This is a genomic window from Stenotrophomonas maltophilia (assembly GCF_023518235.1).
Lineage (GTDB): Bacteria > Pseudomonadota > Gammaproteobacteria > Xanthomonadales > Xanthomonadaceae > Stenotrophomonas.
The window spans coordinates 2,157,821-2,215,491 of record NZ_CP090423.1 but is presented as its reverse complement, the minus strand read 5'-3'; the positions used below and the strand labels follow the sequence as shown (position 1 = coordinate 2,215,491).

The 57,671-nt window shown below is 67.0% G+C and carries 46 protein-coding genes and 1 pseudogene (2 of these 47 running past the window's edge); 25 read left to right on the top strand and 22 right to left on the bottom strand.

Going from position 1 to position 57,671, the window contains the following annotated elements; translation table 11 throughout:
- The 9 genes from LZ605_RS10415 to LZ605_RS10365 form a co-directional block, all read left to right on the top strand.
- Positions 1–572 carry the 3' portion of a type I secretion system permease/ATPase gene (locus tag LZ605_RS10415; RefSeq protein ID WP_249844751.1) on the top strand. The gene continues 1,567 nt to the left of window position 1, outside the view, so the window shows 572 of its 2,139 coding nt (coding positions 1,568–2,139); the start codon falls outside the window, past its left edge; it ends in the stop codon at positions 570–572.
- A gap of 30 nt (positions 573–602) precedes the next feature.
- Complete coding sequence (locus tag LZ605_RS10410; RefSeq protein ID WP_249844750.1) at positions 603–1,997, top strand: HlyD family type I secretion periplasmic adaptor subunit; 1,395 nt, start codon at positions 603–605, stop codon at positions 1,995–1,997.
- Positions 1,998–2,091: 94 nt separating this feature from the next.
- Positions 2,092–14,904 (top strand): cadherin domain-containing protein, encoded by a 12,813-nt coding sequence (locus LZ605_RS23110; RefSeq protein WP_279919899.1) that lies wholly within the window; start codon positions 2,092–2,094, stop codon positions 14,902–14,904.
- Positions 14,901–15,452, top strand: coding sequence for a toxin-activating lysine-acyltransferase (locus LZ605_RS10390; RefSeq protein ID WP_249844749.1), 552 nt, complete (start codon positions 14,901–14,903; stop codon positions 15,450–15,452). The genes LZ605_RS23110 and LZ605_RS10390 overlap by 4 nt, the downstream gene beginning before the upstream one ends.
- Positions 15,453–15,645: 193 nt before the next feature.
- Complete coding sequence (locus tag LZ605_RS10385; RefSeq protein WP_010483495.1) at positions 15,646–16,221, top strand: single-stranded DNA-binding protein; 576 nt, start codon at positions 15,646–15,648, stop codon at positions 16,219–16,221.
- Positions 16,222–16,423: 202 nt separating this feature from the next.
- A complete protein-coding gene (locus LZ605_RS10380) occupies positions 16,424–17,320 on the top strand; it encodes a hydroxypyruvate isomerase family protein (RefSeq protein WP_249844748.1) in 897 nt (298 codons plus the stop codon).
- A gap of 27 nt (positions 17,321–17,347) precedes the next feature.
- Complete coding sequence (locus tag LZ605_RS10375; protein WP_249844747.1) at positions 17,348–19,033, top strand: GMC oxidoreductase; 1,686 nt, start codon at positions 17,348–17,350, stop codon at positions 19,031–19,033.
- A complete protein-coding gene (locus tag LZ605_RS10370) occupies positions 19,033–19,608 on the top strand; it encodes a gluconate 2-dehydrogenase subunit 3 family protein (protein ID WP_249844746.1) in 576 nt (191 codons plus the stop codon). Before LZ605_RS10375 ends, LZ605_RS10370 begins: the two co-directional genes overlap by 1 nt.
- Complete coding sequence (locus LZ605_RS10365) at positions 19,593–20,366, top strand: 3-keto-disaccharide hydrolase (RefSeq protein ID WP_249844745.1); 774 nt, start codon at positions 19,593–19,595, stop codon at positions 20,364–20,366. The genes LZ605_RS10370 and LZ605_RS10365 overlap by 16 nt, the downstream gene beginning before the upstream one ends.
- A gap of 10 nt (positions 20,367–20,376) precedes the next feature.
- Here LZ605_RS10365 and LZ605_RS10360 read toward each other — a convergent pair whose 3' ends face one another.
- The 5 genes from LZ605_RS10360 to LZ605_RS10340 are packed head-to-tail and all read right to left on the bottom strand — an operon-like array spanning position 20,377 to position 25,012.
- The gene (locus tag LZ605_RS10360) at positions 20,377–20,673 is read right to left on the bottom strand and encodes a c-type cytochrome (protein WP_249844744.1); all 297 of its coding nucleotides are present in this window, start codon (positions 20,671–20,673) and stop codon (positions 20,377–20,379) included.
- Positions 20,674–20,691: 18 nt separating this feature from the next.
- Complete coding sequence (locus LZ605_RS10355; RefSeq protein ID WP_249844743.1) at positions 20,692–21,558, bottom strand: sugar phosphate isomerase/epimerase family protein; 867 nt, start codon at positions 21,556–21,558, stop codon at positions 20,692–20,694.
- Between the two features lie 19 nt (positions 21,559–21,577).
- Positions 21,578–22,702 (bottom strand): Gfo/Idh/MocA family protein, encoded by a 1,125-nt coding sequence (locus tag LZ605_RS10350; RefSeq protein ID WP_249844742.1) that lies wholly within the window; start codon positions 22,700–22,702, stop codon positions 21,578–21,580.
- A 12-nt stretch (positions 22,703–22,714) separates the two neighbouring features.
- Complete coding sequence (locus LZ605_RS10345) at positions 22,715–23,932, bottom strand: nucleoside permease (protein ID WP_249844741.1); 1,218 nt, start codon at positions 23,930–23,932, stop codon at positions 22,715–22,717.
- 27 nt (positions 23,933–23,959) lie between these two features.
- Positions 23,960–25,012 (bottom strand): sugar phosphate isomerase/epimerase family protein, encoded by a 1,053-nt coding sequence (locus tag LZ605_RS10340; RefSeq protein ID WP_249844740.1) that lies wholly within the window; start codon positions 25,010–25,012, stop codon positions 23,960–23,962.
- 92 nt (positions 25,013–25,104) lie between these two features.
- Here LZ605_RS10340 and LZ605_RS10335 point away from each other — a divergent pair, with 92 nt between their 5' ends.
- On the top strand, positions 25,105–26,112 hold the full coding sequence (locus LZ605_RS10335) for a LacI family DNA-binding transcriptional regulator (protein ID WP_249844739.1): 1,008 nt from the start codon (positions 25,105–25,107) through the stop codon (positions 26,110–26,112).
- 15 nt (positions 26,113–26,127) lie between these two features.
- Here LZ605_RS10335 and arsB read toward each other — a convergent pair whose 3' ends face one another.
- The 3 genes from arsB to LZ605_RS10320 are packed head-to-tail and all read right to left on the bottom strand — an operon-like array spanning position 26,128 to position 28,018.
- Positions 26,128–27,153, bottom strand: a complete 1,026-nt coding sequence (gene arsB, locus LZ605_RS10330) for an ACR3 family arsenite efflux transporter (RefSeq protein ID WP_249844899.1) — start codon at positions 27,151–27,153, stop codon at positions 26,128–26,130.
- Positions 27,154–27,167: 14 nt separating this feature from the next.
- Entirely contained in the window at positions 27,168–27,674 is a 507-nt protein-coding gene (locus LZ605_RS10325; RefSeq protein WP_249844738.1) for an arsenate reductase ArsC, read from the bottom strand.
- Between the two features lie 14 nt (positions 27,675–27,688).
- A complete protein-coding gene (locus LZ605_RS10320) occupies positions 27,689–28,018 on the bottom strand; it encodes an ArsR/SmtB family transcription factor (protein WP_249844737.1) in 330 nt (109 codons plus the stop codon).
- A 17-nt stretch (positions 28,019–28,035) separates the two neighbouring features.
- Here LZ605_RS10320 and arsH point away from each other — a divergent pair, with 17 nt between their 5' ends.
- The 12 genes from arsH (at position 28,036) to LZ605_RS10260 (ending at position 39,451) form a co-directional block, all read left to right on the top strand.
- Complete coding sequence (gene arsH / locus LZ605_RS10315; RefSeq protein ID WP_249844736.1) at positions 28,036–28,767, top strand: arsenical resistance protein ArsH; 732 nt, start codon at positions 28,036–28,038, stop codon at positions 28,765–28,767.
- A 113-nt stretch (positions 28,768–28,880) separates the two neighbouring features.
- Positions 28,881–29,933 carry a sensor domain-containing diguanylate cyclase gene (locus LZ605_RS10310; protein ID WP_249844735.1) on the top strand — a complete coding sequence of 351 codons (1,053 nt, stop codon included), beginning with the start codon at positions 28,881–28,883 and terminating at the stop codon, positions 29,931–29,933.
- Positions 29,934–30,048: 115 nt separating this feature from the next.
- Positions 30,049–31,074, top strand: a complete 1,026-nt coding sequence (locus tag LZ605_RS10305; RefSeq protein WP_249844734.1) for an AI-2E family transporter — start codon at positions 30,049–30,051, stop codon at positions 31,072–31,074.
- A gap of 55 nt (positions 31,075–31,129) precedes the next feature.
- Positions 31,130–32,872, top strand: a complete 1,743-nt coding sequence (locus LZ605_RS10300) for a GGDEF domain-containing protein (RefSeq protein WP_249844733.1) — start codon at positions 31,130–31,132, stop codon at positions 32,870–32,872.
- A gap of 70 nt (positions 32,873–32,942) precedes the next feature.
- Positions 32,943–33,377: a hypothetical protein gene (locus tag LZ605_RS10295; protein ID WP_249844732.1), complete on the top strand. Its 435-nt coding sequence runs from the start codon at positions 32,943–32,945 to the stop codon at positions 33,375–33,377.
- 13 nt (positions 33,378–33,390) lie between these two features.
- Positions 33,391–33,894 (top strand): GNAT family N-acetyltransferase, encoded by a 504-nt coding sequence (locus LZ605_RS10290; RefSeq protein WP_249844731.1) that lies wholly within the window; start codon positions 33,391–33,393, stop codon positions 33,892–33,894.
- A gap of 243 nt (positions 33,895–34,137) precedes the next feature.
- Positions 34,138–34,605: a DUF2975 domain-containing protein gene (locus tag LZ605_RS10285; RefSeq protein WP_249844898.1), complete on the top strand. Its 468-nt coding sequence runs from the start codon at positions 34,138–34,140 to the stop codon at positions 34,603–34,605.
- Positions 34,606–34,618: 13 nt separating this feature from the next.
- On the top strand, positions 34,619–34,843 hold the full coding sequence (locus LZ605_RS10280; RefSeq protein WP_249844730.1) for a helix-turn-helix domain-containing protein: 225 nt from the start codon (positions 34,619–34,621) through the stop codon (positions 34,841–34,843).
- Between the two features lie 43 nt (positions 34,844–34,886).
- Positions 34,887–36,425, top strand: coding sequence for a TerC family protein (locus LZ605_RS10275; protein WP_249844729.1), 1,539 nt, complete (start codon positions 34,887–34,889; stop codon positions 36,423–36,425).
- Between the two features lie 133 nt (positions 36,426–36,558).
- Positions 36,559–37,695, top strand: coding sequence for a metallophosphoesterase (locus LZ605_RS10270; protein ID WP_249844728.1), 1,137 nt, complete (start codon positions 36,559–36,561; stop codon positions 37,693–37,695).
- Between the two features lie 104 nt (positions 37,696–37,799).
- The gene (locus tag LZ605_RS10265; RefSeq protein WP_249844727.1) at positions 37,800–38,087 is read left to right on the top strand and encodes a hypothetical protein; all 288 of its coding nucleotides are present in this window, start codon (positions 37,800–37,802) and stop codon (positions 38,085–38,087) included.
- A 104-nt stretch (positions 38,088–38,191) separates the two neighbouring features.
- Positions 38,192–39,451, top strand: a complete 1,260-nt coding sequence (locus LZ605_RS10260; RefSeq protein ID WP_249844726.1) for an MFS transporter — start codon at positions 38,192–38,194, stop codon at positions 39,449–39,451.
- 4 nt (positions 39,452–39,455) lie between these two features.
- On the opposite strand, the gene LZ605_RS10255 is transcribed toward LZ605_RS10260, so the two are convergent.
- Complete coding sequence (locus LZ605_RS10255) at positions 39,456–40,403, bottom strand: nucleoside hydrolase (protein ID WP_249844725.1); 948 nt, start codon at positions 40,401–40,403, stop codon at positions 39,456–39,458.
- 150 nt (positions 40,404–40,553) lie between these two features.
- On the opposite strand from LZ605_RS10255, the pseudogene LZ605_RS10250 reads away from it, so the two are divergent.
- A pseudogene (locus LZ605_RS10250) lies at positions 40,554–40,745 on the top strand (hypothetical protein); the annotation flags it as partial.
- Between the two features lie 178 nt (positions 40,746–40,923).
- Here LZ605_RS10250 and LZ605_RS10245 read toward each other — a convergent pair.
- From LZ605_RS10245 to LZ605_RS10185, 13 genes are all read right to left on the bottom strand, one after another.
- The gene (locus tag LZ605_RS10245; protein ID WP_249844724.1) at positions 40,924–41,643 is read right to left on the bottom strand and encodes a GntR family transcriptional regulator; all 720 of its coding nucleotides are present in this window, start codon (positions 41,641–41,643) and stop codon (positions 40,924–40,926) included.
- Positions 41,644–41,748: 105 nt separating this feature from the next.
- Complete coding sequence (locus LZ605_RS10240; RefSeq protein WP_249844723.1) at positions 41,749–43,116, bottom strand: SLC13 family permease; 1,368 nt, start codon at positions 43,114–43,116, stop codon at positions 41,749–41,751.
- Positions 43,117–43,220: 104 nt separating this feature from the next.
- Complete coding sequence (gene mdcH / locus LZ605_RS10235) at positions 43,221–44,141, bottom strand: malonate decarboxylase subunit epsilon (RefSeq protein ID WP_249844722.1); 921 nt, start codon at positions 44,139–44,141, stop codon at positions 43,221–43,223.
- Complete coding sequence (gene mdcB / locus LZ605_RS10230) at positions 44,138–44,995, bottom strand: triphosphoribosyl-dephospho-CoA synthase MdcB (RefSeq protein WP_249844721.1); 858 nt, start codon at positions 44,993–44,995, stop codon at positions 44,138–44,140. The genes mdcH and mdcB overlap by 4 nt, the downstream gene beginning before the upstream one ends.
- Complete coding sequence (gene mdcG, locus LZ605_RS10225) at positions 44,992–45,633, bottom strand: malonate decarboxylase holo-[acyl-carrier-protein] synthase (protein WP_249844720.1); 642 nt, start codon at positions 45,631–45,633, stop codon at positions 44,992–44,994. The genes mdcB and mdcG overlap by 4 nt, the downstream gene beginning before the upstream one ends.
- Complete coding sequence (mdcE, locus tag LZ605_RS10220; protein WP_249844719.1) at positions 45,626–46,336, bottom strand: biotin-independent malonate decarboxylase subunit gamma; 711 nt, start codon at positions 46,334–46,336, stop codon at positions 45,626–45,628. The genes mdcG and mdcE overlap by 8 nt, the downstream gene beginning before the upstream one ends.
- Positions 46,333–47,241 (bottom strand): biotin-independent malonate decarboxylase subunit beta, encoded by a 909-nt coding sequence (locus LZ605_RS10215; RefSeq protein ID WP_249844718.1) that lies wholly within the window; start codon positions 47,239–47,241, stop codon positions 46,333–46,335. The genes mdcE and LZ605_RS10215 overlap by 4 nt, the downstream gene beginning before the upstream one ends.
- Positions 47,238–47,558: a malonate decarboxylase acyl carrier protein gene (gene mdcC / locus LZ605_RS10210; protein ID WP_107230182.1), complete on the bottom strand. Its 321-nt coding sequence runs from the start codon at positions 47,556–47,558 to the stop codon at positions 47,238–47,240. The genes LZ605_RS10215 and mdcC overlap by 4 nt, the downstream gene beginning before the upstream one ends.
- Before the next feature lie 10 nt (positions 47,559–47,568).
- Complete coding sequence (gene mdcA / locus LZ605_RS10205; protein ID WP_249844717.1) at positions 47,569–49,212, bottom strand: malonate decarboxylase subunit alpha; 1,644 nt, start codon at positions 49,210–49,212, stop codon at positions 47,569–47,571.
- A 193-nt stretch (positions 49,213–49,405) separates the two neighbouring features.
- Positions 49,406–51,598 (bottom strand): TonB-dependent siderophore receptor, encoded by a 2,193-nt coding sequence (locus LZ605_RS10200; protein WP_249844716.1) that lies wholly within the window; start codon positions 51,596–51,598, stop codon positions 49,406–49,408.
- 316 nt (positions 51,599–51,914) lie between these two features.
- Entirely contained in the window at positions 51,915–53,615 is a 1,701-nt protein-coding gene (gene mqo / locus LZ605_RS10195) for a malate dehydrogenase (quinone) (RefSeq protein WP_249844715.1), read from the bottom strand.
- Between the two features lie 190 nt (positions 53,616–53,805).
- Positions 53,806–54,252, bottom strand: coding sequence for a GNAT family N-acetyltransferase (locus tag LZ605_RS10190; RefSeq protein WP_249844714.1), 447 nt, complete (start codon positions 54,250–54,252; stop codon positions 53,806–53,808).
- 92 nt (positions 54,253–54,344) lie between these two features.
- Positions 54,345–55,250 (bottom strand): LysR family transcriptional regulator ArgP, encoded by a 906-nt coding sequence (locus tag LZ605_RS10185; RefSeq protein ID WP_107230187.1) that lies wholly within the window; start codon positions 55,248–55,250, stop codon positions 54,345–54,347.
- Positions 55,251–55,386: 136 nt separating this feature from the next.
- Here LZ605_RS10185 and LZ605_RS10180 point away from each other — a divergent pair, with 136 nt between their 5' ends.
- Together LZ605_RS10180 and LZ605_RS10175 are read left to right on the top strand one after the other, a co-directional pair.
- Positions 55,387–56,022 (top strand): LysE/ArgO family amino acid transporter, encoded by a 636-nt coding sequence (locus LZ605_RS10180; RefSeq protein WP_249844713.1) that lies wholly within the window; start codon positions 55,387–55,389, stop codon positions 56,020–56,022.
- Between the two features lie 164 nt (positions 56,023–56,186).
- A protein-coding gene (locus LZ605_RS10175) for an alpha/beta hydrolase family protein (protein ID WP_249844712.1) crosses the window boundary here: on the top strand, positions 56,187–57,671 show its 5' portion. It continues 504 nt past the right edge of the window; only the first 1,485 of its 1,989 coding nucleotides appear in the window; the start codon lies at positions 56,187–56,189; its stop codon lies beyond the right edge, outside the window.

The window sequence follows — 57,671 nt, the reverse complement described above, 5'->3', positions numbered from 1 at the left end:
TGCTGGTCGATGGCGTGGACCTGTCGATGGTTGACCCGGCCTGGCTGCGTCGCCAGGTGGGAGTGGTGCTGCAGGAAAACCTGCTGTTCAACCGCAGCGTGCGCGAGAACATCGCGATGGCCGACCCGGCGATGCCGATGAGCCGCGTGGTGGAAGTGGCCAAGCTGGCCGGCGCGCACGATTTCATCCTGGAGCTGCCCGAGGCCTACGACACCCGCATTGACGAGCGTGGCGGCAATCTTTCCGGCGGCCAACGGCAGCGCCTGGCCATCGCGCGTGCGCTGGCGATCGATCCGAAGATCCTGATCTTCGACGAGGCCACCTCGGCGCTGGATGCCGAAAGCGAAGACGTCATCCAGGACAACCTCAAGCGCATGTCCGCCGGTCGCACCGTGATCATCATCGCGCACCGCTTGTCAGCCGTACGCCAGGCCAACCGCATCGTCACGCTCGAACGCGGCCGGATCACCGAGACCGGCACGCACGAGGATCTGCTGCGCGCCGGTGGCCGCTACTCACTGCTCTACACCAAACAGATGGGCCTGCCCGCCGTGGCCGTTCCCCTGAACTGACCCCCGCGCGCCCAGCCAAGGACAGCACGCATGTTGAAAGGACTGAGGCATCACCTGGCCATCCTGCGCGAGAGCCTGCGTGCAGAGCGTGCGCAGCCGGACCTGCGCAGCTCGGCCGCACCAGACTTCCTGCCTGCCGCGCTGGAGGTTCTGGAAAAGCCACCAAACCCCATTGGCCGCACCGTGCTCTGGCTGCTGATCGCCTTCTTGGCCATCGCGCTGGTGTGGGCGTGCCTGGGCCGCCTGGACATGGTGGCGGTGGCCGAAGGCAAGGTGATTCCGCGTGGCAACGTGAAGGTGATCCAGGCCGCGGACCAGGGCGTGGTCCGGGCGATCCACGTGGTGGAAGGACAGCCCGTGAAGGCGGGGACGCCGCTGCTGGAGCTGGACCCGACCGTCAGCCATGCCGAAGTCGAACAGGCGCGCCAGGCGCTGCTGACCGCGCAGATCGACGTGGCACGCGCACAGGCCGTGGTGGACCACGTTGCCGGCCGCGCCGGCCGCTTCGTCGCTCCGCAGGGGACGCCTGACAGCATCGTGGCCATCCAGCAGGCACTGGTGGCCGCCAAGCAGCGCGAGTTCGATTCCACCGTAGGCGGCCTGCAGCAGGAGCGCAGCCAGCGCGACGGCGAGCACGGCATGATCCTGGCCGAGATCGCCAAGCTGGAAGAACAGCTGCCGTTGGCCACCGACCAGCTGAACAAGCTGGAGGAACTGAGCCGCGACAACTACGTGCCGCGGTTGCAGGTGGCAGAAGTGAAGGAGCGGGTGGTGGGCATGCGCCAGGACCTGGCGATCCGCCGCGAGGAACAGCGCAAGGCCGCCGCTGCGCAACAGGCCGCCAGCCAGCAGATGAGCAAGAGCCGCAGCGAGTTCGCCCGCGAAGCGCTGGATGCATTGACCGAGGCCGAAGCGGCGCGCGTGCTGCGCGCCGAAGAACTGAAAAAGGCCCATGACAAGGCCGGGCATACGGTGCTGCGCGCGCCGGTGACCGGCGTGGTGCAGCAGCTGCAGGTGCATACCATCGGCGGTGTGGTGAAGCCGGCCGATCCGCTGATGGTGCTGGTGCCGCACGACGGCGAACTGGTGGTCGACGCCATGCTGCCCAACCGCGATGCCGGCTTCGTCCGCGACGGGCAGCCGGTGGAGGTGAAGCTGGAAGCCTATCCGTTCACGCGCTACGGCGTGGTGGATGGCGTTGTCGAAACGGTGGGCCGTGATGCCGTGCAGACCGAGAAGGAAGGGCTGCGCTATCCGGCGCGCGTACGCCTGCTGCGGCCCTGGATCGAAGTGGATGGCCGGCGCCGCGCGCTGGCGCCGGGCCTGGCCGCCACGGCCGAGATCAAGACCGGTGACCGCCGCATCATTGAATACCTGCTGTCGCCGCTGTCGCGGCGCGTGCAGGAGGCGGGGAGGGAGCGATGAGCCAGCGTAGACCTCAGCCCTGAGTCCAACCACGTTTCTGCCAACCGGCAACGTGCCGAAATTGTTGTTCAACCCAATGGAGTGGAGAACTGACATGAGCGGTCGCACCATCACCCAGGTTCCGAAGCGGTCCCTCACCACGATCGTCAGGCGGATGAAGACCGCCAGCGCGAGCGCCTCGATTGGTGACAACACGGCATTGATGACGGCGATTGCCGAGCTGATGCAGTTTGACGAGATGTCGATCCGTGTCGCGCTCGATGGCACCGGCTGGTCGGTGATCTCAGCCTCCGCCGAAGAGAAGAGCGGCTATTTCGGGATGGCGCTCTATCACGACGCGAGCAACTCCTTCATCGTTGCCAACCGGCCAACACAGGCCAACCCCGTCGATTGGCGCGACATCATTACCGACGCTCTGGCGACGCTGCATATTCCCACCCAACAGCAGCTCGACGCGATTGCGTTTGGAAGGCAGGCATTTGCAGACGCCAAGGGAATTGGACTGAACTTCAGCGATCTGTACTTCCCGGGCTTCTCGCTGGGAACCGCGCTGGCGCAGACGCAGATGATGGATCTGTACCTCACCCGGGACAACCTTCCGGTGGGGTTCGATATCAATCGGATGAGTGGCGTCGGCAAGGGGTCGGCTGGCTTCGGTGTGGGAAACCCGACCGACAGCCTTGGCCTGATCATGGCGATGGTGCACGGCCAGGGAGTGAATACCGCCGCTGCGCAGGCATTCATCCAGGATCACTACACGCACTACGTGCGCCAATCGGACTTCGTGCCGGGTGGTGCGTGGACCGCCGGTGGACGGCTGGGCAATGTGGTGGTGCTGCCGGACCTGTACGTGCTGACCGAGAGTGGGAAGTATGTGATGGTGACGGGCATCGGTGCCCACAATGGCACCGCCTATGACCTGTCAATCGACGCCTACAAGAAGCATCAGGTCACTGCACAGGACTACATTGCGGTCATCCGCACCGACGGCACGCTCGCATTCCTGCCCAAGGCGGACAAGGAGCTCATCCTGCCATCGGCTGACTTCATCGGGCAGAGCCAGAGCTATCTGCCCACCGGCTACATCCTGACCCTCGCCGAACCACAGGGCGACGGCGTGAGGATCGTCGGCGAGACGATCAATGGCGACGTCATCGAGATCGTCCGCACCGATCTTGATGGTGACGGGGATTACGACCGCATCGAGCGCGTGCTGCAGGAGAAGACCAGCGGCAGTCGCAACTTCGGCAACAATCGCTTCCTGATCTCCGGCGGCGAGGTCAGCGACGAGGACGACTATGTCCAGACCGCGCAGGTGAGGATCGACAGCAACGGAGATGGAAAAGTCGACCAGATCGACAACGTCACCACCCGCGGCAACATCCGCATCGAGGTCAACACCGTCATCGCTGCGGATGGCACGGTGACCACCACCGACGATGTGCTGTATCTGGGTGTGAACATCGGTTCGATCGGTTCAAGCTTCGGCAGCTCGCTCAGTTCGGTACTGTTCGACGACGCCCTGGTCAGCAGCATCGGTTCAATCGTGTTTTCCGCACTGGGCGAGAATCTGGCCGAGGCGCTGGCGCAGCTGAGGGTGACCGAATCGGCGTTCCAGGCATTCGATGCCGCCTTCCAGGATATCGAACTGGATCTGGGCGCCAACGCCACCGGCGTGGTTTCGTCCTATCTGGCCGGCGAGCTCATCCATGCCCTCGGCCTGGAGGGAACGGTGGTTGGCGAGCTGGGCCAGTCTGCGGCGGCGCAGGCGCTTGGGATGATCATCCAGAACATTTCCAACGGCGTACCGGCGCTGAGCAACATCAACCTGGGCAGCTTCAACATCAGCACGGTGGTGGCCACCTGGCTGGGCACCAAGCTGGCCTCCAAGCTGGTGGAGTTCGATACCATCGCAGGGCAGATCGGCGCGTCGCTGGGGGCGTCCATCGGTGCCATGATTGGCGCCGCCAGCGCAGGCTCCAGTGCGGCGATGGGGATGCGGTTCGGGTCCATGGCCGGCCCGGTCGGCGCGGTCATCGGTGCGTTCGTCGGCTACATTTTCGGCGGCGTGATCGGATCGATGTTCGGGGGCAAACCGCGTTCCGGCGCCGAGGTGACCTGGGACCAGGCCTCGGGCAAGTTCGCCATCAGCGGTGTCTGGCAGCGCTCGGGTGCCACCCCGACGGCGGCCATCAGTTTCGCGCAGACAGTCAGCGGAACGCTGAACAACGTACTGGAACTTGCAGGTTCACGCCTGATCGATCCCGCGTCCGTGGTGGCCGGTGGATACGGAACCCACGGCAAGGATTTCGTCTATCGGCGCAACGGGACGGTGGTCTTCAAGACGCGTGATGCCGCCGAGGTGATCGGCTACGGCTCCCTGGCGGCACTGCGTTCGCTGGTGCCACAGATGGCAGGCGGTGACATCTACATCAAACGGGCCTTGTCCAACGGCCTGGCGACCACCCGTCCACAGGACTTCGATTCAACGCAGCTGGTGGGCGATCTGTCCGTGGCCCTGGACTATGGCCGCTACATGGCCGATCCCAGCGTGGTCAACGCCCTGCTGTCGACCGGATCGGCGGATGGGTTCGCCGCAGGCTGGGCCATTACCTTCGCACGTGCCCGCGAGCTGGGACTGCACCGGCGCGCCGCCAGCGACTGGACGGGCGGTTTCTCGGTGCTGATGGATGAGATCCTCGATGGCACCGTGGACGGCATCGGTATCGGGCCGGCCAATCTCTACATGGCACTCGACGGCAAGGAGCGTACGTTCACGGTGATGGCCGGTGATGAGCGCGCCGGAACCATACGCGACAGCATCGAAACCTCGATGAAGGATGAGATCGCCGGCAGCAGCGGCGCGGACCAGATCTCGCTGGAAGGCAATGTGCTGGCCGCTTCGGCAGCGCTCAAGGTCAACGGCGCGGCGATGAATGGCAGCCACAAGGTGGACGTGGCCGCGATCATCGATGCAGGCGACGGCGACGATATCGTCCGCGGCGGGGATCTAGGCAATGATCTGCTCGGCGGTTCCGGCAATGACACGCTGGTCGGCGGACGCCTGGATGACTGGCTGCTCGGGCAGGACGGTGACGACGTCCTGTTCGCCGGCGCGGTTTCCAACATCACCTTTGCGGCCGGCGATGCCGCAGCGGAGGCCGCGGCGATCGCCGTCAACGGCGGCAACGGCAATCTGCTGCGCGGCGGCGCAGGCAACGATCGCCTCTATGGTGGCCGTGGCGCGGACTGGCTTGAAGGCGGTGCCGGCGTCGACCGGATCCTGGGCGGCGACGGCGCCGACATCATCAGCGGTGGTGCCGGTGACGACCGCTTCGGAAATGGCGCCGCGCTGTTCGGCGGCGGTGGCTCGGACCAGTACCTGTTTGGATTTGGCGATGGCCGCGATGTGATCTTCGACGAGGCAGACGGCGCGTCGGTGGCCAACAAGGGCGGCGACTCGCTGGCCTGGCGCATCCGCCAGATGGAGCAGGGGCTGCTGGCACGTGGCTGGGCAGGTGGCGGCGACTACCTTGCCGACGGCACGGTCCGTGGCGGCGAGGATGCGATCGTGTTCAGCGCCGGTGTTGCGTTCGAGAACCTGCGCATGCGCAGGGACGGCAACAACCTGGTGATCTCGCTGGTGTTCATCGATTCGGCCGGCCGTGCCAAGACCACCAGTGACGAGCTGGTGATCAGCGACTGGTTCGAGACGACCCATCGGGTGGAATGGCTGCGGTTTGCCAATGGTGAGGAGGTCCGCATTGGTGACATGACGTCCTACATCATCGGCACCGCTGGATCGGACGTCATCCTCGGTACCTATGGCGCCGACTTCATCTATGGCGGCGACGGCAATGACGAGATCCGTGGCCTGGCCGGCAATGACTTCGGCATTGGCGGGGCCGGCGACGATTTCGTTGCCGGCGATGGCGACCAGGACTGGGTGATGGGCGGCTCCGGCAACGACCAGGTGCTCGGTGGCGACGGCAACGACACCGTGTTCGGCGACGGTGGCAATGACCGTGTGTACGGTGGTTCCGGCTCGGATCTGGTCGTCGGTGGGCGCGGCAACGACGAGGTCGTGGGCGGCGAAGGCGATGATGTGTTCCGCTATCAGCGCGGCGATGGCGAAGACATTCTTCTTGATGACTACGTCGACAACTGGGATCTGGTGTGGGAGAAGGGCAGCTACGTCAACGGCTATGTGCGCAACGCCGATGGAACGGTCAGCAAGGACGGCGTGGTGTACTTCAATGGCGCCAGCTGGATCAGCCACAACGACTGGAACGACGAGGCACAGGTGCTGCGCCGCCACATGGGCGCGCTGGATGGCGTGATCGCGCGCAACGCCGGCGTTGATTCACTGGAGTTCGGTGCGGGCATCGACGTCCAGGACATCCTGCTGCAGCAGATCGACAACGATCTGCGCCTGACCGTGGGCCGTGATGGCGACGCGGGTCGTCTGTCGCAGTCCACCGACACGCTGACGATCAAGGACTGGTACGCGCTGGGCGGCTCCATCGAGAATATGGTGTTCGCCGCCACCGGTCGCCTGGGCGTTGCCGCGATGACGCTGCTGGGCGGCAGTGATGGCAACGACACCATCAGTGGAACGTCCGGCAAGGACTGGCTGACCGGCAACGGTGGTGACGATGTCATCGACGGCGGTGCTGGCGATGATCTGCTCAACGGCAATGAAGGATCGGACCTGCTCAAGGGCGGTGCCGGTGCGGACATCCTCTACGGCGGGAGCGGCGACGACACGCTGGAAGGGGGCAGCGACGCCGATCTGCTGTTTGGCGGGTTGGGCACCGACATCGCATCCTATGCCGGCAGCAGCGCGGTCGTTGCCTATCTTGGCAACACCGTCGGCAATACCAGCCATGCCAAGGGCGACGTGTATGAGGGCATCGAGGGCCTTGCCGGGGGAAACGGTGCCGACCGACTGGGCGGTGATGCCTCCGACAACATCCTGCGCGGTGGCGGTGGCAACGATCTGCTGCGTGGTGGAGCGGGCGACGATGTGTATGAGTACAACGTCGGCGACGGTGACGACCAGATCATGGACGCGGCGTTCGATCTGGAGGAAGTGGTGGGCGCGGACGGCCAGGTATCCGGCGCGTACCTGGCATCGTGGGATTACCTGGGCGAGAGCGCGGGGCGGCATGCGTACCGGCTGACCCTGACCAACCGCCTCAGCGGAGAGGTGGCCTACCGCAGTTTCGATCAGGTCGATTTCCTGTTCTCGCAGCAGCAGGCCACGATCCCGCCGGCTTCGGCCTGGAACTACGGCGTGGGGCGCCTGCAGGGAACGACCTGGCGCAACACCGCCAACGGCATGCAGCTGCTGCGTGAGGCGCCGCGCCAGGACGCGTCGGGCGACGACCTGTTGTCGTTCGGAAAGGGCATCAGCCTGTCCAATCTGCGCCTGCGCATTGTCGGTGGCGAGAACCAGTTGGACGTGGTCGCGGCCCAGAATGGATCGGTGAAGATCGGCAGTGACGGCAATGCGCAGATCAGCGTGGAGCGCATGCAGCTCAACGATGGCCTCACTGTTGAACTGCGCAATCTCCGCCAGCTCGCACAGGGTGGCACCGCCGATGACGATGTGATCCTGGGCGGTACGGCGGCCGACGTCATCAACGGAGGAGCGGGTGAGGATGTCCTTTCCGGCAGCGACGGCAACGACACGCTGAGCGGTGGCGATGGCGATGACACGCTGGAGGGCGGTGCTGGCGCGGACGTGCTGGACGGCGGCAGTGACCGTGTGAGCCTGGGGCAGGCGATCCAGCCTGGGCAGGCCTACGGAGACACGATCCGCTACGCCTCATCCAGCGCGGCGCTGGTTGCCGATCTTGCCACCGGTTCGTTGTTCGGCGGGCACGCCACCGGTGACAGCATCGTGCTGAATGGGGGTGTCAGCTCGGTCGAGAACGTGGTGGGAACCGCTGACTTTGGTGACACGATCAGTGGCGACGCGCGTGCCAACCGGCTGCTCGGGTTGGGGGGCAACGACTGGCTGGACGGCCGGGCGGGCGACGACGTGCTCGTTGGCGGAGACGGCAACGATACGCTGATGGGAGGCGACGGCGACGATGCGCTGTCCGGCGATGACGGCGATGATCGTCTGGATGGCGGTGCCGGCAAGGACATACTGGCCGGCGGCACCGGCGCCGATGAGCTGTATGGCGGCCTGGGCAACGATCAGATCAGTGGTGACGCGGGCGACGACAAGGCCTGGGGCGGAGACGGCGACGACACGCTGGGGGGACAGGAGGGCGCGGACCAGTTGTACGGCGAGGCCGGCGATGATGTCCTGTCCGGCGGCGCAGGCGACGACCTGCTGGAAGGCGGAGACGGCAACGACACGTTGTCCGGCGACGGTGGTGACGACCTGATGCGCGGTGGTGCGGGCGACGACACCTATGTTGTCGCGGGTCATGACGGATCGGATCGGATCGAGGATTCGCTCGGTCGCAACCGGCTGGTGTTGCAGGACGCCGGTCCGGAATCGGTCTGGTTGCAGCGCAGGGGTGACGACCTGGTGGTGAGCGTGCTGGGCGGCGGATCGAGCGTTACGATCGCCGGCTACTACACCGGGGCAGGTCGCCTGCGGGAGATCGCAACAGCGGCCGGCTCGCTGTTCCTGGCCCATGCTGAACCGCTGATCCAGGCCATGGCGCAGCTCTCCACGGAGGTGCCGGCCGTCCTGCCGGCGGCCATCGCGGCGCAGCTGACGCGCTACTGGCATCCCACCGGCAAGGCCGGCCCGCAGCTGGCCAACCAGTCGCTGTCGACTGACGAAGACGTGGCACTGGTGGGTAACGTCAATGCCGTCGACCATGACGACAACATCTCCGGCTACGCCGTGCTGCAGGGGCCGACGATGGGCAGCGTTGCACTCGACGCGGCCACCGGTGCCTGGGTCTACACCCCCGCAGCCGATCGCCACGGCACCGACCGCTTCGTGGTCAGGGTCACCGATGCCGACGGCAATACCGCCGACCAGGTGGTGGATCTGGTGGTGCGCTCGGTCAACGACGTGCCCAGTGACATCCTCGCCCCGGGGCCGCTGGCGGTGGACGAGAACGCCGCCAACAACCTGTCGCTGGGCCGCTTCGGCCATGTCGACCGGGACGGCGCAGAGGATACGGCCACCTTCACCCTGATCAATGACGGCGGTGGCCGCTTCAGGATTACGGCCGATGGCACGCTCAGCGTCCGCGATGGAACCAAGCTGGACTATGAGACCGGCAGCGCGCACACCATCCGCGTACGCGTGACCGATGGCGCCGGCGCGTGGTTCGAAAAGGACTTCACGATCGACGTGCGCAACATCAACGAGGCACCGTTCACGCCGACCCGCCCGCCGAACACCGCACCGGTTCTGGCCGGCGAGAAGACCGGGGCCGGCACGGTGGTGGGCACCTTCGTGATCGGCGATCCCGACACCACGACGCCGACCCTGCAGCTGGTGACCAACCCGGGCGGCCTGTTGGAGGTGGTGGGCAACCAGGTGCGCGTGCGTTCGGGCGTTGCGATCGACTTCGAGGCGTTGGCCACAGCGCAGGGCGCGACCCTGGTCGACCTGGATGGCGATGGCATCAAGGAAGTGCTGCTGACCGCCAGTGTCAGGGCATTCGACGGCGAGCTGGCGTCGGCCGGAACCCTCAGCTTCACCTATGCCATCGAAGACGAAAACGAAGCACCAACCGCCGTGGCATTCGCGGCCACAACCACCAGCTTCAACGAAACTGATCGGGTGGCCACTGGCACAGCGCTGCCCGCGATCCTGCTGGGCACGCTGTCGTCCACCGATCCGGACACCGTGGCGGGCAGCGACTTCGCCACCATGGCCTACAGCGTTTCGGACAGCCGTTTCGAGATCGTCAACGGCAACCAGCTGCGCCTGAAGGCGGGCGCGATCGTCGACTATGAAGCGGGAAGCACGGTGGCGGTGACCGTCACGGCAACCGATCGTGGCGGCGCCGGATTGAGCGTCAGCAAGCAGCTGGTGTTCACAGTCGTCAACCGCGATGACTATCTGTACGGCACCGCAGCCGGCGAAACACTGGTCGGCCAGGCCAACCGCGACGTGATCCAGGGGTTGGGCGGCAACGACACCATCAACGGTGGCGGTGGCAATGACGATCTGTACGGTGGCGATGGCGATGACACCCTGCGCGGTGACGCCGGCGACGACAAACTGTGGGGCGAGCTCGGTCGCGACACCCTGTACGGTGGCGCGGGCATCGACGAACTGCGTGGCGGTGACGGCGATGACAACCTGTATGGCGAAGACGGCGATGACCGTCTGTATGGCGATGCAGGGAACGACATTCTCGATGGCGGTGCCGGCAACGATCTGCTGGAAGGTGGCATCGGCAATGACACGCTGAAGGGCGGCCTCGGCAACGACATCCTGCGCGGTGGCGATGGTGACGACCTTCTTGAGGGTGGCGCCGGTGCCGACACGCTGTCCGGCGGTGCAGGCGTCGATACGCTGACCTATGCTTCGGCAACGGCCGGCGTGGTGCTGAACCTGGCGACGGGAACCCATGGCGGCGCAGCGGCCGGTGACGTGCTGGAAGATGCATTCGAGCGGATCATCGGCAGTGCATTCAACGACACCATCACCGGCAGCGCGGGTGATGATTACATCGAGGGCGGTGCCGGCAATGACACGCTCTACGGTGGGGCCGGCAATGACACGCTCTATGGTGGTGACGGCGATGATCTGCTGGATGCGCAGGCCGGCAACGATACGCTGTATGGCGGCGCCGGCAGCGACATCCTGATCGGTGGCGATGACAGTGACGTCTATCTGATCGATCGCGATTCGGGTGCGGACGAGATCCGCAATTACGATTCCAGTGGCGACGACATCGACGTCATCGGCTACCGCGACATCAGTCGGAATGATCTGTGGTTCAGCCGCACAGGCGATGATCTGGTGATCTCGGTGATCGGCACCAGCGTGGTGACCACGATCAAGGGCTGGTACACCACGACCAGCGCCAATGATCGCGCCAACTACAAGATCGATTTCATTCTGGCCGGCGAGCATGCCAGCAGTACCATCAATGCCGAGGCGCTGGTCACGCTGATGGCCGGCCGGACCAAGCCCGCCACGGTCGCCGCTTACCAGGCCCTGCATGCTGATGCGTCCTTCGAGAACCAATGGCGGCACCACTGGGATGGCAACGGTCTGCCCTCGGTCAGCGTGGTAGCGAACCAGTCGATCAATGAAGATGGACAGGTTGCCGTGCAGTTCACCGTGGGTGATGACTTGACCCCCGCATCCGGCGTGACCGTACAGGCGTTCGTCCTGGACGCCACCGATCTCAGTTCCGCGGTGGCCTGGATGAACGCGCCGACCATCACCGCCGGTGCCAACGGCGAGCGGACGGTGACCCTGGTGCCGAAGGGCAATGCCAGCGGACGGGTGGCGATCAAGCTGGTCGCCACCGATGCGGGTGGCCTGGTGACCGAGCGGGTGTTTTTCCTGGACGTGAAACCGGTGGTCGATGCGCCGGTGATCAGCCGCGCGGTGCAGGTCGGTACGACCCTCGACGGTGGCACGCTGGCCCTGGATGTGCAGGCTGCGTTGTCCGATACCGATGGTTCGGAGACCCTGGAGATCCGCATCTCCAACCTTCCGACCGGGCTGACCCTGAACAAGGGAACGAACCTGGGCAACGGCGTGTGGTCGCTGACGCCGGCGCAGCTGGCCGGCCTTGCGCTGGTCGGCCCGGCCACGTGGTCGGCCGACCTGACCGGCACTGCGGCGCTGACCGTGACCGCCATCGCCAAGGAGACCGCCACCGGCCTGACCAGCAGCAAGACGCAGACCCTGTCGGTCACCATCAACGCGCGTCCGACCGACATCACGGTCGACCGGGCGTTGAGCACGGTCGAATCCACGGCGGACGCGCCGGTGGCCAATGGCACGGTGCTGGGCAACTTCGCCCGCGTCGACGCGGACAACGATGGCTTCACCTTCAGCCTGACCGACAATGCCGGTGGCCGCTTTGCGATTTCCGCGGCGGGCGTGCTGACGGTGGCCAATGCCAGCCTGCTCGACTACGAGACCAACACGTCGCATCAGATCGTGGTGCGCGTGACCGACGCCGGTGGCCTCACCCGCGACAAGACCTTCACCGTGGCGGTGACCAACGTCGATGAAGCCCCGGCAATACCGACCGTCTCCAGCCAGCCGGTGGCCATCGCTGCCGAAAATGCCGCGTTGGGCGGCGTGGTGATTGCCAACCTGTCCTCCAGCGGCGGCAATGGCAGCTACAGCTATGTGCTGGAGGGAGACTCGCGCGGCTGGTTCACCCTGGTCGGCAACCAGCTCAAGTTCCGCGATGGCCTGGTGCTGGACTTCGAGGCGCTGAAGGCCGCCGGCATGACGCTGAGCGATGCCGACAGCGATGGCCGACAGGAGGTGGTGTACTCGGTGTCGGTGAAGGCCGTATCAGGTGGGTTGACCTCGGCCGGTGCGCGCACCATCACCGTGCGCCTGGAGGACGTCAACGACGCGCCTCATGGCATCACTGCCGACCGTACGCTCAGCATCGCCGAGAACTCGGGCAACGGTACCGAGGTCGGCAAGTTCAGTGGCCAGGACCAGGATGCGACCGACGGCCTGACCTTCACCCTGGTCAACAATGCCGGCGGCCGCTTTGCCATCACCGCGGCCGGCGTGCTGAGCGTCGCCAATGGGGGGCTGCTGGATTACGAGGCCGCCACGTCGCATGCAATCACGGTGCGGGTGACCGACAGCCACGGCGCGACCCGCGACCAGGTGTTCCAGGTCGGGGTGTCCAACGTCAACGAGGCACCGCGCACGCCGGATGTCGTGCAGCACGTGGCGCTCACCGCCGAGAACACCGGCGTGTCGGGGCAGGTGGTGGCGACCTTGTCTTCGTCCGATCCGGACGGAACCGCGCCCTCGTACCAGATCATCAACGACCCGTTTGCCTGGTTCGTGATCTCCGGCAACCAGCTCAAGTACAACGTGAACAGCTTCGATTTCGAGGCCGTGGCGCCGTACCTGCAGCTGATCGACGGCGATGGCGATGGCCAGCTGGAGGCGTATTACAACGTCACGGTGCGTGCGACAGACGGCGCGCTGGTGTCGGGCAACCGCGAGATCACGGTGCGTATCGAGGACGTCAACGAGGCGCCCACGACCTGGGGCCAGAGCGTGACGCTGGCCGAATCGGCACCGGGCGCCGGCCAGACCGTCTTCCAGTTCACCAACTGGTCCGACCCGGACAGCCAGTGGTACAACCGCGACCATCGTTTCGCCATCACCGGCGGTGCCAGCAACCTGTTCGGCATCAATGCCACCACCGGCCAGATCGCGCTGCACGGGCAGCTGGACTTTGAAAGCGCGCAGAGCCACCAGATCCAGGTGACGGTGACCGACCGCGCCGGCGCGTCCAGCAGCACCTGGGTGACGATCAACGTACAGAACGTCAATGAGAAACCAACGCTGGTCTACACGCAGGACAGCAACTTCGTCTACGTGCTCTGGGGAAATGACCAGGAAGATTTCTACAGCAGCGTGGTGATCACCAGTGCGGTGGAGATTCTCAGTGTGACCCAGCAGTACTGGGATACGTACACCAACGAGACGTTCTACTACGACTATGGAACGACCACGCGTGCAATCTCCGGCGACGGGTTCCTCACCGGCTATTACTACAACGGCACGATTGCCACCCGTATCGCCAACCGCGGCAACCGGCGCCAGGTCAATGAAGGCAATTGGGGCGACCCGCGCGGTAGCGGTGCGGGCTATTACCAGGAGACCTACTACGACACCTGGTACGAGATCGTCGTCCAGTCGGTGGACAGTGCCGGCCTGTGGAGCGACCCGGTCAAGTTCGTCGTCAACGAGTTCGGCGCTCGCCTCGGCCCTGTGGTTCTCGATCTGGACGGCGACGGCGTGGAAACCGTGGGTTGGGCCCAGAGCGCCACCCGCTTCGACATGGACGGTGATGGCGTGCGCGACCTGACCGGCTGGGTCGGGCCGCATGACGGCCTGCTGGTGCTTGACCGCAACCGCAACGGCACGATCGATTCCGGCGCCGAGATCTCCTTCACGATGGATCGGGAAGGGGCGCGTTCCGACCTTGAGGGCCTGGCGGCGTACGACAGCAACGGCGACCGGCGCCTGGATGCCGGCGATGCGCGCTTCGGCGAGTTCCAGGTCTGGCGGGATGCCAACCGTGATGGCATCAGCCAGACCGGTGAGCTGCTGACGTTGCAGCAGGCCGGCGTGGCATCGATCAATCTCGACGCGCAGCGCACCGGGCAGACGCCGGGCACCTCGCCGGACAACACCACCTACGCCAACGGCCAGTACACCCGCACCGATGGCAGCCAGGCGGCCCTGTCGGACATGTTCTTCGCCTTTGGCGAGCGCGAAGAAGATGTTGATGGCGATGGGCTGGATCTGAATGCCGGCGCGGGCCGGAACGGGCGCGACCAGGGCAGTGGTGACGCTGCCTCCGGACGGGTGAAGCGCCGCGGCGGTGATCCGCGTGTTGCCATGGCCGGCGACCCGCCGGTGCCGACCGCGGCGCCGGCAGGGGTCGGTGCGGGCGACCGCTTTGCCGCCCCAGCGCCCACCGCAGCCGAACGCCTGCAGGCCGCACCACGTTCCGCCGAACGCCCGGCCATCGAGGAGGACATTCCTTCCGGCCCGGCGGCACAACGCTCGGCGTTGCATGACAATCTGGCGCTGGCACAGAAGAAGCGGTTCCAGATGATTGAAGCGATGTCCACCTTCGACGCCCAGCCCTACGCACAGGGCATCAGCACGGCCGCACGCGATCCGGCTGCGCTGGAACTGTTGACCGCCATTCCCGACTACAGGATCTCGCAAGCATGATGACGTCCACGACCCCCTCTTCGGCCCCGGCCGAAGGCGCCCCGCGCACCGTTGCCGAAGCCCTGGGCCAGATCGTCTGGCTGCTGTCGCAGTCGCCGCTGCACCGGGAGATGCCGCTCAAAGACCTGGAATGGTCGTTCATGCCACCGATACTGAAGGAGCAGTTCCGGGTGTTCCGGTTTGGCACCCTGCCACCGTTGCCGGGCCTGGACGAAGCAAGCCCGGTGTTTGCCGGACTCACCCGGCAGGCGCTGGAGCAGCTGCCGTTGGGAGTGGCGATCTGGGCCAGCCTGTCCGAGGACGCCGAGCGCAAGCTGGAGCAGGGACAGCGGCTGGAACTGGAGGAGTGGAACAGTGGCGACCGCCTGTGGCTGGTCGAGTTCATCACCCCGTTTGCGCAGCCCGGCAACGGCCTGGCCGAAGCCATGCTGGGTGACCTGCTGACCGGCCCGTTTGCCGGGCGCAGCCTGTCCATGCATCGCACCGACCCGGTGACCGGGCGCCGTGACAGGGTCACGCTCGGAGGGGTGCCGTCGCAGGCGGCCTGATCAGGTAGCTGCCGGAGCGCCTTCCCGCGACCCGGGCGGAGGGCGCGGCCGGCGCCAGGGTGCTCGGTGCTGCCGGGGCGGGTGGTAGAATGCGCCTTTTCTGGCAGTGCCCACCCATGGGCGGCCGGGTATCGGCAACTCCGGCTGTGTGCTATGACAGGCACCGGCCCCCGGACAATGGAATCACTTACCTATGGCGCGCGGCATCAACAAGGTCATCCTGGTCGGCAACCTCGGCAACGACCCGGACGTGAAGTACACCCAGAGCGGCATGGCGATCACCCGCATCAGCCTGGCCACCACCAGCGTCCGCAAGGACAAGGATGGCAACCAGCAGGAACGCACCGAATGGCACCGTGTGGTGTTCTTCGGCAAGCTCGGCGAGATTGCCGGCGAGTACCTGCGCAAGGGCAGCTCGGTCTACGTCGAAGGCAGCCTGCGTTACGACAAGTACACCGGCCAGGACGGCGTGGAGAAGTACTCCACTGATATCGTCGCCGATGAAATGCAGATGCTGGGCGGCCGCGGCGAAGGTGGCGGCGGTGGCGGTGGCGGCAATTACGGCGGCGATCGCCCGCAGCGCCAGCAGGCCCCGCGCCAGGAGTACGGCGGTGGCGGTGGCGGCCAGCGTGGTGGCCAGGGCGGCGGCTATGGCAACCAGGGCGGCAACCAGGGCGGTGGCTACGGCAACCAGGGCGGCAACCAGCGCCCGCAGCCGCAGCAGGCGCCGCCGATGGACGACTTCGCTGACGACGATATTCCGTTCTGATCGAACGCGCGTCTGCAGCAGAAAGGAAAGCCCCGCACATGCGGGGCTTTTCTTTTTCCGCGATGTCATCGCAGTGGTGCCCCGCAGCATCGATTTTCGTGCACTGCGACTTGCAAACAGACAATTTCCTCCCCTATGGTGCAATCGATTGCATTGCGGCAAATCCTCAGCGTTTGATGCCGGTTGGGAGGCCGGAAGGTGGATGTCCATCCCTACGATCAAGCCCAGCCCGTCCCCCGGGCTTACGCGCCGTGATGCGCTGCGTCTCGCGGTGGCCGGCAGCATCGGCCTGGGGGTGGCGGGCGCGCTGCCCGCATTCGCCGCCGATGCACCGCTGAAGGGCCACCTGAAGCACTCCGTGGCCCGCTGGACCTTCCCGCAGCTGTCGGTGGCCCAGCTCTGCCAGACGGTGAAGCGCATCGGCTTCGCCGCCATCGATCTGGTCGGCCCCGAAGACTGGCCCACGCTGAAAGCCCATGGCGTGTACAGCTCGATGTGCAATGGCGCGGAGCTGGGCCTGACCAAGGGTTTCGCCGGCCGCCAGTTCCACGATGAACTGGTGGAGCGCTACACGCGGCATATCGACCTGGTGGCCGATGCTGGCTATCGCAATCTCATCTGCTTCTCGGGCAACCGCAACGGCATGGACCCGCAGGAAGGCATCGCCACTGCCGAGGCCGGGCTCAAGCGCATCCTCGGGCATGCCGAGAAGCGTGGCGTGGTGCTGGTGATGGAGTTGTTGAACTCCCGGGTCGATCATCGCGACTACCTGTGCGACCACTCGGCCTGGGGCGTGGCGTTGTGCCAGCGGCTGGGCTCGGACAACTTCGGCCTGCTCTACGACATCTATCACATGCAGATCATGGAGGGCGACATCATCGCCACCATCGGCAGGCACCACGCATTCTTCAAGCACTACCACACCGCCGGTGTGCCGGGCCGGCATGAGATCGGTGACCAGCAGGAACTCAACTATCCGGCCATCTGTCGCGCGATCCGTGACACCGGCTTCGAGGGGTATCTGGCCCAGGAATTCATGCCTGCCGCGCCGGACCCGGTTGGCTCATTGCGCGAGGCGATCCGCCTCTGCGACGTCTGAAACGATATCCACCCAGGTGAGAAACCCATGGCAGATAATCACTACGACGCCATCGTTGTTGGCTCGGGAATCAGTGGCGGTTGGGCGGCAAAGGAACTGACCGAAAAGGGCCTGAAGGTCCTGATGCTCGAACGCGGGCGCAACATCGAGCACGTCAAGGACTACGTCAATGCGATGAAGGAGGCATGGGATTTCCCCCATCGCAACCGGCCAACGCAGGCGATGAAGGCCGACTTCCCGGTGCTGATGCGCGACTACGGCCTGGCCGAGAACCTGGAAGGGATGTGGGCCAACGAGCAGGAATCGCCCTATATCGAGACCAAGCGGTTCGACTGGTTCCGCGGCTACCACGTCGGCGGCCGCTCGCTGATGTGGGGCCGCCAGAGCTATCGATTCTCCGACCTGGATTTCGAAGCGAACCTCAAGGACGGCATCGCCACCGACTGGCCGATCCGCTATGCCGACATCGCGCCCTGGTATGACCATGTGGAGAAATTCGCCGGTATCGCCGGCACACGCGAAGGTCTGGATGTGCTGCCGGACGGTGAGTTCCTGCCGCCGATTCCGTTGAACATCGTCGAGAAGGATGTGGCTGCGCGGATCAAGAAGGCGTTTGGCGGAACGCGGCACCTGATCCACTCGCGCACCGCCAACATCACCCAGCCGATGCCCGAGCAGGGCCGCGTCAACTGCCAGTACCGCAACAAGTGCATCCTGGGCTGCCCGTTCGGTGCCTACTTCTCGACGCAGGCGGCGACGCTGCCGGCGGCGATGAAGACCGGCAACCTGACACTGCGGCCGTTCTCGATCGTCAAGGAAGTGCTCTACGACAAGGACCGCAAGCGCGCGCGCGGCGTGGAGGTCATCGACGCCGAAACCGGGCAGACCTACCAGTACACCGCCAAGGTCATTTTCCTCAATGCGTCGTCGTTCAACTCGACCTGGCTGCTGATGAACTCGGCCACCGATGTATGGGACGGCGGGCTGGGCTCCTCCTCGGGCGAACTGGGACACAACGTGATGGACCATCACTTCGGTGCCGGCGCCTCAGGCCGCGTCGAGGGCTACGAGGACAAGTACTACTTCGGGCGTCGCCCCTGTGGTTTCTACATTCCCCGCTTCCGCAACATCGCCGCGGAAAAGCGCGGCTACCTGCGTGGGTTCGGCTACCAGGGCGGTGCCAGCCGCACCGGCTGGTCGCGCGAGATCGCCGAACTGAACATCGGTGCCGACCTGAAGGAGGCGCTGACCGTGCCCGGTGACTGGCGCATCGGCATGACCGGTTTCGGCGAGATGCTGCCGCACCACGACAACACCATCCGCCTGGACCGTGAGCGCAAGGATAAGTGGGGGCTGCCGGTGCTGGCGATGGACGTTGCCATGCGCGCCAACGAGCTGGCCATGCGCAAGGACATGGCTGCCGATGCCGCCGAGATGCTGGAGGCGGCCGGGGTCAAGGACGTGAAGATGCACGACAACGACTACGCGCCGGGCAAGGGCATCCACGAAATGGGAACCGCACGCATGGGCCGTGACCGGAAGAGCTCGGTACTGAACGCGCACAACCAGGTCTGGGACGCGCCCAACGTCTACGTGACCGACGGTGCCTGCATGACCTCCAGCGCCTGCGTGAACCCCTCACTGACCTACATGGCCTTGACCGCGCGCGCCGCCGACCACGCCGTGCGCGAACTGAAAGCGGGGAACCTGTGATGGATCGGCGCGAACTGCTGAAGATGATCGTGGCCGCCACCGGAGCGGCGATGGTGGGCTTGCCAGCGCTGGTGCACGGGCAGGGGGCGGCTGCACCCACACAGGTCCATTTTTCCGACGCCGATGTCGGCATGCTCGATGAGATCGCCGAGACCATCCTGCCGCGGACCCGGACGCCAGGGGCGAAGGACGCCGGCGCCGGCGCATTCATGGCGACGTTCGTCAGCGACTGCTACACCGCCCGGCAGCAGGCCACGTTCCGCGCCGGGCTGGCTGACATCGACAAACGCGCCGGCGGCCGCTTCGTCTCACTCACATCGGAGGCCCGCACCGAACTGCTGCGTGTTCTGGACGCGGAGGCCGGGGCGCGCCCTGCCGAGGTGACCGAGACCGGCACCGCCGAGGAGGGCGAAGCAATGCCGCATTACTTCACGATGATCAAGCAGTTGGCCATCTTCGGCTTCTTCACCTCCAAGGTCGGTGCGACCGGGGTGCTGCAGTACGTTGCCGTGCCAGGGCGCTACGACGGCGATCTGGCCTATGTTCCCGGTACCCCTGCATGGGGGACCAGCTGATGGAACGCACCATGAGGATCAAGCCTCTATGGATCGCCGCTGGGGTGTTCGCCGCTGCACCTGCGTTCGCGCAGGCCGCTGCCGATCCTGCGCGTGATCCGAAGAAGACCGAAGTGTGGTCACCCGTGCCGGCGATCGTGGCCACGCCGGCGGGCGCCGCGCCTTCCGACGCGATCGTGCTGTTCGATGGCAAGGATCTTTCGCGCTGGGAGTCCGAGCAGGGCGGGCGGGTGCCCTGGACCGTCGCCGACGGCGCGATGACCGTGGTGCCGGGCAGCAAGGGCATCCGCACCCGGCAGGGCTTCTGCGATGTGCAGCTGCATGTCGAGTGGCGCACGCCGGTCGAAACCCAGGGCTTCGATGGCCAGAACCGCGGCAACAGCGGCATCTTCCTGCAGGGACTGTACGAGCTGCAGGTGCTCGACAGCTACAACAACCCGACCTACGCCAACGGCCAGGCCGGCTCGATCTACAAGCAGGCCCTGCCGTTGGTGAATGCCTCACGGGCGCCGGGGCAGTGGCAGGCCTACGACATCATCTGGAAGGCCCCGCGCTTCTCGCCGGGCGGCGGGCTCGTCTCGCCCGCGCGCATCACCGTGCTGCACAACGGCGTGCTGGTGCAGGACGACACCGTGCTGGCGGGCAAGACCGAGTACATCGGCGCACCGTCGTACTCGCCCCATGCCTGCGCGCCGCTCTATCTGCAGGAGCACGATTCGAAGGTCAGCTACCGCAACATCTGGGTGCGCGAGCTGTAAAGCCGACCGACTACTTCGCCAGGTAACTGGTGATGTCGTCGATCTCCTGCTGCGACAGCTGTGGAAACGGCGGCATCAGTCCGCCGCCTTTCCGGATCTTGTCCTTGATCTGCGCGCCATCCAGGCGCTTGCCGATATCGGTGAGCGCGGGGAACGCCCCCGGCATGCCGGCGCGATCCGCACCATGACAGGCGGTGCAGTTCGCGCTGTAGAGCTTGGCGCCGGCAGCCGGATCGTCCTTGCTCCACCCGGTGGTCGCAAGCGTTGCGCCGCACAGCATCACCGCCAGTTTCAGTATCGTCTTCAAGCGAGTCTCCTTCGCGGGCTAGCGCTGTGCGCCGGCTGGCGGGCTGACAGTCAGGTGTTCACGCAGGTAGTCCGCGCCGGTCTGGATCACCTTGGCCGGATCGCGCGGCTGGTCGTGCTCGAGGATGTACCACTGCACGCCGGCGGCGGATGCGGCCGGCAGGATCGCGTTCCAGTCCAGGACGCCCTGGCCGACGGCGGCGAATCCACCTTCGTCCTCGGCCTGGCCCTTGGGCGCATTGTCCTTGGCGTGCACCGCGAACAGGCGGCCGCGGAACTTGCCCAGCATCACGGCCGGGTCGTGGCCGGCGCGTGCCACCCAGGCCAGGTCCAGCTCGGTCTGCAGGTCGGGTCCGGCGGCGGCAAACAGCCGTTCCAGGCCGGTCGTTCCGTTGACCTCGGCCAGTTCGAAGTCGTGGTTGTGGTAGGCCAGGCGCATGCCCTTGGCGCGCATCTGTCTGGCGAGGCGGCCCAGCTCCTGGCCCAGTGCGGTCCAGCCCGCCGCATCGGTCGGCCGGTCCTTCGCATCCAGGTAAGGCACCACGAGGGTGGTGTTGCCGATCGAGCGGTTGAAGGCCACCACGCCGTCCAGGTCCCGGCGCAGTTCGGCCAGCGCCACGTGCGACGAGATGGCCCTGATTGAATACCGGTCCAGCAGCTGCTTGAGTTCGCTGGCGCTGACGCCCTGCGTGCCGACTGTTTCCACTGCATGTACGCCGGCGTCGTGGACGATCTTCAACTGCTGGTCGAGCGATCCGGCATTGCGCAGCGAGTACATCTGCACCGCAATGGGCTTCTGCGCGGCGACGGCTTGCCCTGCAAAGGCGGGCAGGGCAGCCATCAGCAGAAGTGCGAGCGCTGCGGTTCGGCGGACAGGGGCTTTCATCAGGCGTTCCTCCCGGGGTTCAGTCGATGGTGGTCCAGGCGCGCGTCCTGGCCGATGCGATGACGCGATCAACGATCCGCGCTGAGCGCACGCCGTCGTCGAAGGTCGGCAGGCCCTCGGCGCGTTCGCCGTCGATGGCGCGATAGGTGTCGGCGACAAATGCATCGAAGCATGCGCTGTAGCCCTGTGCGTGCCCGGCCGGCAGCACCGACAACCGCCGCTGATCGGCACTTCCCGCGCTCGGGCCGCGCACGAAGATTTCCTCGCGCTGGTCGGGCCGGCCGATCCACAACCGCTCTGCATCTTCCTGGTTGAAGGCCACGCTGGCGCGGGCACCATCGATCTCGAACCAGAGCCGATTGTGCCGCCCGGCCGAGACCTGGCTGGTCGTCAACGATGCCAGCGTGCCGGCGCCGGTCCTGAACAGGGCCATCGCCACATCTTCGCTGGCCACCGTCTGCAGCGTGCCGCCGGCGGCCGGGGCGCTGAAGCTCTGCGCGGTGCCGGCGCCGCGCTCGCTGATCACGGTGTCGAACGCCGCGCTGACCTCGGTGAAGCGTTCGCTGCTGACCCATTCCACCAGATCGCACCAGTGCGAGCCGATGTCGGCGAACACGCGGGAGGCACCCCCCAGTGCCGGGTCCACGCGCCAGTTGTTGCTGGCCGGGTCCAGCAGCCAGTCCTGCAGGTAGCTGCCGTGGATCAGGTGCAACGGTCCCAGTTCGCCCTGTGCAATGCGCGCGCGCGCCTCGCGCACCACAGGATGGTAGCGGTAGACGAAGGGAATCGTGGCGACAAGGCCGCGCGAGGCGGCCAGCGCCGCCAGCGCCTGCGCATCGGCCAGGGTGGTGGCCAGCGGCTTCTCGCAGATCACGTGCTTGCCCGCTTCCAGCACGGCTTGTGCCATCGGCCGGTGCAGGTGGTTGGGCGTGCAGATGTGCACGACCTGCACCTGTGGATCGGCGATGACCTCTTCGATATCCCGATAGGCGCGCGCGACATTCCACGAATGCGCAACCTCGCGTGCACGGTCCAGTGAAGAGCCGGCAACACCGCAGATCCGGGCACCGGCCAGCAGCGCCGCACGGCGGTGCACGGCGCCGATCATGCCGGTTCCGATGATGGCGATTCCAGGTGTTGGCATCGGCAAGCGTCCTCAGGGAGGGGAGGGGGCGGCAGCAGCGACCGGCCGGTCGCGGAACAGCAGCAGGAACGCGATCAGCACGACCAGTGCAACAGCGGCCGGGAACAGCCAGATCTGCTGCCAGTCCGGCCCTGCTGCGGTGGTGAAGTGCTCCACCACCGCGCCGGACAGGAAGGTGCCGATCAGCATGCCCACGCCATAGGTGGCCAGGGTGATGAAGCCCTGTGCACTGCTGCGCGCGTCGGGGCCGGCATGTGCATCGGTATAGATCTGGCCGGTAACGAAGAAGAAGTCGTAGCAGATGCCGTGCAGCACGATGCCGATCACCAGCAGCGAGAAGCCGCTGCCGGCATCGCCGAAGGCGAACAGGGCATAGCGCAGCACCCACGCGGCCATGCCAACGGCCAGCATCGTTTTCACCCCCAGCCGCACGAACAGGAACGGCATGGCGAGCATCAACAGCACTTCGGACACCTGGCCCAGCGATTGCAGGCCGGCAGCGCCACGTACGCCGAGGTCATTGAGGTAGGGGTTGGTGAAGTTGTAGTAGAACGCCAGCGGGATGCAGATGGCGATGGAGGCCAGGAAGAACACCAGGTACGAGCGCGACTTCAGCAGCCGCAGCGAATCCAGCCCCAGGATCTGCCCCAGCCCCGCGTCGCGCTGCCGGGCCAGCGGCGGCGTGTGCGGCAGGGTGAACGCGTAGAGCCCCAGCACCAGCGATGCCACGGCCGCCATCTGGAAGGTGAGTTCGAGCCGGTGTGCCTGTTCCCAACCCAGCCAGCCGATCAGCACACCGGCCACGATCCAGCCGATGCTGCCGGCCACGCGCACCAGCGGGAACTGCTTTTCCGGCGACTGCATGTGGCGCATCGCCACGCTGTTGGCCAGCGCCAGTGTCGGCATGAACAGCAGCATGTAGCCCATCACGCAGGCGGAGAACGTGCTGAAGCTGCTCGCGGTGGAGGCCAGCCAGAGCAGCACCGCGCCGGCCAGGTGCAGCACCGCCAGGATGCGCTGCGCGGCGAAGTAGCGGTCTGCGATCAGCCCGACCAGGAACGGCGCGACGATCGCACCGATCGACTGGCTGAGGAAGGCGGTGGCCACCTGGCTCGCGCTGGCCTGCAGCGGGCCCTGCACCAGGTAGGTGCCCAGGGTCACGAACCAGGCGCCCCAGATGAAGAACTGCAGGAACATCATCGCGCCCAAGCGCGACATGGCGTGCGTCATGGCTTGCCCTCCCGGGGCGGTAATGGCTCAGATTCCCAGCATGCGGTGCAGAGAAGCGGTGTCGGTGCCGCTGTCGGCGAAGTCGTCGAAAGCGCGTTCGGTCACACGGATAATGTGGTCGCGGATGAAGGCCACGCCCTCGCGTGCGCCGTCTTCCGGGTGCTTCAGGCAGCACTCCCATTCGAGCACGGCCCAGCCCGGGAAGTCGTACTGCGCGAACTTCGAGAAGATCGCCTTGAAGTCGATCTGGCCATCGCCCAGCGAGCGGAACCGCCCCGGGCGATCGATCCAGTCCTGGTAGCCGCCATACACGCCGCTGCGCGCGCTGGGGCGGTACTCGGCATCCTTGACGTGGAAGATGCCGATGCGGTCGTGATAACGATCGATGAAGCCGAGGTAGTCCAGCTGCTGCAGCAGCAGATGGCTGGGGTCGTACAGGATCTTCGCGCGTGGATGCTGGTCGACCACCTCGAGGAAACGCTCGAAGGTTGCGCCGTCGTGCAGGTCTTCGCCCGGGTGGATTTCGAAACACAGATCGACGCCGCAGGCATCGAACGCATCGAGGATGGGCCGCCAGCGGCGGCCGAGTTCGGCGAAGGCTTCTTCCACCAGGCCGTGGGGGCGCTGCGGCCAGGGGTAGAAGTAGGGCCAGGCCAACGCGCCGGAGAAGGTGGCATGCGCGCTCAGCCCGAGGTTCCGGCTGGCCTGGGCCGCCAGCAGCAGCTGCTCTACCGCCCAGGCCTGCCGCGCCTCCGGATCGCCGCGCTTGTCCGCCGGCGCAAAGCCGTCGAACAGGCTGTCGTAGGCGGGGTGGACGGCCACCAGCTGCCCTTGCAGGTGGGTGGACAGCTCGGTGATCTGCAGCCCGTGCCCGGCCAGCATGCCGGCGATGTCATCGCAGTAGGTCTGGCTGCGCGCGGCCTCGGCCAGATCGAACAGGTGGGGCGCGTTGGTGGGGACTTGTACGCCAGAATAGCCCAGGCCCGCGGCCCAGCCGGCCAGCGTGTCCAGTCGATCAAAAGGAGCTGTGTCGCCGATGAACTGCGCCAGGAACAGCGCGGGACCCTTGAGCGTCTTCAAGAGGATTCGCCCTCGATGCAATCGATTGCATTATCCTAGCAGGGGCGCACGCAGGAGCTGTTGTGCACTGCACAGCGGAGAGGACTAACGCCATGGCCACCATCTACGACATTGCAAAGCACGTCGGCGTCTCCGCCGGCACCGTGTCGCGCGCGCTTTCGCGGCCGGACAAGGTACTGCCGGCCACGCGCACCCGCATCGAGCAGGCCGCCGCCGCGCTGGGCTATGTGCCCAACACGGTCGCGCGGACGCTCAAGACCCAGCGCAGCGGCAAGATCCTGGTCACCGTGCCGGACATCGCCAACCCGTTCTTCGCGCAGATCCTGCAGGGTGCCGAAGACGCCGCGCAGGCGCTCGGCTACGCGGTATTGCTGGGCGATACCCAGGACCAACCCGACCGCGAGGAGCGCTACGCACAGATGCTCCGTCGCAACGAGGCCGACGGCATGATCGTGCTCGGGCATCGCCTGCCGCCCACCGCACGCGCCATCGTCGAGCAGCAGGGGGCCGCCGCACCGGTGGTCAATGGCTGCGAGTTCGACCCGGCGCTCGGGCTGCCCAGCGTCCACATCGACAATGCGGCCGCCGCACGCGCGGTGATGGAACACCTGTATGCGCTGGGCCACGAGCGGATCGCCGTGGTCGGCGGGCCGCCCGACAACCCGCTGCACCAGCAGCGCCTGGAAGGAGTGCGGGCTGCCGCCAGGGCGCGCGGGCGCCTGCGCCAGCTGAACATCGTGCCGGGCGATTTCTCGGTCGATTCCGGCCATGCCGCGGCGACGGCGCTGCTGGCCGCCACGCCCGCACCGACGGCGATCTTCTGCTTCAGCGACCAGATGGCGCTGGGGGCCCTGGCGGCCTGCCGCGATCTGGGCATCCGCGTACCCGATGACCTGTCCATCGTCGGCTTCGATGATCTGGCTTCGTCGCGTTACCTCACGCCGCCGCTGACCACCATCCGGCAACCGATGCGGGAAATCGGCGAGCGCGCGGTCAACCTGCTGCTGGCCATCATCGAGCGTGCCGATGTGCCGCTTCAGCAGACGCTGGAGTTCAGCCTGATGGTGCGGGGCTCGACGGCCGCGCCACGGCGCGGGTGAGGGCGGGGCGCACGATCATCGCCTGCGCTCGTACCAGCGTTGCGACGCATTGACGATGCGGACCACCGACAGCATCACCGGTACCTCGATCAGCACGCCGACCACCGTCGCCAGTGCTGCACCGGAATGCACGCCGAACAGGCCCACCGCGGTCGCGACGGCCAGTTCGAAGAAGTTGCTGGCGCCGATCAGCGCCGACGGACCGGCCACGCAATGGGCAACGCCCAGCTGCCGGTTCAACAGGTAGGCCAGCCCTGCGTTGAAGTACACCTGGATCAGGATCGGCACCGCGATCAGCGCGATGACCAGCGGCTGCTGCACGATCTGGCGGCCCTGGAAGCCGAACAACAGCAGCAGGGTCAGCAGCAGCGCGGCCAGCGACAGCGGGCCGAGCGCGCGCAGCACGGCCTGCAGGCCGTCCTGGCCACGACGCGCCAGCAGCATGCGGCGCAGCACTGCGGCAGCGATCACCGGCGCGATGATGTACAGGCCCACCGACAGGATCAGCGTATTCCACGGCACGCTGATGGCCGACAGGCCCAGCAGCAACGCCACCACCGGCGCATAGGCCACCACCATGATCGCGTCGTTCAGCGCCACCTGGCTCAGCGTGAAGTTGGCATCGCCGCGGCACAGGTTGCTCCACACGAACACCATCGCCGTGCACGGCGCTGCCGCCAGCAGGATCAGGCCGGCGATGTAGCTGTCGGCCTGCCCCGGCGGTAGCCAGCCGGCGAAGGCATGGCGCAGGAACAGCCAGCCCAGCAGCGCCATCGAGAACGGCTTGACTGCCCAGTTGATGAACAGCGTCACGCCGATGCCCTTCCAGTGCTGGCCGACCTGGCGCATCGCGCCGAAGTCGACCTTCAGCAGCATCGGGATGATCATCAGCCAGATCAGCACCGCCATCGGCAGGTTGACGTTGGCCACTTCGGTGCGCGCCAGCGCGGCAAATGCAGTGGGCAGGAAATGGCCCAGTGCGGTGCCCGCCGCGATGCACAATGCGACCCACAAGGTGAGGTGGCGTTCGAAGCGCCCCATCGGAGCGGGACGGCTCATGCGTGCGGGTCCGCGGGCTGCACGAAACCGATCCGGTCCAGGGCGTGTTTCAGTTCACCGCGATCGTTCCAGGTAGCGGCCGGCAGGGCCAGCAAGGCGAGCAGCCGGGCCTTCACGATGGCATGGGCCTGGGCAAATGCTTGGGCCTTGTCGGCGTCGCTGCCTTCGACCGCGGCCGGATCCGGCAGGCCCCAGTGCGTGCGCAGGAAATCGCCGAACACCACCGGGCAGGTTTCCGCCGCAGCGGCGTCGCAGACGGTGATCACCAGGTCCATCGGTGCGGCATGGGCGAACACATCCCAGGATTTGCTGTGCAGCCCGGCGGTGGCGATGCCGTCGGCCTGCAGCTGGGCGATGGCGAACGGATTGACCTGGCCGGTCGGCTGGCTGCCGGCACTGAAGACCTCGAAGCGATGCCCGGCCCACGCCCGCAGGGTGGCTTCGGCGAGCACGCTGCGGGCGGAATTGCCGGTACACAGGAACAGCACGCGTAGGGGGTTCACAAGGAGATCTCCGTTCAGCAGGCGCAGTCGGGCGCGTTGGGGCTGCAGCCCGGCGCGGGTGAGCCGGCACAGCAGTTGTGGGTGAGGTAATCGATCAGGCCGGTCATGGCGTTGAAGTTGGCGCGGTAGCAGACGTTGCGGCCCTGGCTCTGGCTTTCCACCAGGCCGGCCTGCAGCAGTTCCTTCAGGTGGAAACTCATCGTGGCCGGTGGCACCTGCAGGATCGAGGCGATGTCGCCGGCCATGCGCCCAGCGGGCCCGGCTTCGATCAGCAGGCGGAAGGCGGCCAGGCGGGTGGCGTGGCCGAGGGCGGTGAGGGCTGCGATTGCATTCTTTGTTTCCATATTTCTAGAATAATCGAATGAATAAGCCGATCTCAAGTACCGCACTGCCGAATCTGCTCGAAGCTGCCCTTCCGCCGCCCGACCCCGCTCTGCTGGCCGCCGGCGATGCCGGGCCTCCCAGGATCCTGCTGCTGTATGGCTCGCTGCGGCCAGAATCGTTCAGCCGCAAGCTGGCACTGGAGGCCGAGCGCGTGCTGCGCCATCTCGGCTGCCAGACGCGGGTGTTCGACCCGCACGGGTTGCCGATGCTGGACAGCACCGACAAGCACCACCCGGAGGTGCAGCGCCTGCGTGCGTGGTCGCTGTGGGCGGAGGGCCACGTGTGGATCAGTCCGGAACGCCACGGCACGGTGACCGGCGTGTTCAAGAACCAGATCGACTGGTTGCCGCTGGAGGAGGGCGGGATGCGTCCTACCCAGGGCAGGACGCTGGCGGTGATGCAGGTCAGCGGGGGCTCGCAGTCGTTCAACACCGTCAACACGCTGCGTGTACTGGGGCGCTGGATGCGCATGCTGACCATTCCCAACCAGTCCTCGGTGGCCAAGGCCTGGCAGGAGTTTGACGAAGACGGACGGATGAAACCCTCCGCGTTCTATGACCGGGTGGTGGATGTGATGGAGGAGCTGGTCAAATTCACCCTGCTGACACGCGGTCGGTCGGATTACCTGGTGGATCGCTACAGCGAACGCAAGGGCAATCAGCAGGCGGCCGTGCTCGCCAGCGCTTCGGGAGCGGATGCAGCGAAGTAGTTCTACTGCGTCCGATGCCACCTTGATCCCGAATTGACGCAAAGCTGTCAGACTCGTTGCACGCCGCCCGCCAGGGCCGTAGTGGAACGTGCGATCACGCAGGGGGGTCGTCAATGCCTTACTTCACCGACTCGACGGAAGTGGCGGTCGAAGGCATTGGCGCGGCCCGGCGCATCGGCTGGATGCGCTTCGTCGGCAACGGGCTGGGTGCGGTTCCCATCGCCTCGATCATCCTCGAGCGCCAGGATGGCGCGCTGGCCTGGGTCCTGCTGCTGCTCAACGCGTTGGCCTGGCCGGCGCTGGCGCTGCTGCTGACCCATCGTTCGCGCCAGCCGGCGGTGGTCCAGTTCCGCTGCATGGTGGCCGATTCCCTCTTCGGCGGCGGCTGGATCGCTTTCATGGGCCTCAGTGCGGTGCCCAGTGCACTGTTCGCCGCGTTGCTGGTGGCCGACAAGATCGCCGCCGGCGGCGTGCGCCTGGCACTGCGCGCAACGCTGGCGCTGGTGCTGGGTTTCGCGCTCACCTGGTGGGCGCTGGGGTTCCCGTATCAACCGGTGTCGTCGCAGCGCACGATCGTGCTCAGCGTGCCCTTCCTGTTTGTCTACGGCATCGGGCTCAGCATCCTCAGCTGGCAGCTGGCGCGCCGGGTGAAATCACAGAACCGGCAGCTGCAGCGGTTGAGCCGGATGGATCCACTGGTTGAACTGGCCAACCGTGGTTTCCTGATCGTGCGCGCGCAGCAGGCGCTGGACCGCGCACAGGGGCAGGGGCGCTTCGCCTGCCTGTTGATGCTGGACGTGGACGATTTCAAGCACATCAACGATTCCCATGGCCACCGCGCCGGGGACGAAGTACTGCGCCACATCGCCGCCACCCTGCGCAGCTTCGCCCGGCCCGGCGATACGCCCGCGCGGCTGGGCGGCGACGAGTTCGTAGTACTGCTGCATGACTGTGCGCCGGTGGATGCGATGCACGTAGCCGAGCGCGTCCGGCTGCGCCTGCTGGAGGCGGCCCGGCAGGCCACCCCGGGGGTCGAGTTCAGCGTCAGCATCGGCATCGCGGCCACCCCCCGGGGCGGCAGCGTGGAGGACTGGCTGGCGCTGGCCGACCGCGCCCTTTACCACGCCAAGCGGCAGGGCAAGAACACCGCCAGCTACGGCGAATGAGGCCACCTGCACCTCATCGCTACCGGTCCGTGGCTGGCCCGGTGGCGGTTCAGCCTGCACGCGGCATTGCGCCGGCAATCCTCTACCATGGGCCACCCTGCCCGGACGTACCGCCATGCAAGACGCTCTCGTTGCCCAGCCCAAGCCCCCCGTTGCACGGATCGCGGCCTGGTTGATGATGCTGCTGGGCATGTGGCTGGCGCTGAAACTGGGGCTGGTGGTGACGCTGTTGTCGGGCCTGCTGGTGTTCCAGCTGACCCATGTGCTGGCCTCCACGGTGGAGGGCCGGCTGCCACCGGGACGGGCGCGGGCGATCGCGGTGATCCTGCTATCCGCCGTGATCATCAGTGCATTGGTCCTGGCCGGGATCGGCATCGCCTCGTTCTTCCGCACCGAGACCGGTGGCCCGGACGCGCTGCTGGGGCACCTGATGGAGATCCTCAACAGTTCGCGCCACCAGGTACCGGCACTGTTGCAGCCCTATATTCCCGAAGACATGCCGGCATTGCGTGCGGCGCTCAATGAGTGGGCGGCCGAACACCAGCGCCAGCTGGGTGTGGCCGGCACCTCGGCGGTGCAGGTGGGCGTGCGCATCCTGATCGGCATGGTGCTCGGCGCCATGATCGCGCTGTACGACGAGCTGCCGCTGCCGAAGATGGGGCCGCTGGCGCAGGAACTGATCGGCCGTACCAGCCGCCTGGCCACCGCGTTCCGCCAGGTGGTGTTCGCGCAGGTCAAGATCTCGCTGCTCAACACGGTGTTCACCGGCATTTTCCTGCTGGGCGTGCTGCCGCTGTTCGGCGTGCACCTGCCGCTGTCCAAGACCCTGGTGCTGATCACCTTCCTGGCCGGCCTGCTGCCGGTGGTGGGCAACCTCATCTCCAACACGGTCATCACCATCGTCGCGCTGTCGGTCTCGTTCTATGTGGCAGTGGCCGCGCTGCTGTACCTGATCGTGATCCACAAGCTGGAGTACTTCCTCAACGCACGCATCGTTGGTGGCGAGATCCAGGCCCGTGCCTGGGAGCTGCTGCTGGCGATGCTGGTGATGGAAGCGGCGTTCGGCCTGCCGGGCCTGGTCGCCGCGCCGGTGTTCTATGCCTACGTCAAGCGCGAACTGGTGGATCAGCGCTGGATCTGATCCGCTGTGACGTGGTCCGGCTGATCCACTGATCCACATGCAGGGGGCTACATCGATGGGTCGCAGGGCATCGCCAATCAGTCTGCAGACATGGCTCTGGATACTGGGCGGCCTGTTCGTGCTGTGCACGCTGCCATTGATGGCCATCGCGCTGGTGCAGGGGACGCAGCGCTTCGTTGAAGCCGAGACCAACCTGGTCAGCCTGCGCCAGCTGCGCCAGACCTTCGAGCTGGCCAATCTGATCTCGGCCGAGCGTGGCCCGGCCAACAGCCTGCTCGGCGCAGACCCGGCCGACGCAGGCACGCACGCGCGATTGGCCGCGCAGCTGGCGGCGGCACGGCAACGGGTGGATGCCGCGCTGCTGCAGCTCGATGCGGTCTTCGGGGCCGACCCTGGGGAGGTGGATGGCCAGGGCATGCTGGCCGATGCACGGCGCCGGCTGTCCTCGGCGCGCGCTGCGGTGGACCAGATCGTGGCACGACCACGCGATGCGCGGCGGGTGGAAGAGGTGGAGCGTGCGATCAACAGCATGTTCGCCGTGGTCGATCGTCTGCACCTGCTGACCTCGGCACAGATCAACGCGCTGGTGCGCGCCGACCGCGAGGCTGCCATCCCGGCGATGCAGGGCCAGGTGCTGATCGACCTGCGCGAACACGGTGGCCGGCTGGCCTCCAACGTGATGGCGCCGGTGGCGGTACCCGGCGCGTGGCGCGATGAGCAGGTGCGTGCCGCGTTGCAGACCGAAGGCCGCCTGCTCGAGCTGTGGCATCTGGCAGGCAGCCATGAGTCGGTGTTCCGCAGCGACCCGACGCTGTCCTGGCATTGGGACATGGCGCGACGGCAGTTTTTCGGCGAGTCGCTGCCGATGATCGAGCAGCTGATCGAGGAGGGGCGGCGCGGCCGCCCACCGCCGTGGACCGCGGCCGAGTTCACCACGCGCTACGTACCGACGCTGCGTTCGCTGGAGGAACTGCGCGACGGCTATCTGCGGGTGTCGATCGATCGCTTCGAGCACGCCCGCAACCGCGAGGTGACACGGCTGGGGGTGCTGGTCGCCACCGCGCTGGGTACGCTGCTGGTGTTGGGCGGCGCCCTGCGCATCGCCCATCGGCAGATCCTGCGCCCGCTGCTGCAGGCGCAGAAGCAGGTGATCCAGATCGCCTCGGACACGCCCGGTCCCGAGCAGTACGCCACCCATCCACTGGCCGAGATGCAGCGCCTGTTCGATGCCATCGAAGTGCTGCGCGGGAGCTCGCGTGAACGCTCGGCGCTGACCAGTGAACTGCGCCAGCTGGCCGGCACCGATGAACTGACCGGGCTGTTGAACCGGCGCGCGCTGGAAGAAAGGGTGCAGCGGCGCCATGCCGAAGGAGGCGTGGACGCCGTAGTGATCCTGCTGGACGTGGACCGCTTCAAGGCCATCAACGATGGCCATGGCCACGATGCCGGCGACGCGGTGCTGGTACAGGTGGCCCGATTGCTGCAGCGTCATCTGCGCCGCAGCGACAGCATTGCCCGCTACGGCGGCGAGGAATTCCTGGTGCTGCTGGCCGACGGTGACCTGGCCGCCGGCCGGCAGCTGGCCGAATCGCTGCGCGTGGCCCTGCGCCAGCTCGATATTGCGGTGGCCGGTGATGACGTGCTGCGGGTGACCGCCAGCTTTGGCGTTGCGCAGGGCGGTACCGATGCGCTGGGCTGGCGGGCCCTGCTGCGCGCTGCCGACGCGGCGATGTACCAGGCCAAGGCGCAGGGCCGTGATCGGGTGCGGGTGGCCGGCGGTGGACGTGGTGGACGCTGAGGCCGGCGTTCATCCCCGGCGCACGCGCCGGACCCTAGACTGGCCGCCCCGGACGTTGCAGGAGCTGGACATGATCATGCGCCCCCTCCTGGCTGCCATGCTGCTGGCCGGCGTGCTGGCTGGCTGCAGCACGCCCTCGCAGACGTCGGCCGATGAGCCGCACCCGCCCACCCTGGGCGCCGGCCTGAGCCCGGTGCCGGCCTTCACCGGCGGCGGTGCCGGCTGGCGCATCGAGATCGCGTCCACCGGCAAGGGCAACCACGATGCCAGCCTCAGCGCAGATGGCCGCACCCATACCGGCATGCTGCGCTATCTGGGCCAACCCGCCGATGCACCCAGTACGCTGATCGTGCTCAACGGTGAGCTGGGCAGGCAGCCGGCCATCGTCGAGATCAAGCGCGAGCCGTGCCGCAATGCCGAGGGCGTGGATACACAGGCCAGCGTGCAGGTGACGATGGAAGGGCAACCGCAGCGCCGCGGCTGCGGCCACCTGGCGGTGTACTGAGCCGGCATGGGCCATGCTTGATATCCCCACCCTGCACACCGCACGCCTACGGCTGCGCCCGCAACGACTGGACGACTTCGGCGTCTATGCCGCGTTCCTGGCCTCGCCGCGCGCACGCGGCATGGGCGGTCCGTTTGGCGAAGTGGCGGCCTGGGGCCAGTTCTGCCATGACCTGGCCAGCTGGCACCTGTTCGGCCACGGCGCGCTGATGATCGAGCGCAGCGACAGTGGCGCCTGCATCGGCCAGGTCGGCATCAATCACGGCCCGCTGTTCCCGGAAAAGGAACTGGGCTGGTTGCTGTACGACGGCCACGAAGGCCAGGGCTTTGCCACCGAAGCGGCCGGCGCGCTGCGCGACTGGGCATTCGTGGTGGTGCAGCTGCCGACCCTGGTCAGCTACATGGCGCCGGACAATGTCGCCTCGCAGGCAGTGGCAAAGCGCCTGGGCGGCGTGCTCGATGCGCAGGCCACGCGCAGCGACGCGCAGGATCTGGTGTACCGCTACCCCGCGGGGTAGCGCCGGCAGCTGGCCGGCATCATCACGTGAGCCGCCCTCCCGTGCTGCAGGTACCATGTCGGAGGGAATGCCTTCGATTCAGTTTTTCACGCCGGTTGTGATATATCGTTTATCGATAAATCCACCCCGGGGCGGCGAGGCCACCCCAATGCCGGAGGCCGCTTGACCGCTCGTCCCGCCCGCGCCACTGCCGCGCGAGGCTTGTTCACCCTGGCCCTGGCCGCCGTACAGGCGGTCCGTGCGATGTGCTGGCTGGGCATCCTGGCCGCCCTGCTGGCCGTGCCGCTGGTCGCCCATGATCGTCGCTGGCTGCTCGACAGCGTGCATGACACCGCTGCGGCGGCCGCGCACGGCAGCGACCTGTTCCTGCATTTCTGCCTGGGGCTGGGCGCGATCATTGCGCTGCTGGTGCTGTGCCTGCTGTTCCTGCGTCACCTGCTGCGGCTGCTGAAGTCGGCCGCGCGTGAGCGTCCGTTCACCCACGCCAATGCACAGCGCCTGCAGCACATGGCCTGGCTGATGCTGGCCATGGAACTGCTGTCGATCCTGATCGGGGCCTACGCGGCCTGGATGGGGCCGGACTTCACCTGGATGGAAGTCGGCGGCGGCATGTCGATCACCGGCCTGGTGGCGGTACTGATGCTGTTCGTGCTGGCGCGGGTGTTTGCCGTGGGCGCGGCGATGCGTGACGACCTGGACGGTGTGATCTGATGGGCGCGCGCTGATGGCGATCATCATCACCTTGGACCGCATGCTGCAGGAGCGGGGCATGACCCTGTCCGAGCTGGCGGCGCGCATCGATATCACTCTGGCGAACCTGTCGATCCTGAAGACCGGCAAGGCGCGCGCCATCCGCTTTTCCACCCTGGATGCCATCTGCCGGGAGCTGCAATGCACGCCCGGCGACCTGCTCGGGCATGACCCGGCGCAGGTGCAGGATGGTGACTGAGTGGCTTTCCCTTTTTCCTCCCCACTGACGAAACGGACCTGAAATGGAATGGTTGGCTGACCCCTCGATCTGGATGGGCCTTGCAACCCTGGTCGTGCTGGAGATCGTGCTCGGCATCGACAACCTGGTGTTCATCGCGATCCTGGCCGACAAGCTGCCGCCGCACCAGCGCGACCGCGCGCGGGTAATCGGCCTGGCACTGGCGTTGCTGATGCGGCTGGTGCTGCTGGCCGCGCTGGCCTGGATCATGAAGCTGACCGAACCGCTGCTCACGCTGTTCGACCACAGTTTCTCCGGGCGTGACCTGATCCTGCTGGGCGGCGGCCTGTTCCTGCTGTTCAAGGGCACGATGGAGCTGCACGAACGGCTGGAAGGCCGCGAGCACCATGAAGACGGCAAGAAGGTCTATGCCAGTTTTGCGATGGTGGTGGCGCAGATCGTCGTGCTCGATGCGGTGTTCTCGCTGGACTCGGTGATCACCGCGGTCGGCATGGTCGACAACCTGGGCGTGATGTACGCCGCAGTGACCATCGCGATGGCACTGATGCTGGTGGCCAGCAAGCCGCTGACCCGCTTCGTCAACAAGCATCCTACGGTGGTGGTGCTGTGCCTGGGCTTCCTGCTGATGATCGGTTTCAGCCTGGTGGCCGAGGGCCTGGGCTACAAGATCCCGAAGGGCTATCTGTATGCGGCCATCGCCTTCTCGATCCTGGTCGAGGCGTTCAACCAGTGGGTGCGCTTCAACCGCGAGCGCAACGAGCGCCGCCAGCCGTTCCGCCAGCGCACCGCCGATGCGGTGCTGAGGATGCTCGGCGCGCGCCCGGCCAATGGCCACGACGATGCCGGCGAGGAGTCGCATGAGGATGCCGAAGAGCGCCTGCAGCCGGCCGAGCACGAGATGATCCGCAGCGTGCTGGGCCTGGCCGACCGGCCGGTATCGAGCGTGATGACCGTGCGCGCTGACGTGCAGTGGATCGACCTGGCGCGTGGCCAGGACGATGTGGTTGCACGCCTGGTGGCCTCGCCGCATACCCGCCTGCTGGTGGGTGATGGCGATCTGGACAGCCTGCGTGGCGTGGTGCAGAGCCGCGATCTGCTGGCCGACCTGCTGCAGGGCAGGCCGCTGCAGCTGGAAGGCAATCTGCGCGAACCGCAGTATGTGTTGTCCAGTGCCAGCGCGCTGCAGGCCCTGGAACTGATCCGCCAGCACCCGGTGCCGCTGGCGGTGGCGGTGGACGAGTACGGCAGCGTGGAAGGCCTGGTCACCGCCAACGACCTCCTGGCCGCCATTGCCGGTGACCTGGTTGACACCCAGGACGAGCGCTATGGCGTGGTCGCGCAGGGCGAGCAGCAGTGGGAAGCCGACGGTGCGTTGACCCTGGACGACCTGCAACGGCTGACCGGTGTGTCGTTGCCGCGCAGTGCCGACTACATGACCATCTCCGGGCTGGTGCTGGAGCAGCTGGGCCGCCTGCCGGACATGGGTGACGCGGTGGAGATCGCCGACGTGCGCATCACCGTACTGGCGATGGAGAAGCGCCGCATCGCCCGCCTGCGGGTGGAACGCCTGGCGCATTCGTAGCGTCGAGCCATGCTCGACTGCCCGTCACGGAGAGTCGAGCTTGCTTGACTGGCTTTTGAGCAGTCGAGCAGGGCTCGGCTCTACACAACGCGGCCGGCACCCTTCACCATGGCGGGTCCGCTTTCTTCACCGGATGGTTGCAGTGCTGAGTACGATCGGTTTGTTGATGGGCCTGTATGTGGCCTGGCGCCTGCTCTGGCCACTGCGCATGCACGCCTGGCTGAAGATCGTGCTGTCGCTGCTGCTGGTGGCCGTTGCCGTGCAGCTGCGCATCGTGGCTGCCTTCTGGGGCACGATGGCGTCACCGGAGATTCCGAAGCTGGCCATCGCCACGCTGGCCACCGGATCGACGGCGGTGCTGCTGCTGGCGTTGGCCATGCTGGTGCTGGATGCCGGCCTGCTGCTTTCCCGCCTGCTGCGCTGGCCACGCGCCGCGTCAGCGCTTCGCGGCCCGAAGCTGCGGCCGATGGCCGGCGTGCTGGCCCTGCTGGTCAGTGGCTATGGCATCAGCCAGGGCATGGCCGTGCCCCAGACCCGGCAGATTGAGGTGGCGATCAACGATCTGCCGCCCAGGTTCGACGGCTACCGCGTGCTGCAGCTGACCGACATCCACGCCAGCCGACTGCTGACAGGCGATTGGGTGCGCAAGGTGGTGGCCGGGAGCAACGCATTGAAGCCGGACCTGATCGTGATCACCGGCGATCTGATAGATGGCAGCGTGCACGCCCGCCGCGATGATGCGCGCCCGCTGGCCGATCTGCGCGCACCCGACGGCGTCATTGCCATCACCGGCAACCACGAGTACTACGCGCAGTACCAGGACTGGATGCAGGCGTTCCGCGCGCTGCACATGCAGGTGCTGGAGAACAGCCATCTGCAGGTGCGCCGCGGTGACGCTGCGCTGACCATCGCCGGTGTCACCGATCCGGTGGCGGCCCGCTATGGCCTGCCGTTGCCGGATATCGATGCCGCGCTGGCAGGGGCTGATCGGTCCGCGCCGGTGATCCTGCTCGATCACCGTCCGCGCAATGCGCGCGAGGCCGCCGCCCGTGGCGTGGCGCTGCAGCTGTCCGGGCATACCCATGGTGGGCAGATCATCGGCATGGACCAGCTGGTGAAGCGGGCCAACGGGGGTTTCGTCTCCGGGCGATACGAAGTCGATGGCATGACCTTGTACGTGAGCAACGGTGCCGGTCTTTGGGCAGGTTTCCCGGCGCGCATCGGCGTGCCATCGGAGATCACCCTGATCACGCTGCGCCGCACGCTGTGACCTGAAGTGGGGTCAGTTCCCTTTCCCGCCGGGAAAGGGATCTGACCCCGAAGACCTGGAAGGAACCATGGCCCACCCGCGCGCGCTGGCGTGGCCCGGAGGAGATGCAGCGGCATGCGGCAGCCTGCGTGGAATACGACCAACGCCATGAACAGCTTGCGTTCCCGGGTGGCTACGCCAATGCACTGAAGCAACTGGCTGAGCACGATCCGGATACGGTGGATGTCGTGCTGACCTTCCTCGAGGTGCGGCCATACTTCTTCCGTTCCGGATACATGTGGAAGACGCTGTTGAAGCGCGTGCAGCGGGTGCCAATGGGCGCCAAGCACCAGGCCAGGCTGCAGAAGATCCTCGCGGCCTATGCGGTGTACCGCTCCGCGCGAAGCCAGTAGGGGTCAGATCCCTTGGCCGTTGGCAAAGGGATCTGACCCCGTAGTTGGTGCACCGCGTCGTCACCTCGTGCGTGGCACCCTGCGGCGATGAAGGAACGCATGCAATGACTGCAGCACGGCAGCGCTCGATGTGGGTGGCCGGCCTGTCCACGGTGGTGGAGTGGTACGACTTCACCCTGTACCTGTATTTCGCCACGGTGCTGTCGCGGGTGTTCTTCGGCGGCGGCGAGCAGGCTTTGCTGGTCACCCTGGCCGGCTTCGCGGTGTCCTATCTGATGCGTCCGCTGGGCGCGCTGTGCTTCGGTCACCTCGGTGATCGCCTCGGCCGACGCTGGATGCTGCTGGCCTCGATGGCACTGATGGCCGCGGCGATGCTGGCCACCGCACTGCTGCCGACCGCGGCGACGGCCGGTGCCACCGCCGGCGTCCTGATGCTGGTCCTGCGCTGTGTGATGGCATTCTCGGTGGGTGGCGAATACACCGGCGTGGTGGCCTACCTGCTGGAAAGCGCACCGCTGCGGCGACGGGGCCTGGTGACCTCGCTGGCCTCGGCGGCCAGTGAAGTGGGTGCGCTGCTGGCGGTGGCGATCTCCGCGCTCACGGTCGCGCTGCTGCCCACGCCGCAGCTGGACAGCTGGGGCTGGCGCATTCCGTTCTTCGTCGGCGCCGCACTGGCGCTGGTGATCCTGGTCGCACGCTCGGGCATGCACGAATCACCCGAATTCGAGCGCCAGCGCCGCAACGGCAGCATTCCGGCCACGCCGCTGCGGCATGTGCTGCGCAACCATCCCGCTGCGGTGGCGCGCACCTTCGCGATCTCCGCACTGGGCTCGATCACCTATTACGTGGGCATCACCTACGTGCCAGCGTTCCTGCATGCGCGGGGGCATGACGAGGGCGATGCGTTGTGGCTGTCGACGATCGCGGCGGTGGCGGTGATCGCGATCACCCCGCTGTGCGGCGCATTGTCGGATCGCGTCGGCCGTCGGCCGGTGCTGCTGGGGCTGACCCTGCTGGCGGCCCTGCTGCCGCTGTCGCTGTTTGCGTGGATGGCGCAGGCGACGACGCTGGGCATCGTGCTGGCCGCAGTGCTGCTGGCCTGCGTGGCCGGTGGCGTGAGTGCGGTGGCGGCCCCTGCCAGCGCCGAACAGTTCCCGGGCGAAGGCCGGGTCAGCGGGTTGGCACTGGGCGTGACCATGGCCACCGCGGTGTTCGGCGGCGCGACACCGTGGCTGGCGCAATGGTGGGTGGAACGCAGCGGCTGGGCGGCGGCGCCGGGCGCGATGATCGCGCTGGTGGCGGTGCTGGTGCTGCCCGTGCTGTGGACCCTGCCCGAGACGGCCCCGGGCAGGGTCAAGCGCTAGCCGATCAGACCTTCAGGGTCTGCTCGATGTCGGCCAGTACCGCGGCCGCATCCACGCCGATGGCGACGGACTGCAGCACGTGGCCATCCCACACGCTGGGGCCGAAACCCATGCCTTCCGGCTTGGGAATGGTCATGCCACGGGCAACGCCGTCAGTGGCCACGCGCACGCTGGCGCGCTCGAACTGGAACAGTTCCGGGCGGGTCAGCGCGATGCAGGCGCAGCAGTCGTGCACCACCATGCCCTTGTGGCCCGCCTGCAGGTAGAAGTCCACGTAGTCCTGCGACAACGCCCGCACCAGCTCGGCATCGGCGCCGCCGAGGGCAGCCAGCGTGTCCAGGCCATCGCGGTTCATTTCCACGCGGGTGGTCACGTCCAGGCCGATCGCGGTGACCGGCCAGTCGGTGGTGAACACCAGGTCGGCCGCTTCGGCGTCGCCCCAGATGTTGGCCTCGGCGGCCGGAGTGATGTTGCCGTTGACGTGGAAGGCGCCGCCCATGAGCACCACGCCGCGCACCAGGCCGGCGATGTCCGGGGCCTGCTGCAGGGCCAGGGCCAGGTTGGTCATGCGGCCGACCGCGACCAGGGTCACTTCGCCCGGGTGGGCACGGACCAGATCGATGATCAGCTGATGCGCCGGGCGGGCGTCGGCGGCCACATCCAGCTGTGCCGGCACCGGGTGATTGCCCAGGCCGTTGTGGCCGTGGATGTGCACCGGCCAGGCCTCCGGGGTGGCTTCCGGCTGCAGCGGGCCAGCGGCGCCGCGCGCGACCGGGGCGGCAAAGCCCCAGGCCTGCTTCAGGTACAGCGCATTGTGGGTGGTCGACTCCACCGAGGCGTTGCCGAAGGTGGTGGTGACGCCGATCAGGTCGATCTGGGCGTGCTTGTGCAGGTACAGCAGGGCCAGGGCGTCGTCGACGCCCGGGTCGGTATCGAAAATGACTTTCAGCATGTTGTTGTTCTTCTTCTTCCGTGTGGTGCGGGGGGCGCCGACGGCCCGCAGGCAGGCTGGCGCGCCCCACATTGTCCCATCTTCATGACAGGCGCGGCCATTGCCGGGGCCGCAGGCCATAACGCCCCGTCCAGGCCCGGAGTCTGCCGCATGCTGATCGTGACCCTTCTGCTGGCCCTGCTGGTGCTGGGCCTGAACGCGGTAGCCACGGTGGTGATCGTACAGCGCGAGGGCCTGTCGGCAGGGGGCCGGGCGGTGCAGCTGCTGCTGGTCTGGCTGCTGCCGCTGGTCGGCGCGATCGTGTGTATGGCGGTGGCCACGGCCGATGGCTCGGGTGGCCGCAGGGAGGGGTGAGGGCGGCGTAGCGTCGAGCTTGCTCGACGGCCCGTACAAAAGCAGTCGAGCAAGCTCGACGCTACAGAAGCGGTGACAGCGGTGACAGCGGCGGTTGAAGGGACGTTCCCGGGTGCATACCCGCACGTCCCGGTAGCGCCGGCCGCTGGCCGGCAACCTCACCCGCTCAGCCGCCGCCTTCGGTGGGTAGCGGCGCCGGCACGTTCAACAGGCCGCCGGCGGCCACATAGGCGGCCAGCGCCTGGCCCTGGCTGAGCAGGTGGCGTTCCATGGTATTGCCTGCCGCCTGCGCGTCGCGGCGGCGGAAGCACTCCATCAGCTCGCGGTGTTCGGCCAGCGACTGAGCGGTGCGCCCCGGGGTCAGCAGCTGGCGGCCACGGTGCATCTTCAGGATGCGGTGCAGGTCGTGGGTGATGCGGATCAGCCACGGATTGCCGGCGTAGTGCTGCACGGTCTCGTGGATGAGGTAGTTGTTGCGGTAGTACTCGGCGATGTTGCCCTGGGCGGCGGCCGTCTCCATCGCCGCGTGCAGGTTTTCCAGCTGCTGCACGCCGGCATCGTCGATATGCCTGACCGCCTCATGCGCGCAGCGGCCTTCCAGCATCGCCATCACCGGGAACAGCTGGTTGAGGTCTTCCAGGGTGAGCCGGGTGACCCGCGCGCCACGACCCGCATCGATCTGCACCAGCCCTTCGGCGGCCAGCAGCTTCAATGCCTCGCGCAGCGGGGTGCGGCTGATGCCCAGTTCTTCGCACAGCGCGGGTTCGTCGATCCACTCGCCCGGCGGCAGCCGGTAATCGTAGATGCGCTCGCGCACATGCTCGGCCACCTCTTCGTACAGAGGCGCGCGCTTCTTCGGTGACCGCGGGGCAGGGGCAATGGCCATGGAGGAAGTGTACCGCCAGGTAGTGCCGGCCGCTGGCCGGCAACCCATGATCGCTGGATGGCTTCATGAGATTGCCGGCCAGCGGCCGGCACTACCGTTGGGTGGTTACATCCAGCCCGGCACCACGAACACCAGCCAGGCCAGCAGCGGGCCGAACGCCACCACCAGGCCGCTGTAGACCAGGAAGCGGCGGAACAGCGTTTCGCGCTCTTCCTTCGCTGCCGAGGCCACCACCAGCGCGCCGTTGGTCGAGAACGGGCTGACATCGACGATGGTGGATGACACCGCCAGCGCGCAGATCACGCCGGCCGCGCCCAGATGGCCCTGCATCAGGAACGGCACCGCCAGCGGAATGGTCGCGCCCAGCACCGCCGCCGACGAAGCGAAGGCGGACACGATGCCGCCGACGTAGCAGACCAGCAGCGCACCCAGCAGCGGAATGCCGATGCTGGAAACACCGTGGCCGATGAAGTCCACCGCGCCGGCATGCTCCAGCACGCCGATATAGGTCACCACGCCGCAGATCAGCAGCACGGTGGACCAGCTGATGCCATCGACCGCGCCCTTCTGGCTCTGCGGTGACAGCAGCGCCAGCGCCACGGCCACGGTGATCGAGACCAGGCCGACGTTGAGGTTGTAGATCAGCGCGGCCACGCCCAGGCCCAGCAGGCCGATCAGGGTAAACAGGCGTTCGCGGGTGAAGCCGACTGCCTCCAGCGCCTCCGGATCGTTGCTGAGCGTGCCGCCACCGGCGGCGACCAGCGCGCCATGCCCTTCAATGGCAAACTGCCGCGACGACGCCTGCGGGCCACCGGCCATCGCAAGCCCGGCGTTGCCAACCGTCCCGGCCAGCGTGATCGAGCCGCGGCGCAGCAGCGCGATGCCACCGAAGGCGACGAAGCAGATGATGGCCATCATGAAGTTGAAACCAAGGCTGGTCAGAAACACCGCCATCTCGGTCACCTCCAGCCCGGCTTTCTGCACGACCCCATTGGTGATGCTGCCGTACACGCTGATCGGTGAAAAGCCGCCGGCCTGTGCGCCATGGATCACCAGCAGGCCCATCATCAGCGGGTTGATGTTGTACTGCTTGGCGAAGCGCAGCGCGACCGGACCGATGATCGCCACTGCGGCCGGGCCAAGCGCACCGAACGCGGTGAGTACCGCAGTGACCACGAACATCACCCAGGGGATGGCGACGATGTGGCCGCGCACCGCGCGTACCGCCCAGTGCACCAGCAGGTCGGTGGTGCCGTTCTTCTGCGCGATGGCGAACAGGTAGGTGATGCCGACCAGGGTCAGGAACAGGTCGCCCGGGAACCCGGCCAGCACCTCCTTGCCGTCCATGCCGACCCAGACACCGCCGATGATGAACGCCAGAGCGAATGCCACCGCACCCATGTTGATCGGCAGAGCGGTGGCGACGATGAACATGACCACCAGACCGATGATCGTTGCGAGTTGTGGACTCATGCGCCCTCCCAGACACGTGGCTCACGTACAGCACGGATGGAGACCCGCCATCCCGGGGTAAGGCGACGTATTGCGTGTTGCGTGATACGTACTGCTCGAACCCGTTACCGCAGCCGCTCCAGCGCGCTGCGGGCCCATGCCGCGGCGCCTTCCAGGCTCTGGAACTCTTCCACCGCGCGCATCTCGCAGCACGGATAGGACAGCGCGACCATGCGCGCCAGTGCATTGCCCGGGCCCAGCTGCAGGAACACCCGCGCGCCGCGCTCGAAGGCCTGGCGCATCACCTGCGCCCATTCGATGGTCTGCGCCAACTGTGCTGACAGGGTGTGCACGGTCGCCGCACGATCACGCACGGGGCGTGCATCGATACCGGCCAGCAGCGGCAGGCGCGGGGCCTGCAGCGGGGCAGCATCGAGTGCGGCGGCAAATGGTGCGACCGCCGCCGCCAGCAGCGGTGTGTGTGCGGGAACATGCACCGGCAGCACGCGGACTTCGGCGCCCTGTGCGCGTGCCGCGTCGGCCAGTGCGTGCAGGGACGCCTGCGCACCGCCAACGATGAAATGATCATGGCCATTGGCAATCGCCACGAAGGTGCCGTGCGCATCGCAGAGCGCGTGCAGTGCACTGCGATCCAGCCCGAGCACCGCCTGCAGTCCGGCATCGGCGGGGCCGGTGGCGTCCATCAGCTGCGCGCGCCGGGCGGCCAGCGCCAGGCAGGTGTCCGCATTGAAGGTGCCGGCGACGGCATGCGCGGCCAGTTCACCGATGCTGTAGCCGGCCACCAGCACCGGCGCAGGCAGCGCTTCGCGTAGTCCCCGCCAGTGCGCGAGGGTGGCCGCACACAGCAATGGCTGCGCCAGCGCATTGTCGAAGCGCGATTCACCAGCGGCCGCCGCGAACACGTCGCGTCCAAGCGCTGCGCTGGCAATCTCCAGTACGTCGCGCGCGGCAGGCAGATCGCGCACGCGCTCGAACATCGCCGCATGCTGCGCGCCTTGCCCGGGACAGAGCAGAGCCAGGCTCATGCGGCCTCCTGCTGCAGCAGGAACCAGCTGCAGGCGAGCAGGTCGGCACTGCCGCCAGGGCTGAGGCGGCGCGCGACGAAGCGTTCACCGATGCCGTGCAGGCGCACTTGCCAGCCCGGTGCGAAGGCACCGCCACTTTCCAGAAAACCGCGCGCCTGCTGCTGGGCCCAGAGCAGGCCGTCGATGCCGCCACGGTGCAGCAGGTTGAGGTCGTCGATGTGCGCAACCAGCTGCATCAGGGTCTGGCACAGTGCCGCGTCGCGCGGCAGGCCTGCGCTCAGGGCATGGCGCAGGGTGGGTACCGCCAGTTCGCGCAGCAACGGGTACCCGGCCGCCGCCTGTTCGCGCACGCCCGGCACGCCATGCTGCACTCGTGCACGCTGCCCCGGGCTCTGCGCATCCAGTGGAGCACGGGCGAAATCGTCGGCCCAGTGCTGTACGCCCAGGCACACCTGTGCGGCAGGCACGCTGTGGCCGTGCTGGCGCCGGCAGCGTGCGGCGGCGGCCACCAGCAGGCCGAGGCTGAAGATTGCACCGCGATGGGTGTTGATACCCCCGGTGGCGCGCAGCATCGCAGTTTCGGCAGCGAGGCCGTGCGCGCGCAGCCGCGCGAACGGTGCGTCGGCAGCCCCGGCGTGTGCCATCGCGGTGAAGTAGTGGCGCAGCGCAAACAGGCTGCGCAGGAACGTGCCGGCATCCATGTCGTCATGGCTGCCTGCATCAAACGGCGTGACCAGCCCCGGTTTGGGGGCCAGTGCCAGTTCGGCATGCAGGCTGGCGATGGCCAGGCGCCCCAGGCGCGCGCTGTCGAACGCACGTTCACCGGGCAGACGGAGCTGCACGACGGCGCTCACGCCGCCACTCCGGTAGCCATGAACACGTGCTCGCGGCTTTCCAGCGCGGCGCCATCCAGGCGCTTCACCAGCACCTGGCGGCTGTCGCCGGCATATTCACGCCAGTTCACCGCGCCGCCATCAGGCAGGCTCAGTTCGCCATCGACGCGACGGCCGTGCTCGTGCTCCCAGGCATTCAGATGTGCGACAAGTGCGTCGGCCTGGGGGCGGGTCTGCACCTGCCACAACAGATCGATGTCCGAGCGTGGATGCACATACGGCAATCGGCTCAGATGCTGCCAGGCAAAGGCACCGAACACGCGTGCCGGTGCGATGCGCGCCAGGGTGTGCAGCGCCTGCTGCCAGTCGGTCGGGACGCCGGCGGTGAGCACCGCGTCCAGAGTCGGCGGCAGTTGCAGGCGCTGTACATCCTGCAGCGGTACGCGCAGGGCGAGGCGCAGTTTGCCTTCGTTCGGCGGCAGCGGTACGCCCAGGCGCAGGCGCGGGTCGGGATCATCCACGGCACGACGTGCCACCATCGCCGGCAGGCCCTGCGCGAACCAGGCCGCGAGGCGTGGTTCCTGTGCAGCCACGTCGGCGCGCCAGTCGGCGTGAGCCGACAGCCAGATCAGCGTGTGGCGGGCGGGCCGCTCAGGCATCGCCGCGGGCCACAGCATCGGCAACAACCGCCGCCAGCGCACGACCGCCACGCTGTACACCCAGCGCCGCGCGCACGTCGCCTTCGCTGGGCGTGCGCAAGGCCTGCAGCAGATGCTGGGCCAGGTCGCCTTCCCACAGCGATTCCACGGCCCCCATGGCCACGTAGTTGGCCACGCCCGGTGCAAATACCGGTGAGCTCTGGCTGAGCGCCTGCAGCGCTTCCAGCGGCTGCTTGGTCACCCGCGCCATCGCGCGCAGGTCCATCACCCGCACCTGTGCGTCGGGCAGGGCATGGATGTGGTCGGCCATCAGGCCGAAGGACAGGAAGCCGCCACTGACCGATTCGCCATAGACCAGGGTGACCAGCCGTGCGCCACGGCGGCGCGCAAGATCGATGCTCTGCGCGAGGTGGGCGAAGTAGCCGTTGATGCCCAGCAGTTCATCGCGGCGCGCCAGGCGCTGGCCCGCGGTGTCGGCCAGCATCACGATCGGCCGTTGTGGATGCGCGGCGGTGCTGGCCAGCACCGATTCGGCCAGCGCCAATGCATGATCGACACCGACCTCGATGCGGTCGGTGGTGCCGATCACTGTCACCACGCCGTCGTGGGTGGTCGCCGTGCCGGACAGCACCGAGTCACTCACCGCGATGGCATGCCCGCGCGGGAACAGAGCATCGAGCAGGGGCTGCAACGCGGCGTTCATGGCAGGCTCCGGTCGCGGGTGGCGGCAAGGAAGGCGTCGGTGTCCAGCAGCGGCAGGCGCTCGGGTTCGGCGATGCCCTGGCGGGCCCATATCTCCACGGCGTCGCGGCAATCGCCCCAGGCCTGTACGCGGGCCTTCAATGCCGCATGCCGGGCCTGCAATGCACGCAATGCACGCTCGGTGTCGCCGCTGTCGGCATCGGGGTGCAGCGCCTCGGCAGCGGCCCCGGCGAAGGCGTCGAGGGCGTCGGGCACCAGCACCTGGGCCTGGTCGATCAGATAGCGGTGCTTGCCGCCGGTCACCCGCCACACCAGCGCGCGGTCGCGCGAGTCGAATTCCTCCACGCCGCGTACCGTCTCGATCACTTCCGGTCCGGACAGTGACAGCCGGCCTTCCTCGGACATGATCACCGTGCTGCAGCAACGGGCGACGATGCCCATGCCACCGAACGCGCCATTGCCACTGCCGATCAGGGCGACAACCGGTACACCCGCCGCGCGCGCATCGAGCGTGGCGCGCATGATCTCGGAAATAGCGATCAGCCCGGCATTGGCTTCGTGCAGGCGTACGCCACCGGTGTCGAGCAGCAGCAGCACGCCCTCCGGGTGCGTCTGCGCCGCGCGGCGCAGCAGGCCGGTCAACTTGGCACCATGCACTTCGCCGACGCCGCCGCCCATGAAGTGACCCTGCTGCGCGGCCAGCAGCACGCGCTTGCCGCGCAGCAGCGCCTGGCCGACCACGATGCCATCGTCAAACGCGGCCGGCTGTTCGAGCTGGGCCAGGTGCGGGCTCATCATCCGCCGCGCGGGGCCGAGGAATTCGCGGAACGAACCGGCATCGACCAGCCCGGCAATGCGCTCGCGTGCATCGGCTTCGTAGTAGCTGCGGCGCTGCATGTGGCTCATGGTGTGCCCCCGGCCAGCAGGGTTTCCACCGCCTGGTCCAGGCGCAGGCTGACCACCGCCGGTGTGGCGCCGGCGTCGTTGATCGACACGCGCACGTCGCGCAGCGGGTGGCGTTGGGCGAAGTCGGCGATCACCGCCTGCCAGATGGTGCCAAAGCCGCGCGCAGCGGTGACGATGCGCACCGTCATCGCGCCGTCCAGTGCGGCCGGCTCCAGCAGGATTTCCAGATTGCCCGAGGCCAGCACGCCGACCAGCACCGCATCGCGCGCGAACTGCACCGGGGTGCGGCCTTCGAATCGATAGTCGAGGGTTTCCATGCTCGGTCCCTTACCAGTTGCGGAAGCGCTTGGGCGGGTCGTACAGCCCGCCGGACCAGCGCACCAGATCCTTCACCGAGCGCGCGGCCAGCAGGTCACGGCTGGCATCGCGCACGTTGATGCCGAGGTCGTCCGGCCGCTGGATCACGCCACGGTCACGCAGGTTTTCCACCATCGCGCGGTCCCGGCTCATGCCGACGGCGGTGTAGCCGGCCACGCCACGGATGGCCTGTTCGCGTTCTTCCGGCGTGCGGCACAACAGCAGATTGGCGATGCCTTCTTCGGTCAGCACATGGCTGACATCGTCGCCATAGATCATCACCGGTGGCAGCGGCATGGCGGCGCGCTCGGCCAGCTCCCAGGCATCCAGGCGCTCGACGAAGGCCGGCGCCATGTGTTCGCGGAAGGTTTCCACCATCTGCACCACCAGCTTGCGGCCGCGTGGCATTTCGCCGGGGCGTGCCGCCTGCCGGCCAGCCTTGATCCAGGCATCGCTGGCGTGGCGGCGGCCACGTGCATCCGAACCCATGTTCGGTGCACCGCCAAAGCCGGCGATGCGGTCGCGCGTGGCGGTGGAGCTGTTGCCCTGCAGGTCGATCTGCAGGGTCGAACCAATGAACATGTCACAGGCATACAGGCCGGCGGTCTGCGAGAACGCGCGGTTGGAACGCATCGAACCGTCGGCACCGGTGAAGAACACATCGCCACGCGCGGCGATGTACTGCTCCATGCCCAGTTCCGAACCGAACGAATGCACCGACTTGACGAAGCCTGATTCGATGGCCGGAATCAGCGCCGGATGCGGATTGAGCGCCCAGTGCTGGCAGATCTTTCCCTTCAGCCCCAGCGATTCGGCGTAGGTGGGCAGCAGCAGTTCGATCGCGGCGGTATCGAAGCCGATGCCATGATTGAGGCGGTTCACGCCGTACTCGGCGTAGATGCCCTTGATCGCCATCATCGCCATCAGCACCTGGATCTCGGAGATCTGCGCCGGATCGCGGGTGAACAACGGCTCGATATGGTTCGGCGTTGGCGCCTGCACCACGAAGTTGACCCAGTCGGCCGGGATGTCGACGCGGGGGAGGGTGTCGAGGATCTCGTTGACCTGGGCAATGACGATTCCGCCGCCGAATGCAGTGGCTTCCACGATCACCGGCGTGTCTTCGGTGTTCGGGCCGGTGTAGAGGTTGCCGTGGCGGTCGGCGGCCTGCGCGGCCACCAGCGCTACGCGCGGGGTCAGGTCGATGAAGTAGCGGCCGAACAGTTCCAGGTAGGTGTGGATGGCCCCGATCTGGATGCGCCCTTCGGCCACCAGGTTGGCCAGCCGCACCGATTGCGGACCGGAGAAGGAGAAGTCCAGTTTCGAGGCGATGCCGCGCTCGAACACATCCAGGTGCGAGGGCAGGGACAGCACCGACTGCACCATGTGCAGGTCATGCACGCGGCCAGGGTCGAGGTCGGCGAGGGTCTGGGCAAGGAAGTCCGCCTGCTTCTGGTTGTTCCCTTCCAGGCAGACCTTGTCGCCGGGTTCGAGCAGCGCGTGCAGCAGTTCGCGCACGTCGTCGGCCGCGACCTGGTGGCCGCGCGCCCACGGCGCGGCGCGCTCCAGGCGCACCCGGCGGCTGCGTTCCAACGTATCCCAGCTCGGGTTCATCGACCGGCTTCCGATTGGCGTTGAGATAATTACGGCATAATTATTGGGTGGGGTGCAACCCGCAGTGCAGCAAAAGGAAGGGCCCGCGCGGAGGCGGGCCCATTTATCCGGGTAGTGCCGGCCGCTGGCCGGTTCCACGCGATGCAGGGTGATGGGGAGCCGGCCAGCGTCCGGCACTTCCGTTTGCAGTCGCTCAGAACTTCCAGCGCAGGCTGGCCGACACGAAGCGCGGTTCGCCGAAGTTGTTGTAGTCCAGGTTGGCCCAGTAGGTCTTGTCAAGCGCGTTGCGCACGCTCAGCGTCGCGGTCCAGTGGTCGCTGATGCGGTAGTTGGCGTTGAACTGCACCAGCGAGTACGCGGGCTGGTTCACCGTTACCGTGCCGCCCAGCGGGTAGGCGATGTTGTAGCCCTGCACCTTGCTCTGCCACTGCACGCCGCCGCCGATGCTCAGCCGTTCCAGCGCGCCGCGCAGCTGCAGCTGGGTGTTGAGCTGCAGCAGGTCCTCGGGCGGGTTGGCGTACAGCAGGTCGGTGGCGGCGCGGGTCACCTTGACATGGGTGTAGCCGGCATTGACCGTCCAGCCCGGCAGGATTTCGCCGTTGACGTCCATCTCCCAGCCCCGCGCCTTGGTGCCGTTGATGCCGAGGTAAGCCGAGCTGCCATCACTGAGGGTGCCCTCCGGCACGCTCATGTCGCGCACGGCGTAGTTGTCCTGCTTGGCTTCGAACACCGCCGCATTGGCGGTCAGGCGTCCGTCGAACCACTGGGTCTTGATCCCCGCTTCCAGATTCGAACCCTGCACCGGCGCCAGCAGGTTCTCGTTGCGATCCTTGTAGTTCTGCGGATTGAAGATCTCGGTGTAGCTGGCGTAGGCCGACACGTTCGGGGTGATGTCGTAGACCAGGCCCACATACGGGGTGATTTCGTCGCTGACCTTGTAGGCGCCGCTGGTGCCGGTATAGGCGCCGGCCGCGTTGTAGGAACGGCTCAGGGTCTGCCAGCGGCTCAGGCGCGCGCCGGCGATCAGCGACAGCGGATCGGCCAGGTGCAGGCGGGTGGCCAGGTAGACGCCGCTCTGGGTGGTCTTTGCCACGCGCCGTGCACCGGTGCGGGTGTAGGTCACCTCGGAAATGTCGCCGTCCCAATCAAAGACATTCGGGATGTAGTAGCAGCGCTCGCGCCCGCAGGTGGCCCAGTCGCGGGGGAAATTCAGCGTGACGGTATTGGTGGTGCCTTCCAGGTCCGACCACTGCGCACCCAGGGTGAGGTCGTGGTCGCGGCCGAACAGCGGGAACGTGCCGGTCAGGTAGGCATCGACGTTGCGGCGGGTGTCCTTGGAATCACCCGCCGCGGCGCGCAGGTAGATGCCCGAGCCGGTTACCGGGTCCGGGTTGCCGGTGCCGTACACGCGCACGTTCTGCACGTTGCCGCGGGTGTAGGCGGTGTTGATCTTCAGCAACCAGTCCTCGCCCAGGCGCTGCTCCAGATTGGCGAAGGCGGTGTTGCTCTCGCGCTTCCAGTAGCTCCACTTCGGCGACAGGTTGGTCGAGCGCGCCAGGTGGGCAAAGTTGCCCTGGTTGTCGAAGAACGCCACGGTACCCCAGGTGGATCCGACCGGGTTGTTGTCCTGGCTCTGGTAGCCGAGGGTAATCGTGGTGCTGTCGGTGACGTCGCCTTCCAGCACCGCCATGCCCGCCATCTTGTTCTCTTTGTAGCGGTCGTAGTACAGCCCACGATCGGTGTAGGCGGCGACCACGCGGCTGCGGAAACGGCCGTCATCGGTCAGCGGCGCGGTCACATCGGCCTCCATGCGGCGGTAGTCCCAGCTGCCGGCGCTGACCGCGAACGAGGCATCGAACTCCTTGCCCGGGCGCTTGCGCAGCAGGTTGACCGTGGCCGACGGCACGCCGGCGCCACTGAGCAGGCCGTTGGCACCGCGGATCACTTCGATGCGGTCATAGAAGGCGGTGTCGTATTCCTGGTTGGTCGAGCCGCTGTAAGTGGGAATGCCATCGACCTGGAAATCGGTGATGGCAAAACCACGGGCGTAGTACAGCGGGCGCTGGGTGTCATAGAAGGAGACGCTGACGCCGGTCACGGTGCGCATCACATCGTTGATGCTGAACAGCGACTCGTCCTGCAGGCGCTTGAGGCTGATCGCCGTGGCCGACTGCGGGGTTTCCTGCAGGGTGATCGGCAGGCGCGTGGTGCTCGACGGTGGTGCGGACTGTTCGGCGCGAACGCTGACCCGGTCCAGGGTCTTGGCATCGGCGGCGCCATCGGCGGCAGCGAACGCACCGGGTGCGGCCAGCAGGGACAGCGACGAAAGCAGGGCCGCCGGCAGCAGTGCGCGGCGGGGCAGGCGGTTACGCAGGGTCAGGGACATGGGGGGCTCGAGGCTTGGAAGCGGGGAAGGGCGGCAACAGTCGTCCAGCACCCGGGGCGGCGGCTTCGGGCACGTCAGTTCCATCTGGGAGGGGCGTTGTCACTGCGCAGGACGCAAATGTAAATAATTCTTAACAACATTACAATTCGTATCAATGCGCATGGGCTTTCCGGCGTACGGCAGCGATGGGATGGGGTCAGATCCCGTTGCCCTGGCAACGGGCTCTGACCCGGTCATCAGTGCCTGGGGTCGGCGCACAAGAACGAACGGCCACCCGAAGGTGGCCGTCCGTCTGCATCGAAACGCGGGTGCGGGCTTACAGCGCCTGCAGTTCCTCGTTGGCGTTGCGCTTTTCCTTGGCCGGCGCCGGAACCGCTGCCGGAACCACGGCGGGTGCAGGGGCTGCCGCATTGGCATCCACCGGTACCTCCAGGTACGGCAGGTGCAGGGTCTGGCTGGTCAGCGTGCGGATCTCGTTGGTCAGCGCCGCGCTGTCGTTGAGCTTGCGCCCGTACGACGGCACGATCTCGCGCAGGCGCGCTTCCCAACCGGCCTTCATCTGGTCCGGGAAGGCCTTAGCCATCAGGTCCAGCATGATCGGCGGGGAGGTCGAGGCACCCGGCGAAGCGCCGAGCAGGGCGGCGAGGGTGCGATCCTTGTCGGTCACGATCTCGGTACCGAACTGCAGCACCGCGCCCTTCAACGGATCACGCTTGATGATCTGCACGCGCTGGCCGGCGGTCACCAGCTTCCAGTCGCCCGGCTTGGCGTTGGGGAAGTACTTGACCAGCTCGGCCTGGCGATCGGCATCGTTCAGGCGTGCCTGGCCCATCAGGTACTGCACCAGGTCGAGGTTGTCCTTGCCCACTTCCAGCATCGGGCCGACGTTGTTGTGGGTGACCGAGGAGTACAGGTCCCACCACGAGCCGTGCTTGAGGAACTTGGTGCTGTACAGCGCGAACGGTCCAAACAGCACCACCGGCTTGCCATCCAGCTTGCGCGCATCCAGGTGGGGCACCGACATCGGCGGCGAACCGGTTTCGGCCATGCCGTAGGCCTTCACGCCATGGCGCGAGGTCACGTCCTGGCCCTGGAACGCCAGGAACTGGCCGCCCACCGGGAAGCCGGCGTAATCCTTCGATTCGGGAATGCCGGACATCTGCAGCAGCTTCAGCGCAGCGCCACCGGCACCGATGAACACGAAGCGGGCGTGGGTGGTGGACTCGGTGCCGGCCTTGAGGTCCTTCACCGTCACGTTCCAGCTCTTGTCGGCGTTCTGCCGCAGCGCACTCACTTCGTGGTTCAGGTGCAGGCTGAAGTTCGGGCTGCGCTGCAGGCCGGCGGTCAGCTGGCGGGTGATCACGCCGAAGTTGACGTCGGTACCGAGCGGCATCCAGGTCGCGGCAACCTTCTGCTTCGGATCGCGGCCTTCCATCAGCAGCGGCGCCCACTGCTTGATCTGCGCCGGATCTTCCGAGTACTGCATGCCGTAGAACAGCGGATTCTTCACCAGGGCCTGCTGGCGCTTGTGCAGGTAGGCGATGTTGTCATCTCCCCAGACAAAGCTCATGTGCGGGGTCGGGTTGATGAAGTCGCTGGGCTGGCTGAGCCGGCCTTGCTTGACCTGGTGCGACCAGAACTGGCGCGACACCTCGAACGATTCGGCGATGCCGACCGCGCGCTTGGTCTCGATGCTGCCATCGGGCAGTTCCGGGGTGTAGTTCAGTTCGGCGAACGCCGAGTGGCCGGTGCCGGCGTTGTTCCAGCCGTCGGAGCTTTCACCGGCGACGCCGTCGAGGCGTTCGTAGACCTGGATGTTCCAGTCCGGCTGCAGTTCCTGCAGGTAGGTGGCCAGGGTGATGCTCATGATGCCGGCGCCGACCAGCACAACGTCGACAGGCTTGTCGTTGCTGGCGGCGGGCACCGAGCGCTGGGTCAGCGGCCAGTACAGGAACAGCGCGGCGGCCAGCAACAGCAGCACGAGCAGGGCGAGCAGGGCCTTGCCAAATTTCTTCATGGGGGCGGGATCGATGGCGGAGGGGAGGAGTTCAGGATGCGCATGCAGCAGGGAAAGGGCGTGAAGAAACAACGCCTTGCAGCATCCAGACGCGATTCTAACCGGATCCGGTCCTTTTTTGATGCAACGCAGCATCCGGTGGCCGGATGCCTCATTGGCAGCGCCAGGCCATGGCTGGCGGCGCCTTCAATCAGACCAGCTCAAGAATCTCGTCACCCACCTCGTCGATCTGCCCGGTTGGGCGCCAGCCCAGGCGCCGGTAGAAGCCATGCGAACGCGAGCGCGGGTCGGCCGAGCAGGCCAGGAACAGCCGCCGGTGGCCGGCATCGCGGGTCAGGCTGACCACCTCCTGCAGCAGCTGGCGGCCGATGCCACGGCCTTCGTAATCCGGCAGCAGGGCCAGCACCAGCACTTCACCGCTGTCGCGGTCGGCGAAGCAGTAGCCGACCATGCGCTCGCCCTCCCAGGCGACGCGGCCGATGAAATCGCCGGCGGCGGTGCCTTCGGCCCACGTCTGCGCGGTGATGCCCAGCTCGGCCAACTGCCCGGCGCTGAAGGCGTTTTCGCGGGTACGCCCACGCAGGTCGATGCAGGCGGCGGCGTCTTCGGGGCGCGCATCGCGGACGAATACAGGCATGCAGGGCATCCTTGCAGTGATCGGCCGGCCAGTATCCGCATCACGCATGGACCGGGTGTGTAGGAATCATGGAGATCCGATGGAGCCCCTCTTCAGCGCTTGCGCCGGATCAGCGCCGAGGAGGCGTCCAGCACCGCGCGGGTCAGCAGGGCCATGGTCTGCACGTCGCCCTTCCAGTGCTGCCAGTACAGCGGCACGTCTTCCCATGCGCGCTGGCGCACGTAGACCAGGCGGCCGGCATCCAGGTGCCGCTTGACCAGCGGCAGCGGGTTCATGGTCCAGCCCATGCCACCCAGGTTGGCCTGCACGAAGGCGCGGGTGGAGGGGATCCACCAGGTCGGGGCGGTGCTGGGCAGGTCGCCGCCGGCCATGCGCCGGGCGAAGCGCGACTGCATGTCATCCTTGCGGTTGAACACCAGCACCGGCGCCTGCGCCAGCGCCTGCGCGGTCACACCCTTGGCGAAATGACGCTCGCGGAACTCCGGGGTGCAGGTGGCGGCGTAGCGGATGCTGCCCAGCGCGTGGATCTGGCAGCCCTGCACCGGCTCGTCCAGCGTGGTCACTGCGCCCAGCACCGTGCCCTGGCGCAGCAGCTCCACGGTGTGGTCCTGGTCTTCCACGCGCAGGTCCAGCGTGGTGCCGGTGCTCTGCGCGAACTGATAAGCCGCCTGCGGGAACCAGGTTTCCAGGCTGTCGTGGTTCACCGCCACCGGGATGCTGGCCTGGGGCAGGTCCTCGTCGGCCAGGCCCATCCGGTGCAATGCGTCGTGTTCGAGCAGCGCGGTCTGTTCGGCCAGCTGCACCAGCAGCTGGCCCTCGGCGGTGGCGGTGGCCGGGGTGCCGCGCTTGACCAGCAGGCGGCCGACCCGGTCCTCCAGTGCCTTCACCCGCTGCGAGATGGCCGAGGGCGTGACATTGAGCGACTGCGCGGCGCGGTCGAAGCTGCCCTCGCGGATCACCGCCGCCAGAGCGCGCAGCTGGGCATGGTCGATACGCATCGAATTAAGCTCCGCTAATGTTGGTTTAGGAAGTTTAGCTCGTCTTTTTAATGTTGCGGCGCGACAATGGCGCCCGTTCCGGTGCTGTCCGCCTTCGCGAGGCACCGTCCCCCAGCAAGTAAAGGCAGTGAATCCCATGTTCTCGGTCATCTCCGCCAGCACCGGCCTCGGTGCCTGGTTCTCTGGTGCAGCTACCGGCATCGGCCTGTTCGCCGTGGTCGGCGCCCAGAGCGCCTTCATTCTGCGCCAGGGCATCCTGCGCAGGCACATCGTGCCGGTGGTCGCCACCTGTGCGGCCATCGATGCCATCTTCATCTTCGCCAGTGTGGCCGGCCTGCGCACGCTCACCTCGGCGTTGCCGTGGCTGACCACCGCCGTGCTGTGGACCGGTGTGACGTTCCTGGCCTGGTATGCCATGAAGTCGGCGCGCCGTGCGATTGCTGGTGGCGGCGGCATGGGCGAGGCCGACAGTGATGACGGCAGCCGCCGCGCGGTGCTGATGGCTGCGGTCGGCTTCTCGCTGATCAACCCGCACTTCTGGCTGGACATGATGGTCATCGGCTCGATCGCCGAGAACTTCGGCAACGCGCGCATGGCCTTCGCTGCCGGAGTGGTCACCGCCAGCTGCCTGTGGCTGACCGCGCAGGGCCTCGGCGCGCGCCTGCTGGCGCCGCTGTTCACCAAGCCCAGCACCTGGCGCGTGCTCGACGGCACCATCGCCGTGATCCTCAGCGTCCTGGCCCTCATGCTGGCGCTGCGCGGGGTCCATTGACCCGGCGCACGCCCCCCGAACCCACGTCCTGACTCTCTCTCCAAGGTAGTGGCAACGACGGCACCGGCAACGGTGCCGTCGTCTTTTCCGGCTCTGGCGGGAATGGCCCGGCCCTGCCTAGAATCGACGACCAGGACAAGGTGTCCACTGGAACAGGGGGAAGGATGCGCAGGGCAATTCTGGCGGCCGCACTGGTCGTCATCGGGGGCGTTGCCGCAGGCAGCGCGGGGGCGGTGGATCTGACGCAGTACCTGCGTCGGGAGACCTTCACCGACATCAAGATTTCGCCGGGGGGCGAGTACGTAGCGGCCACAGTGCCGAGGGAGGACAGCACCGCGATCGCGATCCTGCGCCTGAAGGACAAGGAGGTGGTCGGCAGTTTCTGGCCGCCCAGCCGCAATCATGCGCAGACATTCGATTGGGTCAGCAACGAGCGCCTGCTGATCGGCCTGGCCGAGAAATGGGGCTCGCTGGATCAGCCCAACCCCACCGGTGAGCTTTACGCCATCGATGCCAACGGCAATCGCGGCGAGCTGCTGGTCGGTTACCGCGTCGAAAGCAAGGGCCCGGGTACGCGCATCCAGCCGAAGAAGGTCGAAGCGGTGGCCGCCTTCCTGGCCGACGACCTGCCGGGCGATGAACGCAACGTGCTGGTGACCGTGTGGCCGCTGGCCGAAGATCCCTACACCCGCGTCGATCGCATGGATGTGGCCAGCGGCCGTCGTTCGCGGGTGGCGTCTTCGCCGGTACGGCGCGGTGAGTTCACCACCGACGGCGCCGGCGAAGTGCGCTTCGTGCACGGCTCCGGCAGTGACAACGTCAACAAGCTCTACTTCCGTGAGCGCTCCGGCGACACCTGGAAGCTGATCAACGACGAGGCCGTCAGCAAGCGCATCGAAACCGCCATCGGCTTCTCGGCCGATGACAGCCTGGCCTATCTCAACGTCGAGCAGACCCAGGGCCCGGACACGATCGTCAGCTGGAACCCGCAGACCGGCGAGCGTGCCACGCTGCTGCGCGACGAGGTGGTCAACCCGTATCGCATCATCCATCGGCCCGGCACCCACGTGCCGGTGGGCGCGCTGTACATGGGCGACACGCCGCGTACCCGCTTCTTCGACGAGAAGTCGCCGGAGGCGCGCCTGTACCGCAGCCTGGAAGCGGCCTTCGGAGGCCCGGTCTACATCACCTCCAGCACCCGGGACGGTCGCGTCGTGCTGGTGGAGACCTGGTCGGGTTCCAACCCCGGCGATTTCTATGTGTACGACACCGTGGCGCGCAAGGCCGATCACCTGATCAGCCGCAGCGACTGGATCGATATCGAGCGCAGCGCCAAGGTGCGCCCGATCGCCTTGAAGGCCCGCGACGGCCTGCCGCTGCATGGCTTCTTGACCCTGCCGGCTGGCAGTGACGGCCGCAACCTGCCAATGGTGGTGCTGCCGCACGGTGGCCCGTTCGACATCTTCGATTCCGGCGAGTACGACCGCGAGACCCAGATGCTGGCGGCTGCCGGTTATGCCGTGCTGCAGGTCAACTTCCGCGGATCGGGCAACTATGGCCGGGCGCACACCCAGGCCGGCGCGCAGCAGTGGGGCGCGGCCATGCAGGACGATGTCACCGATGCCACCCGCTGGGCGATCAGCGAAGGC

Bases quoted from the DNA above. Each gene is read 5' to 3' on its own strand.
- LZ605_RS10410 (WP_249844750.1), top strand. From the start codon at position 603: ATGTTGAAAGGACTGAGGCATCACCTGGCCATCCTGCGCGAGAGCCTG.
- LZ605_RS23110 (WP_279919899.1), top strand. From the start codon at position 2,092: ATGAGCGGTCGCACCATCACCCAGGTTCCGAAGCGGTCCCTCACCACG.
- LZ605_RS10390 (WP_249844749.1), top strand. From the start codon at position 14,901: ATGATGACGTCCACGACCCCCTCTTCGGCCCCGGCCGAAGGCGCCCCG.
- LZ605_RS10385 (WP_010483495.1), top strand. From the start codon at position 15,646: ATGGCGCGCGGCATCAACAAGGTCATCCTGGTCGGCAACCTCGGCAAC.
- LZ605_RS10380 (WP_249844748.1), top strand. From the start codon at position 16,424: ATGTCCATCCCTACGATCAAGCCCAGCCCGTCCCCCGGGCTTACGCGC.
- LZ605_RS10375 (WP_249844747.1), top strand. From the start codon at position 17,348: ATGGCAGATAATCACTACGACGCCATCGTTGTTGGCTCGGGAATCAGT.
- LZ605_RS10370 (WP_249844746.1), top strand. From the start codon at position 19,033: ATGGATCGGCGCGAACTGCTGAAGATGATCGTGGCCGCCACCGGAGCG.
- LZ605_RS10365 (WP_249844745.1), top strand. From the start codon at position 19,593: ATGGGGGACCAGCTGATGGAACGCACCATGAGGATCAAGCCTCTATGG.
- LZ605_RS10355 (WP_249844743.1), bottom strand. From the start codon at position 21,558: ATGAAAGCCCCTGTCCGCCGAACCGCAGCGCTCGCACTTCTGCTGATG.
- LZ605_RS10350 (WP_249844742.1), bottom strand. From the start codon at position 22,702: ATGCCAACACCTGGAATCGCCATCATCGGAACCGGCATGATCGGCGCC.
- LZ605_RS10345 (WP_249844741.1), bottom strand. From the start codon at position 23,932: ATGACGCACGCCATGTCGCGCTTGGGCGCGATGATGTTCCTGCAGTTC.
- LZ605_RS10335 (WP_249844739.1), top strand. From the start codon at position 25,105: ATGGCCACCATCTACGACATTGCAAAGCACGTCGGCGTCTCCGCCGGC.
- arsB (WP_249844899.1), bottom strand. From the start codon at position 27,153: ATGGGGCGCTTCGAACGCCACCTCACCTTGTGGGTCGCATTGTGCATC.
- LZ605_RS10320 (WP_249844737.1), bottom strand. From the start codon at position 28,018: ATGGAAACAAAGAATGCAATCGCAGCCCTCACCGCCCTCGGCCACGCC.
- arsH (WP_249844736.1), top strand. From the start codon at position 28,036: ATGAATAAGCCGATCTCAAGTACCGCACTGCCGAATCTGCTCGAAGCT.
- LZ605_RS10310 (WP_249844735.1), top strand. From the start codon at position 28,881: ATGCCTTACTTCACCGACTCGACGGAAGTGGCGGTCGAAGGCATTGGC.
- LZ605_RS10305 (WP_249844734.1), top strand. From the start codon at position 30,049: ATGCAAGACGCTCTCGTTGCCCAGCCCAAGCCCCCCGTTGCACGGATC.
- LZ605_RS10300 (WP_249844733.1), top strand. From the start codon at position 31,130: ATGGGTCGCAGGGCATCGCCAATCAGTCTGCAGACATGGCTCTGGATA.
- LZ605_RS10295 (WP_249844732.1), top strand. From the start codon at position 32,943: ATGATCATGCGCCCCCTCCTGGCTGCCATGCTGCTGGCCGGCGTGCTG.
- LZ605_RS10290 (WP_249844731.1), top strand. From the start codon at position 33,391: ATGCTTGATATCCCCACCCTGCACACCGCACGCCTACGGCTGCGCCCG.
- LZ605_RS10285 (WP_249844898.1), top strand. From the start codon at position 34,138: ATGTGCTGGCTGGGCATCCTGGCCGCCCTGCTGGCCGTGCCGCTGGTC.
- LZ605_RS10280 (WP_249844730.1), top strand. From the start codon at position 34,619: ATGGCGATCATCATCACCTTGGACCGCATGCTGCAGGAGCGGGGCATG.
- LZ605_RS10275 (WP_249844729.1), top strand. From the start codon at position 34,887: ATGGAATGGTTGGCTGACCCCTCGATCTGGATGGGCCTTGCAACCCTG.
- LZ605_RS10270 (WP_249844728.1), top strand. From the start codon at position 36,559: ATGGTTGCAGTGCTGAGTACGATCGGTTTGTTGATGGGCCTGTATGTG.
- LZ605_RS10265 (WP_249844727.1), top strand. From the start codon at position 37,800: ATGCAGCGGCATGCGGCAGCCTGCGTGGAATACGACCAACGCCATGAA.
- LZ605_RS10260 (WP_249844726.1), top strand. From the start codon at position 38,192: ATGACTGCAGCACGGCAGCGCTCGATGTGGGTGGCCGGCCTGTCCACG.
- LZ605_RS10255 (WP_249844725.1), bottom strand. From the start codon at position 40,403: ATGCTGAAAGTCATTTTCGATACCGACCCGGGCGTCGACGACGCCCTG.
- LZ605_RS10245 (WP_249844724.1), bottom strand. From the start codon at position 41,643: ATGGCCATTGCCCCTGCCCCGCGGTCACCGAAGAAGCGCGCGCCTCTG.
- LZ605_RS10240 (WP_249844723.1), bottom strand. From the start codon at position 43,116: ATGAGTCCACAACTCGCAACGATCATCGGTCTGGTGGTCATGTTCATC.
- mdcH (WP_249844722.1), bottom strand. From the start codon at position 44,141: ATGAGCCTGGCTCTGCTCTGTCCCGGGCAAGGCGCGCAGCATGCGGCG.
- mdcG (WP_249844720.1), bottom strand. From the start codon at position 45,633: ATGCCTGAGCGGCCCGCCCGCCACACGCTGATCTGGCTGTCGGCTCAC.
- mdcE (WP_249844719.1), bottom strand. From the start codon at position 46,336: ATGAACGCCGCGTTGCAGCCCCTGCTCGATGCTCTGTTCCCGCGCGGG.
- LZ605_RS10215 (WP_249844718.1), bottom strand. From the start codon at position 47,241: ATGAGCCACATGCAGCGCCGCAGCTACTACGAAGCCGATGCACGCGAG.
- mdcC (WP_107230182.1), bottom strand. From the start codon at position 47,558: ATGGAAACCCTCGACTATCGATTCGAAGGCCGCACCCCGGTGCAGTTC.
- mdcA (WP_249844717.1), bottom strand. From the start codon at position 49,212: ATGAACCCGAGCTGGGATACGTTGGAACGCAGCCGCCGGGTGCGCCTG.
- LZ605_RS10200 (WP_249844716.1), bottom strand. From the start codon at position 51,598: ATGTCCCTGACCCTGCGTAACCGCCTGCCCCGCCGCGCACTGCTGCCG.
- mqo (WP_249844715.1), bottom strand. From the start codon at position 53,615: ATGAAGAAATTTGGCAAGGCCCTGCTCGCCCTGCTCGTGCTGCTGTTG.
- LZ605_RS10190 (WP_249844714.1), bottom strand. From the start codon at position 54,252: ATGCCTGTATTCGTCCGCGATGCGCGCCCCGAAGACGCCGCCGCCTGC.
- LZ605_RS10185 (WP_107230187.1), bottom strand. From the start codon at position 55,250: ATGCGTATCGACCATGCCCAGCTGCGCGCTCTGGCGGCGGTGATCCGC.
- LZ605_RS10180 (WP_249844713.1), top strand. From the start codon at position 55,387: ATGTTCTCGGTCATCTCCGCCAGCACCGGCCTCGGTGCCTGGTTCTCT.